The sequence below is a fragment of the Brevundimonas sp. genome (assembly GCF_051860745.1).
Taxonomy (GTDB): domain Bacteria; phylum Pseudomonadota; class Alphaproteobacteria; order Caulobacterales; family Caulobacteraceae; genus Brevundimonas.
On sequence record NZ_JBHYDN010000005.1, the window covers coordinates 109,012 to 162,912 of the forward strand.

Below are 53,901 nucleotides of genomic sequence, written 5' to 3' on the forward strand. Positions count from 1 at the left end.
AGAGAATGGGGCGTAAGGCTGGACTACGCCTTCTAAACGGACGTTGTGACGGTCTCAGGCTCAAGACGGTCGCGATTCCCGATCGCCGCCAGCGCGCCTGGAGCCTCGAGAGACTCTGCAGCATCCAGGCTCCTTTGCGCCTCCCGCTCATCTGACGGGTTGGGTTCCATTCTATGGACCCTGCCGTCAGGAATACCGTCAGCGATGGGCCGTTGGAAACTCCTGCCGCTCGTACCTGCAGGTTTTTGGCCTTGTTTTCCACTACCTGGAAGACCAACCAGCCAGTTGACCATCGGGATCACGTCACGCCAAAATCCCGACAACACATGGCTTCATATGGATTATTGTTAGGCCTCTCATTCCCACTCGATCGTTCCCGGCGGCTTGGACGTCACGTCATAGACGACGCGGTTCACGCCCCGCACCTCGTTGACGATGCGCGTGGCGCAGCGGCCCAGCACGTCCCAGGGAAACTCGAAGAAGTCGGCGGTCATGCCGTCCGTCGAAGTCACGGCACGCAGGGCCAGAACCTTCTCATAGGTCCGGGCGTCGCCCATCACGCCGACGGTCTTGACCGGCAGCAGGACGGCGAAGGCCTGCCAGATGCTGTCGTAGAGGCCGGCCTTGCGGATTTCCTCCAGATAGATGGCGTCGGCCTGCTGCAGGGTCTCGACGGCGTCGGCGGTGATCTCGCCGGGGATGCGAATGGCCAGACCCGGCCCGGGGAAGGGATGACGCCCCACGAACGCGTCGGTCAGGCCCAGTTCGCGGCCCAGAGCACGGACCTCGTCCTTGAACAGTTCGCGCAGTGGCTCGACCAGCTTCAGCTTCATGAAGTCCGGCAGGCCGCCGACATTGTGGTGGCTCTTGATCACGGCGGAGGGGCCGCCCGAGGCCGAGACGCTCTCGATCACGTCGGGATAGAGGGTGCCCTGGGCGAGGAATTCGGCGCCGTCGACCTTGTGGGCCTCGCGGTCGAAGGTCTCGATGAAGACCCGGCCGATGATCTTGCGCTTGGTCTCGGGGTCCGAGACGCCGGCCAGCTCGCCGAGGAATTCCTTCGACGCGTCAACGTGCACCAGCGGGATATTGTAGTGTTCACGGAACAGGGTGGTGACCTGTGCGGCCTCGTCCTTGCGCAACAGGCCGGTGTCGACGAAGACGCAGGTCAGCTGGTCGCCGATCGCCTCGTGGATCAACACCGCCGCCACCGAGGAGTCTACGCCGCCCGACAGGCCGCAGATGACTTTCGCATTCCCGACCTGCGCCCTGATCTTCTGGATCTGCTCGTCGCGATAAGCGGCCATTGTCCAGTCGCCGGCCAGGCCGGCGATGCCATGGGTGAAGTTCTTGAGGATCGTCGCGCCGCGCGGGGTGTGCATCACCTCGGGGTGGAACTGGACGCCGTAGAAGCGGCGCGCCTCGTCGGCGATGACGGCGTAGGGCGAGCCTTCCGAGGTGGCGACGACGTCGAAGCCCTCGGGGATGGCGACGATCTTGTCGCCATGGCTCATCCAGACCGTCTCGTCCTCGCCGACGGCGGCCAGGTCGGCCAGCAGGGGCGAGGCCTTCCGGACGGTGATTTCGGCGCGGCCGAACTCACGGTGATGGCCGCCCTCGACCTTGCCGCCCAGCTGTTCGCACAGGGTCATCTCGCCGTAGCAAATGCCCAGCACCGGCACCCCGGCCTCGAACACCGCCTGCGGGGCGCGCGGGCTGTGGGCCTCGTGCACGCTGGCGGGGCCGCCGGACAGGATGATGGCCTGGGGCTTCATCGCCGCCAGCGCCGCGTTCGCCTTGTCGTACGGATGGATCTCGCAATAGACCCGCGCCTCGCGCAGGCGCCGGGCGATCAACTGGGTGACCTGGCTGCCGAAATCGACGATCAGGACCTTCTGGTGATCAGCGGGGGCGGTCATGCGGGCTCCGTGAGAACAGGCGTGAAATGGTCATGCAACAGGTCGAGCGCCTCGGCCAGCCGGAGATCGATCTCGGCGAGGGCATTGGTCCAATGGGACAGTTCGGACAGGTCGGTGCGGCCGTCCGAAACGCCGCGGAGGCCGATGACGGGCAGGCCGAAGCGGGCGGCGGCGCGGACGACGGCGAAAGTCTCCATGTCCACCATGTCGGCGTCGACGGTGTCATAGGCGGCGCCCGAGACGACGCTGGCGCCGGTGGCGAGACGGGCCGTCGGCAAGGCGGCGGGTCCGTCTGTCAGCGGCAGGATGGCGGGCAGGCGCGGGAACGGCGTCTCGCCCTTCGGAAAGCCGAGAGCGCTGGCGTCCATGTCGCGGTAGCTGACCTCCGCGACCCGATAGACGCGGGCGTGATCGAGGGTGCATGAACCGGCCGAGCCCAGCGAGACGATCAGGTCCGGCAGTGCGTTTTCCTTCTGCAAAGTGGCGAGCGCCTGGGCGACGCCCGCCGCGGCCTCGACCGGGCCGACGCCGGTGATCAGCGGCCGGATGCGGCTGCGCAGCGCCGGGCCGTATTCGGGCTCGGCGGCCATGACGCAGAGGGCGGTCTTCGGACCGAAACTGGAAAGGGTCCAGTCCCGGCTCACGCCCGCCGCTCGTAGAGGGCCACGAAGAAACCGTCGGTGCCGGTCGAGGCCGGCGAAAGGCGCAGGCGACCGCCCGAAGCGGCCTCGGCCAGACGGGTACGGGCGGCGTCGGTCAGGGTGGCCGCGCCCAGCACGTCGGCGACCGGCAGCGGGCGGAAGCCGGCGTTGGCCGCCTCGAAAGCGTCGGCGACGGCCTCATTCTCGCGGGCCAGCACCGAGCAGGTGACATAGACCAGCCGCCCGCCCGGCTTCACCAGCGCCGCGGCCTGACCGAGGATGCGTAGTTGCAGGGCGTGCAGCCGCTCGATCTCGTCGGCCTTCAGCCGCCACGCGTCCTCGGGACGGCGGCGCCAGGCGCCCGAACCGCTGCACGGCGCGTCGACGAACACGAGGTCCGCCTTGCCGTTGAACTCCTCCACCCCGCCGCCGTTCTGGCCGATCAGCCGCAGGTCGGCGGCGACGCCGGCGCGGGCGAGGCGCGGACGGATGTTGTCCAGCCGCTTCTGCACCACGTCGCAGGCGATCAGCCGCATGGGCGCGGCCGCCGGGGCGGACTTCGCCGCCGCCAGTTCGTCGGCGCCGGTCGGCGACCAGCCGGCCGGGGTAGGGGCGGCGACCCGCGACGGATCGGCCGCGGGCAGGCCCTGCACCGCCAGCGCCAGCGTCTTGCCGCCGCCGCCCGCGCAATAGTCGACGACGATGCTGTCCGGGGTGAACGACAGGCCGGCGCCCGCCACCCAGGCGGTCAGCTGGCTGCCCTCGTCCTGGATCTCTACGCGGCCGGCGTTGAAGGCGTCCAGCGCCTGGACGTTCGGCGCCGGCTCGGACGGCAGGCGCAGGCCGACCGCGGACCACGGCGTGAGCTCGGGCGTCAGGCCGGTCGCCTTCAGCTCGGCCCGGACCGCTTCGACCGTAGTCTTTGCGGTGTTGACGCGCAGATCGACCGGCGCGCGCGCCATCAGGCCTTTGGCCTCCTCGCTCCAGCGGTCGCCGAAGGTCGCCTTCAGGTCCTCGACCACGAAGGCCGGCAGGTCGGTGGCGGTCCCGGGCAGGTCGCCCTCCCCCGCCGCGATCCGGGCCCGCTCCTGTTTCGACAGCGGACGCGGGCCATAGCCCTCGCCCGAGTGGAGCGCCTCGATCTCTCCCAGCGAGAGGTTGTCGAGGAAGGCAAGGGCTCCGACGACGAGGGCCCGTCCGTCCTCACGCCCGCCCATGGCGGCGACCAGCCGGCCGCGCGCGCGCAGCACCTGATAGACCCGCTCGGCGACGGCGCGGCGGTCGCCGGATCCCGCATAGCGGTTGGCGGCCCCCCAGGCCTTGATCACCACCTCGGCGGGGGCGCGGCCCTGGGCGATACTGTCCAGGACAGAGGCGGCGGCGGCGAGGCGGGCTGCTGGGGTCAATTCAGGCTTTCAAACGAACAGGGCGACGATGACCATGACCAGGCCCACGAACGACACGCCCCAGACCAGAGACCGGACATAGGCGACGCCGAAGGCGTAGAGGGGCAGGTAGATCACGCGACCGAAAAGATAGAGATGCGTCCCCCACAGGGTCAGGGGGCCGCCGTCCTTGCCCGCCACATGCGCCATAATCACGGCGGCGGCGAAGATTGGCAGGGTTTCGAACAGATTGGCCTGGGCGCGGATCAGCCGGCCGGCCATCCTGCCGGGCGGCGGGACCTCGCCGTCGCGGGCGCCGGCGTTCCACTTCAGACCCAGCTCGGCCGTGCGGGCGCTGGCGGCCCAGCCGATCTGGACGATGGCCAGCACCAGGGTGAAGGCCAGCACGATGAATTCATGCGTCATATCCATGGCGTGAGCCTCCCCGCTCAACCCTGTCGATAGTTGGGCGCTTCGCGCGTGATCATCACGTCATGGACGTGGCTCTCACGCAGCCCGGCGCCGGTGATGCGCACGAAACGCGCGCGGTCCTGCAGATCGGCGATGGTCGCGGCGCCAACATAGCCCATGGCGGCGCGCAGGCCGCCGACCATCTGATGCAGCACGGGGGCGATCGGCCCCTTGTACGGCGTCTGGCCCTCGATCCCCTCGGGCACCAGCTTCTGGCTGTCCTCGACTTCCTTCTGGAAATAGCGGTCGGCCGAGCCGGCCCCCATCGCCCCGACCGAACCCATGCCGCGGTACGACTTGTAGGATCGGCCCTGGTACAGGAAGACCTCGCCGGGGCTTTCGTCTGTCCCGGCGAACATCGAGCCCATCATGGCGCAGGACGCACCGGCCGCGATGGCCTTGGCGAGGTCGCCTGAATATTTGATGCCGCCGTCGGCGATGACCGGCGCACCCGATTCCCTGGCCGCGCGGGCGGCCTCCATGATCGCGGTCAACTGGGGCACGCCGACGCCCGCGACGATGCGGGTGGTGCAGATGCTGCCCGGGCCGATGCCGACCTTCACGGCATCGGCGCCCGCGTCGATCAGGGCGCGCGCCGCCTCGTAGGTCGCGACATTGCCGGCGATGATCTGGATACGGTTGGATTCCCGCTTGATCCGCTCGACCACGCGCGAGACCTGAATGGAATGTCCGTGGGCGGTGTCGATCACGACCACGTCCACCCCCGCTTCCGCCAGCGCCATGGCCCGCTCATAGCCCGCGTCGCCGACGGTCGAGGCGGCGCCGACCAGCAGCCGGCCCTGATCGTCCTTGGCGGCGTGGGGGTGGGCCTGGGCCTTCTCGATGTCCTTCATCGTGATCAGGCCGGTGGCGCGATAGTCCTCGTCGACCACGATGACCCGCTCGATCTTGCGGTCCCGCAGGAGGGCCCGGGCCTCGTCGCGTCCGGCGCCCTCGCGCACGGTGACAAGATCGCCCGTGGTCATCAGCTCGATGGCCTTGCGATTCGGGTCGGTGTCGAACCGCATGTCGCGGTTGGTCAGGATGCCGACCAGTTTGCCGGTCTTCGGATCGACCACCGGAAAGCCCGAGATCTTCTTCTTGGCCACGATGGCGCGGATTTCGCCCAGCGTGGTCTGCGGCGTGATGGTCACCGGATTGATGACCATGCCGCTTTCGTAGCGTTTGACCTCACGCACCATGTCGGCCTGTTCCTCGACCGTCATATTGCGGTGGAGGATGCCCAGACCGCCGGCCTGGGCCATGGCGATGGCCAGCCGGCTTTCGGTGACCGTGTCCATCGCGGACGAGGTCAGCGGGATGTTCAGCCTGATGTCGCGGGTCAGCTTCGTCGAGACATCCGCGTCTGCGGGCATGATCTCTGACGGGCCGGGTTCCAGCAAAACATCGTCGAAGGTGAGCCCTTCGCGTATCTCCATGAGGAGTCTCCGTTTTGCGGGCCGCGTATAGCGGTCAGGGGCGTGGAACCGCAAGGGCCGCCCGCCCTTATCGTGACGATAAGAACAATTGGCTTGCCGGGTGCGGCGCCCACCCCACATCTGGGAAACCCATGGTCCGTATGCTCATCAGCACCGCCCGCCGTCTCGCGCTCAAGATCGCGAGCTATGGCGTGATGCACCTGGTGGTCGCCGTTTTGGTGGCCTTCGCTATCACGCGCGACTGGCGGCTGGCGCTGGCGGTCGGGATGGTCGAGCCCTTTTTCCAGACCATCGCCTATTCGATCCACGACCGCGTCTGGCACCGGATCGAGCGCCGGCGGATGCTGTCCAGCCTTGAAGAGGCGTCGGAGGCGTTCACCGCGCGCCTCCAGATCATGGCGCCCGAGGAACAGACCCGCGCCCACGGCCAGTGCGGCCATAGCCACGCCCTGCCCCGCTCGCTGAAACAGATCGCGGTAAAATCCGTCACCTATGGCCTGATGCATTTCGTCGTGGCGGTGACTGTCGCCTTCGCCCTGACCCGGGACTGGCGCGTGTCGCTGGCCATCGGCATCATCGAGCCGCTGGTGCAGACGGTCTTCTTCACCCTGCATGACCGCATCTGGACCCGGGTCGAGGCCCGCAAGGCGGCGCGGGCCGCGGAGATGGCCTCGGCCTAGCGCCGGTTCATCGCCACCAGAAACACCTCGGCGCTGTCCTTCCGGCTCGACTCCGGCTTGACGTATTTGACCGTCTCGAACTCGGCGCGCAGCCGGGCCAGAACCCCTCCCGCGTCGCCACCCTGGAAATTCTTCGACACGAAATGCCCGCCCGGCTTGAGCGTGCGAATGGCGAAGTCGGCGGCGATCTCGATCAGGGCGATGATCTTCAGGTGGTCGGTCTGGCGGTGGCCGACGGTGTTGTGGGCCATGTCGGACAGGACCAGATCGGGCGCCCCGCCCAGCAGGTCCATCATCTGCTGATCGACGCCCGGATGGGTGAAGTCGGCCTGGATCATGATCGCGCCGGGCACCGGCTCGACCGGCAACAGATCGACCCCGACCACCGAGGTCGCTCCGCGCTTGACCGCCACCTGGGCCCAGCCGCCCGGCGCGGCGCCCAGGTCGATGACCCGGCTGCCGTGTCTGATCAGGTGAAACCGGTCGTCGATCTCCAGCAGTTTGAAGGCCGCCCGGCTGCGCCAGCCCTCGGCCCGGGCGCGCTCGGACCATTTGTCGGACAGCTGGCGTTTGATCCACTGCTGGCTGGACATCGACTTGGTGTCCGCCGTCTTCATCTTCGTGCCCATGCCGCGCCCGGCGGCCGTGCCGCCCGAGGGCGGCCGCACCATCCGTCGGCGCCCAGGTTCTTTGGCGTCGGGCTTTTCTTCGTCAGTCATCGCATCCACATAGCCCCCGGCGGGTTTGCGGGCTATGGACCCGCGACAATTCACAAGGAGCGCGCCGATGGCCGACCAGACCCTGACCTTTTCACTCGACACTGGCGACGGCGCCGACCGCAACGTGGTCATCAAGCTGCGTCCCGACCTCGCCCCCGGCCATGTGGCCCGCATCACCGAACTCGCCGGCGAAGGCTTCTATGACGGCGTGGTCTTCCACCGCGTCATCCCCGGCTTCATGGCCCAGGGCGGCGATCCGACCGGCACCGGCACCTCGGGCTCCAAGAAGCCGAACCTGAAGGCCGAGTTCTCGAAACAGACCCACGCCCGCGGCATCTGCTCCATGGCCCGCACCTCGGACCCCAACAGCGCCAACAGCCAGTTCTTCATCTGCCTGGACGACGCCTCGTTCCTCGACGGTCAGTACACCGTCTGGGGCGAGGTCATCGAAGGCATGGATCACGTCGACGCCCTGCCCAAGGGCGAGCCGCCCCGTTCGCCGGGCAAGATCGTCAAGGCGACGGTGGGCTGAGGCCATGATCTTCGGTGCGGTTCGCGATGAGCTGATCGCGCGCTATGGCGAGCCGCACCGGCGCTATCACACTATGGTCCACATCGAGGACTGCCTGGCGCAGGTCGCGGCCTCGACCGACATGGATGACAATCAGCGGGCGCTGATGGACGCCGCCATCTGGTTTCACGACGCGATCTACGACCCCACGCGAAACGACAACGAGGCCGAAAGCGCAAAGCTGGCGGCCGAGCGGCTGTCGGTCGCAGGTGCCGAACAGGCCTTCATCGACAAGGTCAGCCGCCTGATCCTGCTGACAGCCGGTCATTCGGTGCAGCCAGACGACGCCTTGGGCGCACGTCTCGTCTCGATCGATCTGTCGATCCTCGGCGCGGTACCTGAGCGGTATGACGCCTACGCCGCAGCCATCCGGTTCGAATACGGCCATGTCCCCGAGCCTCTCTACCGGGCTGGACGCGCCGCGATCCTCAAGCGCTTTCTCGAAAGCGGCCTGCTGTTCGCCGATCCGGTCTGGGCCGAACGGTTCGAAGCACAGGCGAGGGCGAACCTCGCTCGCGAGATCGCCGCCCTGACCGCCTGACTATTCGATCTCGACCACCTCGACGCGGGCCCCGTTCAGCACCAGGGCGATCTCGCCGCGTTTGAGCTTGAGCGCGTCCTCGCCGAACAGCTGGCGGCGCCAGCCCTTGAGGGCGTCGACGTCCGCCTCATCGTCCAGCGCGATCTTCTCCAGGTCGGCGACATTGGCCAGCAGTTTGGTGGCCACCCCGGCGTTGTCGCTCTTGGCCTTGAGCAGCACCTTGAGCAGTTCGACCACCGACGGCGGGGCCGGCTGGTTGTGGGCCGGGCGGTCCAGCTTGGGCGCATGGGCCTCGGGATCGGCCAGCACCCGCTTCAGCTCCGCCGACAGCTCCAGCCCGAGGCGCGAGGCGCCGAAGCCCTTGGGCACAGACCGCAGGCGATTGAAGGCGTCGGGGTCGGTCGGGCCCTGGGCCGCGATCTCGTCGATCGCCTCGTCCTTCAGGATGCGGCCGCGGGGCTGGTCGCGATCCTGCGCCGTGCGTTCGCGCCAGACGGCGGTGGCCACGAAGGCGGCGAGGTATTTGGCCGACCATTTCTTGGGCTTCAGCCGCTTCCACGCCTTTTCCGGATCGGTGTCGTACAGGGCCGGATCGGTCAGATCCTCCATCTCGGCCATGACCCAGTCCAGACGGCCCTCCTTCTGCAGCCGGTCGCGCAGCTTCGGATACAAGGCGGCCAGATGGGTCACGTCGCCAAGGGCATAGACCAGCTGCGCCTCCGACAACGGCCGGCGGGCCCAGTCGGTGAACCGGCTGCCCTTGTCCACTTCCTGGCGCAGCATCTGGCGCACCAGCGCCTCATAGGAGACCTGATCGCCGAAGCCCGCAGCCATGGCGGCGACCTGGGTGTCGAACATCGGCCTGGGCATGGCGCCGAGCTTGACGAAGATTTCGGTGTCCTGACGCGCGGCGTGGAAGACCTTGATGATCTTCGGATCGCGCAGCAGGTCGAGAAACGGCTCCAGGTCCAGCCCCTCGGCCATCGGGTCGATGATGGCGGCGTCCGTGGCCGACGCCGCCTGGATCAGGCAGAGGCGCGGCCAATAGGTCGTCTCCCGCATGAACTCGGTGTCGACGGTGATGAAGGGCTGGTCGGCCAGACGTTCGCAGAATGCGCGAAGCGCCTCGGTGGTGGTGATCGGCGTCATTCCGATGCTATAGCCCCGCGCGATGTGGTTGTGGCAAGACCCGCCGCAGAAATCCGCCCACTGATTCAGGCCCGTGACCGATGAGCGACACCCCCGATCCGCTGCGCAATGGCCTGACCTATGCCGATGCGGGGGTGGATATCGACGCCGGCGAGATGCTTGTAGACGCCATCAAGCCGCTGGCGAAATCGACGCGGCGACCCGGAGCCGAGGCCTCGCTGGGCGGATTCGGGGCTCTGTTCGACCTCAAGGCGGCCGGGTTCGTGGACCCCCTGATCGTCGCCACCACCGACGGCGTCGGCACCAAGCTGAAGATCGCCATCGAGACCGGACGCCATGACGGCGTCGGGATCGATCTGGTGGCCATGTGCGTCAACGACCTGCTGGCCCAGGGTGCGGAGCCCCTGCTGTTCCTCGACTACTACGCCACCGGCAAGCTCGAGATCGACGCCGCCAAACGCGTCGTCGCCGGGATCGCGGAGGGCTGCCGTCAGGCGGGCTGCGCCCTCGTAGGCGGCGAGACGGCCGAGATGCCCGGCATGTACCAGGGCGGCGACTATGACTTGGCCGGCTTTTCCTTGGGCGCCGTCGAACGCGGCCACGCCCTGCCGTATCTGGACCGTCAGGCCGCGGCCGACGTCATCATCGGCCTGGCCTCCTCCGGTCCGCATTCGAACGGCTATTCGCTGATCCGCAAGGTGGTCGAGAAATCCGGCCTCGCCTGGGGGGACGACGCTCCCTTTGCCCGTGACCGGACCCTGGCCCAGGCCCTGATGGAACCGACCCGCATCTATGTGAAGCCGGTGCTGCCGCTGATGAAGGCCGGTCTGGTCAAGGGCGCGGCCCACATCACCGGCGGCGGTCTGATCGAAAACCCGCCGCGCTGCATCGCCGAGGGCCTGCAGGCCAGCTTCGACTGGGACGCCTGGCCCATGCCGCATGTTTTCCAGTGGCTGGGCGAAGTCGGCGGGATCTCGGATCACGAACTGCGCCGCACCTTCAACTGCGGCATCGGCTTCATCCTGATCGTGTCGCCCGAGAACGCCGAGCCGGTGCTGGCCAGCCTGCTGAACGCCGGCGAGGTCGCCTTCGTCTGCGGACAGCTGGAAGCCGCCTAGTAGCCTTCGGCGTCGAGGCTGCTGAAGGTCACCCGGACAAGGGCCGCGGCGCCGGGGTTCTGCCGCAGCGACACCGTCACCCCGCCCTTGGTCCAGATCGGACGGTCGGCCGGCAGGCCCGTCTCGGGCGTAAAGCCCTGCTGACGCATGACCGGCAGCACTGACGCTTTCGCCCCGTCGAAACCGCCGCGACGCGCCTGAATCACGCAGACCCGGTTGAGATTGCCGTCGGCGACGCTGCCTTCGGTCGTCAGACGCAGCAGATGGGCCTGGTCCTCGCTCTGGAAGGTGCGGGTGTCGGCCTCCGGCGCGGGGGTCTCGATGAAGCCGAGGAACTCCAATGCGGCCGTGTCGCTGGTCTCGCCGGTCACATAGGGCAGGCAGACGTCGGTCAGGATGCTGCGCGTCATGTCAGTGGGCGGCGCAGGTGCCGTGAACAGCGTGGCGGCGAGAACGAGGGCAAGCATGGACGAAACTCCGGAGCGACGCCCGCACTGTTTCCGAGGCGCTCGCCAAGCGCAAGCGTCACCCGTACGCCCCGCCCGTTGACCGGGCGCCACCCGCCCGGCAAGGTCCGCGCCTTCCGTAATCCGTGAGGTCGCCGATGCGTGCGCTGTCTATCACCCTGGCCGGAGCGATCCTTGCTTCGGTCCCCGCCGCAGCCCAAACGGTGGAGGAACAGGCGCTGCTCCACCAGCTGGCGGCCGAGGTCCGACCCGAACGGATGCGCGCCGACATTGAGGCGCTGGTCGGCTTCGGCACCCGGCACACGATGTCCGAGACCGCCTCCGACACCCGCGGCATCGGCGCCGCGCGGCGCTGGGCCCAAGCGCAGTTTGAACAGATGAGCCGTGACTGCGGCGGCTGCCTGACCGTCGTGACCCCGTCTGACACCATCACCGCCGCCCGGGTGCCGACGCCGACCGAGGTGGTGAACATCGTCGCCATCCAGCGCGGCCGATCTGTTGAAGAGGGGGGCGATCCCAACCGGGTCATAATCATCTCGGGCCACATCGATTCCCGCGTCACAGACGTGATGAATTTCACCGACGACGCCCCCGGCGCCAACGACGACGCCTCGGGGGTCGCCGCCGTGCTGGAAGCGGCGCGGGTGCTGTCGAAACACCGCTTCGAGGCCACGCTGGTGTTCGCCGCCCTGTCCGGCGAGGAACAGGGCCTGCTCGGTGGCAAGATCGTCGCCGACTACGCCCAGACGCAGGGCTGGCGCGTCGAGGCCAATCTGAACAACGACATCGTCGGCAACTCTGAAGGTCAGTCGGGCGTGCGCGACACCACCCGCGTCCGCGTCTTCTCGGAAGGCACCAAGACCGTCGAGACCGAGGCCCAGGAAGAGCGGCGGCGTTACAATGGCGGCGAGGTCGATTCCTCGTCCCGCAATCTCGCCCGCTTCGTGGACGGTCTGGCCGATCGCTATCTGGCCAATTTCGATGTCGAGATGATCTATCGCACCGACCGCTACGGTCGCGGGGGCGATCAGGTCGAGATGCTGCGCCACGGCTTCCCTGCTGTCCGCATCTCCGAAGGCGCCGAGAACTATGACCGCCAGCATCAGGACCTGCGGGTCGAGGATGGCGTCCACTATGGCGACACCATCGAGGGCGTGGACTTCGACTATCTGGGTCAGGTCGCGCGGCTGAACGTTGTCGCCATGGCGGCGCTGGCCAACGCCCCGGCCAGTCCGCTCGGCGTGACCATTGAGGGCGCCGTGAAGCCGGACACCACGGTGAAATGGCAGGCCGTGCCCGGCGCGGCCGGCTATCGCGTCTGGTGGCGCTCCACCACCGCGCCGCAATGGACCCACAGCCGCTGGGCGGGACCGGCGACCGAACTGGTCCTGCCGGGCATCGTCATCGACGACTGGTTCTTCGGCGTCTCGGCCGTGTCGGACGACGGCTATGAAAGCCCGGTGGTCTTCCCCGGGCCAGCCGGCTCTTTCGTTTCGGTCGGCGACCCGGCTCCCCGCCCGGCTCGCTGATGCCCGAGATCCGCACCGGCCGCGTGCGAGTGGCCGTCCTGATCTCCGGCGCCGGGTCGAACATGGCCGCGCTGGTCGACGCCGGCGCCGTCACCGACGCGTCGTTCGAAGTGGTTCTGGTCCTGTCGAACAAGGCCGAGGCCGGCGGCCTGGCCGTGGCCGAGGCCAAGGGCGTCCCGACGGCCCTGCTCGACCACGCCCTCTTCGGCAAGGACCGGGCGGCGCATGAACAGGCGATCCAGACCGTGCTGGAAGCCCACGGCGTCGAGGTCGTCGCCCTGGCCGGCTATATGCGGCTGCTGACGGCCTTCCTCGTCGGGCGATGGGCCGGACGGATGCTGAACATTCATCCCAGCCTGCTGCCGAAATACCCCGGCCTCGACACCCATGCGCGGGCCATCGCCGCGGGCGACGCCGAGGCCGGCTGTACCGTGCATCTGGTCACCGAAGGGGTCGACGACGGCCCGGTGCTGGGACAGTCTGCCGTGCCGGTCATGGCCGACGACACCCCGGCCTCGCTGGGGCAGCGGGTGCTGGCGGCGGAACACGACCTCTATCCGCGGGTGCTCGGCGATTTCTGCCGCAGCGGGATGAGCCTTCCTGATCCATCGCCTCTCCGGAGGGGGGACGCTCGCCAACCTTGTGAGTGACTTCACACGCCTCAACTGATATATGATATCTCATAAGTGAGGTTTCGTATGATTACCGGTCCCCAGATCCGCGCCGCCCGCGCCTTGCTCGGCATCGACCAGCGGGAGCTGGCGCAGCTGTCCGGCCTGTCGACCCAGACGATCCAGCGCATGGAGGCCTGCCGGGGCTCGGTGCGGGTCGTGGTCGACAGCCTCGAGAAGGTGATGACGGCGATCTCGGACGCCGGGGTCGAGCTGATCGTCGAGGGCGCGCCCAGCGCCGGCTCCGGTCGCGGCGTGCGGCTGATCGACAAAAAGGCGACGGACAGCGATGAGCGCTGACTGGAAGCTGTTCCTGCCCAAGTCGGTCACCGTCCTGCGTCAGGGCTATGGCCTGCCGGACTTCCGCGCGGACACCATCGCAGGCCTGACCGTGGCCGTGGTCGCCCTGCCCCTGGCCATGGCCCTGGCCATCGCCTCGGGCGCGGCCCCCGAGGTCGGCCTGGTCACCGCCGTGGTGGCGGGCCTGCTGATCTCCGCCCTGGGCGGCAGCCGGTTCCAGATCGGCGGCCCGACCGGCGCCTTTGTCGTCATCGTCTACGGCGTCATCGCCCAGTACGGCTACGACGGCCTGCTGATGGCCACCCTGATGGCCGGCGGAATCCTCGTGGTCGCGGGCTTCGCCCGGCTCGGCACCCTGATCAAATACATCCCCGATCCGGTCACCACGGGTTTCACCAGCGGCATCGCCGTCATCATCATGGCCAGCCAGATCAAGGACATTCTTGGCCTCGAGGCGGCCGCCGTCCCCGCCGAACTGATCCCCAAACTTCAGGCCCTGTGGGCCGTCCGCGACACTTTCAGCCTCCCGGCATTCGGACTGTCCGCCGCCTGCGTCGCCGGCATCCTGTTGCTGCGCCGCTACACGCCCCGCGCGCCTGGCTTCCTCGTCGTGACAGTTCTGGCCGCCGGCCTCGTCGCCCTGACCCAATGGCCGGTCGAGACCATCGGCTCGCGTTTCGGCGAGATGAACGCTCGCCTGCCGGCCCCCAGCCTCGACTTCTGGCGCTGGGACAACGCTGTCGCCCTGCTGCCCAGCGCCCTGACCATCGCCCTGCTGGCGGGGGTCGAGTCCCTGCTCTCGGCCGTGGTGGCCGACCAGATGACCGGGCGCCGCCACCGCTCCAACGTCGAACTGGTGGCCCAAGGCGTGGCCAATATCGCCTCGTCGGCGGTCGGCGGCCTGCCCGCGACGGGGGCCATCGCCCGCACCGCGACCAATATCCGCGCCGGGGCCCGCTCGCCCGTGGCCGGCATGCTGCACGCGGTCTTCCTGCTGCTGTTCATGCTGCTGCTGGCGCCGATGATGAAGCTGGTGCCCATGGCGGCGCTCGCGGCCATCCTCGTCGTAGTGGCCCTGAACATGGCCGAGGCGCACCGGTTCCGCCTGATTCTGCGCACCTCGCACGGCGACCGCGCCGTCCTGCTGGCCACCTTTGGCCTGACGGTGCTGGTCGACCTGACCATCGCCATCGAGGTCGGCATGGTGCTGGCGGCCTTCGTCTTCATGCACCGGATGGCGGGCCTGGCCTCAATGGAGGGCCACTCGCCGATCATAGAGGACGACGAGGAAGACCCTCAGCCCGGGGGGCGCGCCCGCTACAGGCCCAACCAGGGCCTGCCCGCCGACATCGGGGTGCTGACCTTCCGGGGTCCGCTGTTCTTCGGCAGCGCGGCCGTGGTCAAGGACGCGCTGGACCGGATCGGCGCCCGCAAACGGGTCTTTATCCTGCGCCTCGAAGACGTGCCGCTGCTCGACCCCACCGGCGCCTTCGCCCTTGGCGACCTGCTGAAGCGGCTGCTGGACGAGGGCGACGAGGTGCTGATTGTCGGGGCCGGACACAGCGTCCTGCGCGCCCTGCTGCAGACCGTTCCAAAGCCGGTGTTGAAGCGCGTTCGCTTCGTGCGGACCTTCGAGGCGGCGCGCAAACGGGTCCTCGGCCGGTCGAACGGTCCCGAAGACGAGACGGCCGGTCCCCCGTCAGGAGAACCGGCCGCCGGTAAGACTGTGATTGGTTGAACCGATCAGCCGACGATCTGGTCGTCCGTGAAGAACTGGGCGATCTCGATGCCGGCGTTCTCCAGCGAGTCCGAACCGTGGACCGAGTTCTCGCCGATCGACAGGGCGAAAAGCTTGCGGATGGTGCCGTCAGCAGCGTCCTTCGGGTTGGTGGCGCCCATGACTTCGCGATAGGCGGCGACGGCGTTGGGGCCTTCCAGCACCTGGACGACCACCGGCTCGGCGGTCATCTGGCCGACCAGTTCGCCATAGAACGGGCGCTCGGCGTGGACTTCGTAGAATTTCTTCGCCTGGGCTTCGGTCAGTTTGACGCGGCGTTGCGCCACAATGCGCAGGCCGGCGCCCTCGATCACGGCGTTGACGGCCCCGGTCAGGTTGCGGCGCGTGGCGTCGGGCTTGATGATCGAGAAAGTGCGTTCGGTCATGGGAGTGACTTCTTGTTGGGAGATTGAAGGTCGCGGGCTTATAGACGCGCCCTCCGCCCTTTCCAAGGCGTCCCTAACGCTCGCGGCGCGGCCGCTCGCTGCTTGAGGGACGATCCCTTTCCTGACCTGTCGCTCCGCCAGCCGGGGGCGCCATCGCCTATCGGACCCTCGTCTTCGCCATGCTCCAGATCACCGACCTGACCTTCAACGCCTGGGGCCGCAAATTCCTCGAGGGCGCCTCCGTCTCCCTGCCGCCCGGCGCCAAGGTGGGGCTGGTCGGCCGCAACGGCATCGGCAAGTCGACCCTGTTCAAGCTGATCCTCGGCGAACTGGCCGCCGGCGGCGACGAGATCAGCCTGCCCAAGACCGCGCGCATCGGCTCGGTCGATCAGGAACACCCCGCCACCCCCGTCAGCGTTCTGGAGACCATCCTTGAGGCCGACGAGGAACGCCACAGCCTCCTGGGTCGGCTGGAGACCGCCGCGCCCGAGGAGATGGGCGAGATCTGGACCCGACTGATCGAGATCGACGCCGACGCCGCCCCCGCCCGCGCCGCCGAAATCCTCGTCGGCCTCGGCTTTGACCATGAGAACCAGCAGCGGCCGATGTCGGAATTCTCCGGTGGCTGGCGCATGCGCGTGGCCCTGGCCGCGGCCCTGTTCGCCGAGCCGGACATGCTGCTGCTCGACGAGCCGACCAACTACCTCGACCTGGAAGGCGCCCTGTGGCTTGAGGCGCGCCTCAAGAAATACCCGCACACCGCCCTGATCATCTCCCACGACCGCGAGATGCTGAACGAGGTCTGCACCCACATCCTGCACCTCGCGAACCGCAATCTGACCCTCTACACGGGCAACTACGACCAGTTCGAAAAGGCCCGCGCCGAGAAGGCCCGGCTGCAGCTGTCGGCCAAGGCCAAGCAGGACGCCGAGCGCGCCCACCTGCAGGCCTTCGTCGACCGCTTCAAGGCCAAGGCTTCCAAGGCCGCCCAGGCCCAGTCGCGGATGAAACGTCTGGCCAAGATGCAGCCCGTGGCCACCACCATCGAGGAACGCGTCGCCCCCTTCATCCTGCCCTCCCCGCCCCGCCCTCTGGCGCCGCCCCTGATCCGGCTGGAGCGCGCCAATGTCGGCTATGAGACCGGCAAGCCGATCCTGCGCAATCTCAACCTGCGCATGGACCTTGACGACCGCATCGGCCTCTTGGGCGTCAACGGCGCGGGCAAGTCGACCTTCGCCAAGATGATCGCCGGCGCCCTCAACGTCTCCGAGGGCGAGTTGCACCGCGACCGCAAGATGCGCGTCGGCTGGTTTCACCAGCACCAGATCGAGGCCATGGACCCGACCGACACGCCGCTGGAGATCATCCGCCGCGCCATGCCCGAGGCTGCCGAGAGCGCGCGCCGCTCGAAACTGGCGCAATGGGGTCTGGGCTATGAGAAGCAGGAAACCACCGTCGCCAGCCTGTCGGGCGGCGAACGCGCCCGCCTGCTGCTCAACCAGGTGGCGATGGACGCCCCGCACATCCTGATCCTCGACGAACCGACCAACCACCTCGACATCGACAGCCGCCGCGCCCTTCTCGACGCCCTCAACGACTATTCCGGCGCCGTCATCCTGATCACCCACGACCGTTCGCTGATGGAGATGGTCGCCGACCGCCTGTGGCTGGCCGCCGACGGCACGGTCAAGCCCTGGGACGGCGACATGGACGACTACGCCCGCTTCGTCCTCGACCGCGCCAAACAGGCGGCGGTGCGGCCCAGCCAGATCAAGGACGAGACGGCAGCCCCCACCCAGAACAGCGGTGGCGGCAAGAAGAAGAACGACAAGAAATCAGGCCCCTCACCCTCGACCCTGCGTCACGCAGTGAAGAAGGCCGAGGAGCGGATGGCCCAACTCACCGGCGAGATCGCCCGCATCGACGACGACATGGCCAACGCCTCGGTCAGCAACCCCAAGGCGCTGGAAGGCCTGACCCGCGCTCGCGCAAAAACGCAGGCCGACCTCGACGCCGCCGAACAGGCCTGGGTCGCGGCGGAGGAAGCGCTCGCGGAGGTGAGCTGAGCGAACCCTGACCGATCTGGCCGGCGACTGGCTCCACAGGATTACAGAAACCTAATGTGGCGGTATGCATCCACGGGTGCAGGATGCGGCCTCTTGCTACGACGGCGTGACGATCACGCCTCTTGTGAGGGCTTCAAATTGTCGAAGACGGTTCTTTCAAACGGCTGCGCGCGCGGCCCGTATCAGGCCCGGCGGGTCGGGGTTCGCCTGACCCTTGTCGGGCTGGCGGCCTTCGCCCTCTCCGCCACTCCCGCCTTCGCCCAGGACCTCCAGCGCATGGATCAGGTCGTGCGGGCTTCCGTCGAGGCGGAGGAGTTCTCGGGATCTGTTCTGGTTGCGCGCGACGGCGAGGTCCTGCTCGACCGGGGCTACGGTTTCGCCAATCGGGAATGGAGCATTCCCAACGACGGCGACACGAAATTCCGCCTGGGCTCCGTCTCCAAGCAGTTCACCGCCGTCGCCATCATGATCCTCAACGAGCGCGGTCTGGTCGATCTGGACGCGCCGGTGAAGACATACCTGCCGGATGCTCCGGAGACCTGGGAAGGGGTGACGGTTCGCCACCTGCTGACCCACACCTCGGGCGTGCCCAGCTTCACTGGCTTCGATGACTATGAGGCGTTGAAAACCCTGCCGACGACGGTCGACAGCCTGATCGCACGTTTCCGGGACCGTCCGCTGGACTTCCAGCCGGGCGAGGGCTGGGACTACTCCAACTCCGGCTACATCCTGCTGACCGCCGTCGTCGAGAAGGCTGGCGGCAAGTCCTACGCCGAGTTCGTCGCCGAAAACCTCTTTCAACCGCTCGGAATGAGCGACAGCGGCTACGACAGCCATGCCGCCATCCTGTCGCGCCGGGCTTCGGGCTATGCGCCGACCGCTCGCGGGATCGTCAACGCCGACTATGTGGACATGAGCATCCCGCAAGGCGCGGGGGCCCTGTATTCGACGACCCGCGACCTGTTGAAATGGGAGCAGGGATTGTTCGGCGGGCGGCTGCTGAGCCCGGATTCGCTCACCCTCCTGACGACGCCTGTTCGTAACCAGTATGCCTTCGGTCTGGTCGTCAGCGAGGCGGGCGGAAACACGACGGTGGCCCATTCGGGCGGCATCGAGGGCTTCAACACCCATATGGCCTATGATCCAGTTCGCCGCATGACGGTCATCGTTCTGGGCAACCTCAACGGCCCGGGCCCGGACCAGGTGGCCGGCTCCCTTCTGGCCCTGGCGCGCGGCGAAGCCGTCACCCTGCCCAACGAGCGGCAGGCGATTGCGGTCGCGCCCGATGCGCTGCACGCCTTCGAGGGCGTCTATGAACTGGCGCCGACCTTCGCCATCACCGTATCGGTCGAGGACGGCAAGCTGATGGCCCAGGCGACCGGTCAGGACTCGTTCGAACTGCATCCGGAATCGGACAACCTCTTCTTCCTGCGCGAGGTCGACGCCCAGGTCTCCTTCACCCGTGACGCCGCGGGCGCCGTGGATGGGCTGATCCTGCATCAAGGCGGTCGGGACAGTCGCGCGCCGAAGAAATAATTACGACCACCCGACCCTCGTCGGGGAGGCCGGTTGAGCCGCCTTCTTCCCATCGGCGGAAAGGGCCATACTCGCGAATCCCATGCTCATCCGCCGCCTCCCCCCCGAGACCGTCAACCGCATCGCCGCCGGCGAGGTGGTCGAACGCCCGGCCAGCGCCATCAAGGAGCTGGTCGAAAATGCGCTCGACGCGGGGGCGACACGGATCGAGGTGCAGGCCGACGGCGGCGGCCTGACCCGCATCCTGATTGCCGACGACGGGCATGGCATGGCGGCGGACCAGTTGGCCCTGGCGGTCGAGCGGCACGCCACTTCCAAGCTGGAGCCCGACGACGCCGGCGACGTCGATCTGTTGCGCATCCACACGCTCGGCTTCCGCGGCGAGGCCCTGCCCTCGATCGGCTCGGTCGCCCGCCTGACCATCACCAGCCGTCCGCGAGAGGGCGGCGACGCCCACCAGATCACCGTCGAGGGCGGCGACCAGCGCCCCGTCGCCCCGGCCGGCTTCCCCGGTCCGCACGGGGCCCGGGTCGAGGTCCGCGACCTGTTCTACGCCACCCCTGCCCGTCTCAAATTCATGAAGTCCGAGCGGTCCGAGGCCATGGCCATTTCGGAAGAGATCAAGCGTCAGGCCATGGCGCATGAAACCGTGGCCTTCACCCTCGACCTCGACGGCAAGACCACCTTGCGTCTGCCCGCCGAACATCCCGGCGACACGGGCCGGCTGAAACGGCTGGCCGCCCTGCTCGGCCGTGATTTCGAGGCCAACGCCCTGCTGATCGATCAGGCCCGGGACAATGTCCGCCTCACCGGCTACGCCGGCCTTCCGACCTACAGCCGCGGCAACGCCGCCCACCAGTATCTGTTCGTCAACGGCCGCCCGGTGAAGGACCGGCTGCTGCAGGGGGCCTTGCGCGGCGCCTATGCCGACTTCCTCGCCCGCGACCGCCATCCGGCGGCGGTGCTGTTCCTCGAGATCGACCCCCTCTACGTCGACGTCAACGTCCACCCGGCCAAGGCCGAGGTGCGGTTCCGCGACCCGGCCCTCGTCCGCGGCCTGATCGTCGGGGCCCTGCGCCACGCCCTGGCCGCCGCCGGCCATCGGGCTTCTACGACGGTGGCGGCGGACGCCCTGGCAGGCTTCCGTCCGCATACCGGTGTCGGCTCCGGCCCCGCCTGGAGCCCGTCCTCGCCCTCGGCCCAGGGCTGGAGCGGCTGGCAGGGCTGGGCCGGCCCGGCGACCGCGACGGCGCAGATCATTCCCGGCCTCAACGACCGCTCGGCGCGGGTCGAAGCCCAATCAGGCGTCGGCGATCAATCGTTGATTCATGATGAATCGCGCGGCGGCGTCGACCCGCTCGACTTCCCGCTGGGGGCCGCCCGCGCCCAACTGCACGGCACCTATATCGTCGCCCAGACCCGCGACGGCCTCGTGGTCGTCGACCAGCACGCCGCCCACGAACGCCTCGTCTATGAGCGGATGAAGGTGCAGATGGCGCGCGGCTCGGTCGCCCGTCAGGCCCTGCTGACCCCCGAGGTGGTCGAGCTGGACCCCGCCGAGGCCGAGCGCGTCTCGGCCCGGGCCGACGAACTCGCCGAGCTGGGTCTGATCGTCGAGCCGTTCGGCGCCGGGGCCGTACTGGTGCGTGAAACCCCTGCCCTGCTCGGCGACACCGACGTTCAGGGCCTGATCCGCGACATCGCCGACGACCTGGCCGAACACGGCGCGGCGCTGGCCCTCAGCGAACGCCTCGGCGAGGTCTGCGGAACCATGGCCTGTCACGGCTCGGTCCGCGCCGGTCGCGTCCTCTCGGCCCCGGAGATGAACGCCCTGCTGCGCGAGATGGAGGCCACCCCCCACTCCGGCCAATGCAACCACGGCCGCCCGACCTATGTCGAACTGAAGCTGGCCGATCTCGAAAAGCTGTTCGGACGGCGTTAGCCCTCCGCCGGAAGGCACATTTCGACGACCGTCTCCACGGGACGCGCGCGCAGGTCTGCCATGATCGCCTGCTTATCAGGCGCGCTCAGAATCATCCACGCGAGAGCCGCCGACTGGATGATGACGACGACTGACAGCGCGATCATCAGCGCCGGTCCCAGCCCCATTCTCCTGGTCGACATTCCGCACCCGCCGTACTTCACTGACCGTTGTTTTGCCGATCAGTGGAGCGGTCATCAATGGTGAAATGCAGATACCGGCGTTTCCGGCTCGCGCCGTGACAAGACCGCCGCGGTTCAATAGCCTCAATGTCTCCATCCCGACAGGAAGCTTATGTCCGGGATTGCGCGAAAGGCCTGAGGCCTCCGCAGCGCTGACTGTGAAGAGCCGGCGTCAGGACGCCTCGACCGATTTCGCCTTGAGGAAAAGGACGCGCGCGGCGCCGTAGTCGCGCGCGTCCAGCCGCTCGTAGCCGGGCGTGTCGATCTCGGGCTCGTCGGAACCACGCTCGAAGACGACGACCGCGCCGGGCTTCAGCCAATTGCCTTCCAGCAAACGCAGCAGCGTCTGTTCACCCAGCCCCTTGCGATAGGGCGGATCGAGGAACGCCAGATCGAAGGCCTCGCCGTCGGAGCCCGGTCGGCCGCCGAGGTCGGTGGCGCTGCGCCGGTGCACCCGCGTGCGGCCCATCACGCCAAAGGCGTCGGCGTTCTCGCGAATGGCCCCGCGCGCCTCCTCATCGGTCTCAACGAACAGGGCGAAGGCCGCGCCGCGGCTGATGGCCTCGAAGCCCAGGGCGCCCGAGCCTGCGTACAGGTCCATGACCCGCATCCCGTCGAGTGGTTCGGCCCAGGCGGCGTGTTCCAGCACGTTGAAGACGGCCTGACGCGCGCGGTCGGAGGTCGGGCGCGTGCCCTGCCCCTCCGGCGCGACGATCGAACGACCCTTCAGGCTGCCGGCGACGATCCGCACGGATCAGCCCTTGGAGCGTGGACCGCGCGGCGAACCGCGCCCGCCGGCAGGACCGGCACCCGGACGGGGGCTGCCCGGCTTGGAGAAGCCGCCCGGACGCGCCGCGCTGGGTCGATCCCCGGTTTTGCCCGCGAACGGCGGTTTGCCGCCCGGCTTGCGGTCGAAGGAACGCTTGTCGCCGGGGCGGTCGTCGGATCGGGCCGCCGGCCGGGCGCCGGTGCGGGCGTCGCCACGCGGACGGTCGATGAACTGGTCCTCGCGCGGCTTGAACACGCGCTTGGGCCGTTCGCCCGACGGCACCTCGGCGCCTTCAGGCCGGGCGCGAGGGGTGAAATTCTTCTTCGGATGCTCGAATTTCGGCGCGGCCTTGGCCCAGCCCGGCTTTTTCTGCGGACGGGCGGCGCGTTCGGCGGCGGCGTCAGCGGCGGCCCCGGCGGCGCGGACACGGCTGGGCTTGCGCGACGGATCGGAGATGGCCGAGCCCGAAGCCCCCTTGTTGATCGGAGCAGAGGTGCGGCGGCCCGGGATCGGCGCCGGCGTGGAGACCGTATTGCCGGTCGGCAGGTTCTCGGGCCGGATATGCTGGGCCAGCATCTCGCGGATTACGCGGGGACCGACCTCTTCGACCGAGCCAAGCGGCAGGGTGCCGAGCTGGAACGGACCGTAGGCCAGACGGATCAGCCGGTTCACGGTCAGGCCGAGATGCTCCAGCACCTTGCGGACCTCACGGTTCTTGCCCTCGGTGATCGCGACACTGATCCACAGGTTGGCGGGGGCGTTGCCCTCGCTCTCCCTGGCCTTGTCCAGCGTCGCCTCGATCGGGCCGTAGCGGACGCCGTCGACGGTGACGCCGTCCTTGAGCGAATCCAGCTGCAGCTGGCTGACCCGGCCGCGGGCCCGGGCGCGGTACTGGCGCACCAGCTCGGTCGAGGGCAGCTCCAGCGCGCGGCTCAGCTCACCGTCATTGGTCAGCAGCAGCAGGCCCTCGGTGTTGAGGTCCAGTCGGCCGACGGAGATCACCCGCGGCAGGCCGCTGGGCAGGGCGTCGAACACGGTCGGCCGTCCGCCCGGATCATTGTGCGAGGTCACCAGACCAGCCGGCTTGTGATAGCGCCAGACGCGGGTCGATTCCGCCGAACCGATCGGCTTGCCGTCGACGGTGATAACGTCGTCGCGCGTCACCAGCACGGCCGGGGTGTCGAGGATCTTGCCGTTCACCGCCACCTTGCCGAGGCCGATCAGCCGTTCGACCTCGCGGCGCGAGGCGATGCCGGCGCGGGCCATGGCCTTGGCGATGCGCTCGCTGCGTTTCGGACCCTCGTCGGCCTTCGGACCGGGCTTGCCGTCCTTCGAGAACGGCTTGCCGCCGGGCTTGCCAAAGGACTTGACGCCCTTGGGCGGACCGCGATCGTCGCCGCTCTCGACGCGCTTGACGTAGGGTTTGCGTGGGCCGTCGCGGCTGTCGTCTTGACGCGGGCGCGGCTTCTTGTCGTTGTCTCGGGGATGGCTGGCCATGATGAGCGGTTCATGCACATGGCCTTGGCGTGTGCGCAAGCGGCGGCAGACGCGGGAGAGACTCCCGTGGGCTGTGTGATTGTCGACGAATCGACCGGCGAGGTCGTCGCCGAGGGCCGCAACGGCCCGATCGGCGCCCACGATCCGACAGCCCATGCCGAGATCGTCGCCATGCGGGCGGCGGCCGCGAAGCTCGGGAATTATCGCCTGACCGGCCTGACCCTCTATGTGACGCTTGAGCCCTGCGCCATGTGCGCCGGAGCCATCAGCCACGCCCGCATCGGCCGCGTGGTCTGGGGCGCCGACGATCCCAAGGGCGGTGCGGTGGCGCACGGCCCCCGCTTCTTTGAACAGCCGACCTGCCACTGGCGGCCCGCGGCCGACGGCGGCGTGCTGGCGGTGGAGGGCGGCGAACTGCTGCGCGCCTTCTTCCGCGCCCGCCGCAAGGGAACAGCGGCGCCTGATGTACGTTAATCCGCCGGGCCGCACGGCTCAGCTTGTTCGAGAGTCCGCATGAAGTCCCTGGTCCTCGTCGCCGCCCTGTCATGCCTCGCGATGGCCGCCTGCGGTCAGAAGCCTCAGGACGCGCCGACCGACGGGGATTCGGTGCGCGAGCGGGCCCAGGAGGCCCAGACGGCCCGGCGTCGCACGGGGGCCGAGGCCCAGGACCGGGCTCTGAACCGGGTCATCCGCACCGTCTATCTGTGCAACAACAGCGAACGCCTGTCGGTCGATTTCGACAATCCACGCCAGATGGCGACGGTGCGCAACTCAAGCGGCGAGGCCGTGGACCTGTACCAAGAACGGTCCACGGAAGGCATCTGGTACAAGGCTTCGGGCTATGAGCTGCGCGGCGAGGGCGTCATGGCCACCTGGACCTCGGACGGGCGTCCGCCGACCGAATGCCGGGCCGTCGACTAGCCGAACGCCGCCAGCCGCGCATCCAGACGCTCCCGGACCTCGGGCCAGTCCTCGTCGAGGACGGCGAACTGGGCGGTGTCGCGAATCCGGCCTTTGAAGGTGATCTTGTGCTTGCGCAGGATCCCCTCGTCGCGCGCCCCCAGCTTGCGGATCGCGGCCTGACTGCCCGGATTGACCGCGTCAGTCAGGATCTCGACCCGCACGGCGCCGCCGTCAAAAGCATGGCCCAATAGCAGCCGCTTGCAGGACGGATTGACCGGACCCCCGCGCGCCTCGGGTCGATAGAAGGTCGAGCCGATCTCGCAGCGGCGGTAGTCAGGCTTGATCTCATAGAGGCTGGTCGAGCCGACGACCGCGCCGTCGCTCAGCCGTCGAACGGCCCAGGCGATGCGCGTCCCCTGCTCCATCGCCTTCAGCGCCGAACGCCACCAGCCGTCGAAATGCTGGCCATAGCCGGCGGCGACCATGATGTCCCAGGAGGCCGCGTCGCAATCCAGCGCGGCCCGCAGCTCGGCTTCCAGCGACTCCGTCAGGGGCTCCAGCCTCACGAAGCGGTTCTCCAGCGGAGCGACGGCCAACAGCATCGGGGTCTGGCTCATGACGCGCCCTCGGTCTTCAGAAACGCCGTGAGGGCGGCGCGGTCCACGGCCTTGTCGACGAAGGCCTCGCCGATGCCGCGGGCCAAAATCAGGGTCAGTCCGCCGCCCTCGGCCTTCTTGTCGCCGGCCATACGGGTCAGCAACGCGTCCGCGGAAAAGACGCCGACTTGTCCCAGCTGGGTCGGCAGCCCGGCTGCCGCGATGACCGCCTCGACCCGCGCCGCATCTTCGCCCGGACACAGACCGGTGGTCGCAGCGAATCGGAACGCCAGCGCACAGCCCAATGCCACCGCCTCGCCATGGGTCAGTTTCGTCTCGTCAAAGCCCAGCTCTGCCTCGATGGCATGGCCGAAGGTGTGTCCGAGATTGAGCAGGGCGCGCCGCCCGGCCTCCTTCTCATCCTCGCCGACGATGGCGCTCTTGATCTCGACCGACCGGACCACGGCCCGGGTCAGGGCGGCGGGATCGCCTTCAGCGCCGACGGACCCTTCGCCCGCCAACCAGTCGAAGAAGGCGGGGTCGCAAATCAGTCCGTGCTTCAGCACCTCGGCCCAGCCCGAGCGAAGCTGGCGCGGCGGCAGGGTGGCCAGCAGGTCGATGTCGGCCACCACCAGCCTCGGCTGGTGGAAGGCCCCGACCAGATTCTTGCCGCGCGGGGTGTCGATCGCCGTCTTGCCGCCGACCGAGGAATCGACCTGGGCCAGCAGGGTGGTCGGAACCTGCACGAAATCGATACCGCGCATGAACAAGGCGGCCGCCAGCCCCGCGAGGTCGCCAACGACGCCGCCGCCCAGAGCCACGATCAGGTCGCGCCGGTCGAGACCGAAGGCCAGCAGCCGGTCAATCACCCGTTCCAGCTCGGCGAAGGATTTCGAGGCTTCGCCCGGCGGCACGGTCAGCAGCCGGGCGCGGACCCCGGCCGTCTCCAGCGCCGCAAGCACCGCCGGTCCGTGCAAGGCGGCGACGGTCTCATCCGTGACGATGACCGTTCGGCCCTTCGCCAGGGCTGCGATCCGCCGGCCCAGCTCGGGCATCAGGCCCTGGCCGATGAGGACGTCATAGGGCTGGAAGCCGCCGCCGGAGACCGCGATGACCGTGCTCATGCCGTCGCCTCGGTCCAGTAGGTTTCCAGCGCGCGGACGATGCCCTCGACCGCCTCGGCATGGGCGCCGCTGGCCACGTCCACGATCACATCGGCGCAGGCGTAGAAGGGATAGCGCACCTCGGCCATGGCCGTCAGCGCCTCCAGCGGATCCCGGCCGCGCAGCAGCGGGCGGGTGTCGCGCCGTTGCACCCGGCTGGCCACCGTCTCGAGGTCGGCCCGCATCCAGACCGTGACGGCGCGCGCCTTGAGCTCGGCCCGGGTTTCAGGATTGAGAACCGCCCCGCCGCCGGTCGCCAGCACCATGCGCGGGCCGTGCAGCAGGCGTTTCAGCACCCGCGCCTCTCCGGCCCGGAATTCGGACTCACCGAGCTTTGAGAAGATGTCCGAGACCGTCATGGCTGCCGCCGCCTCGATCTCGATATCGCCGTCGGCGAACGGCAGGCCCAGACGTTTGGCCAGCCGGCGTCCGACCGTCGATTTGCCCACCCCCATCAGCCCGACCAGGGCTATGGTGCGGTCATGAACGGGAATCGGTTCGTCATCGACCACCACGGGGCTCACGGCCGGCCTCGCGGGAGGCGGCTGGACGGCGACGGAACGGGCGGCGGCAGGCACGGCATGACCCCACCACCCTCTACACCAAGCGTCGCCGTCGCAAAGCGCCCAAGCGCATGAGCACGCCGCAGGTCGAGGCCTTTCTGGAAATGATGGCCGTCGAGCGTGACGCCTCGCCCCACACCCTGTCCGCCTATGGCCGCGATCTGGCCGACGCCGAGGCCGGGATCGCGGGCGGTCTGATGCGCGGCGACGAGGCGGGGGTCGAGGCCTGGTACGCCGACCTGGGCCGCCGCGGCCTGTCGCCCGCCACCCAGGCGCGTCGGCGCTCTGCGGTGCGGCAATTCTATCGCTTCGCCCTTGGCGAAGGCTGGCGGGCCGATGATCCTTCGCGGCGGCTGGATGCGCCGAAGCAGGGCCGCAGCCTGCCCCGGACGTTGGGCGGCGAGGAGATCGAGCGGCTGCTGGCGGCGGCCGCGACCCACGACGGGCACGCCGGCCTGCGGATGGTGGCGCTGGTGGAGCTGGCCTACGCGTCTGGGCTGCGAGTCTCGGAACTGCTGGGGCTGAAGGTCGAGGCCGTCCGGCGCGACCCCGCCTTCCTGATCGTGCGCGGCAAGGGCGGCAAGGAACGGCTGGCCCCGCTGAACGCCTCGGCGCGGGAGGCGGTGAAGGTCTGGCTGATCGCCTGTGAGGCCGCCCGTCCCGATAAGACCCCGGACAGTCCATGGCTGTTCCCTTCGGCCTCGGCCAAGGGCCATCTGACCCCGCGCCGGTTCGCCCAACTTCTGGATCAGGCCGCCGTCGACGCCGGGATCGACCCGGCCCGGGTGAGCCCCCATGTCCTGCGCCACGCCTTCGCCACCCACCTGCTGGAAGGCGGGGCCGACCTGCGCGTGGTCCAGACCCTTCTGGGCCACGCCGACATCGCCACGACCCAGATCTACACCCACGTCGCCACCGACCGCCTGGCGCAGGTGGTGCGTGACAACCACCCGCTGGCGAGGGAAGAATGAACCGCCGCTTGCTCCCCGGCGTTGACCTGACTAGGTTCCGCCGCCTTCCGATGCGCCATGCGGCGCGCCTGTTCCGGACGCCTGATGGCCGTGCACTACCTCGAGTTTGAAAAGCCGATCGCCGATCTGGAGGCGAAGATCGAGGAGCTGAATCTGCTCTCCTCGACCTCCGGTTCGTTCGACGCCGAGGTCGATCAACTGCGCAAGAAGGCCGAGCAGCTGCGCCGCAAAACCTACGCCAGCCTCGATCCGTGGATGAAGACCCAGGTCGCGCGCCATCCGCAGCGGCCGCATTTCGTCGACTATGTCGAGGGGCTGTTCACCGACTTCGTCGAGCTGAAGGGCGACCGGCAGTTCGGCGACGACCAGGCCATCCTGGGCGGGCTGGCGCGATTCCGCGGCGCGCCCGTGGTGCTGATGGGCCATGAGAAGGGCCACGACACCCAGACCCGCGTGGTCCACAATTTCGGCATGGCCCGACCCGAAGGCTACCGCAAGGCGGTTCGGCTGATGGACCTGGCCGAACGCTACGGCCTGCCGGTGCTGACCTTTGTGGACACGGCCGGGGCCTATCCGGGCCTGGGAGCCGAGGAGCGCGGCCAGGCCGAGGCCATCGCCCGATCGACCGAACGCTGTCTGACCCTCGGCGTCCCCTCCATCGCCACCATCACCGGCGAAGGCGGCTCGGGCGGGGCCATCGCCATCGCCGCCGCGGGCCGGGTGCTGATGCTCGAACATTCGATCTATTCAGTGATCTCGCCCGAGGGCGCGGCCGGTATCTTGTGGCGCGACGGCGCCCGGGCGCGCGACGCGGCCATGGCGATGAAGATCACCGCGCCCGACCTGGTCGAGTTGAAGATCGTCGACCGGATCATTCCCGAACCTCTGGGCGGGGCGCACGCCGACCGCGAAGCCGCCATCGCCGCCGTCGGTGACGTGCTGGCCGAGGAGCTGGCGGCCCTGTCGGGTCTGACGCCGGACCAGCTGCGCAAGGCCCGGGCGGATCGGTTCTACGCCATCGGCCGCGCCGGCTAGTCAGTCGGTCGTGTTAATCACTCCGCTACTGGAAGCTGCCAGCGTCCCCATCATGTGTACTTTGCGGGCTCCGTCCATGCGATTCTCCCTGACATGAACGGCCTCGGCGAAGCGTTGCGCGACAGCGCGGTTATCAATCTGACCGGTGCGACGACCATGGTCGTCGATGATTCGTCCTTCGCGCTGGACCTGACGATCCAGGCGCTGATGGGGTTCGGCATACGCACCCGCTACGCGTGCCAGGGCGCCGCCGAGGCCATGGATATCCTCAAGGAACAGAACATCGACTTGTTGGTCGTCGACTGCGAGATGCCCGGAATGGACGGCTTCGAACTGGTTCGCTGGCTGCGCCGGTCCGGGCTGGAGCCCAACGCCTTCGTGCCGGTGATCATGACGGCGGCCCACATCCGCCGATCCCGCGTGACGGAAGCCCGCGATTGCGGCGCCAATTTCATCGTCACCAAGCCGTTCAGCGCCACCACCCTGCTTGAACGGATCGTCTGGGTGTCGAAGGACGAGCGACCGTTCCTCGAGATTGGCGACTATTTCGGACCGGATCGCCGTTTCCGAATGGCGGCGGCTCCGGGGGAGGAACGTCGTGGCGACCTGATCCGGAAGCGGGAGTTCGAGGCCCAAAAAGCCGCCACCGCAGCCGAGGGAGAGGCTGTATGACCCTCATCACTCACCCCCGCCGGAAGTCGAACCTGGCGAAAATGATCGACTCGGCCGGCGGCCTCAGCATCGGCGTGGCGCTGACCCAGGCTCGCGCAAATATCGAGGCGATGCGTGCCCGGGCCCTCTCCCTGATTGACGCCGGGATCGGCGTCCTGGAAGCCGTGCCGGCTCCAACTGGTCCTGAAGACCTGCCGTCGCGTCTTGATGAAGCCTATCGTGCGACCACGACCCTGATCGATGCGGCCGGCCCATTCGAACTGCACGACCTGTGTCGCGCAGCCTCCGGACTGTGCGACCTGATCGGCGCGATCGACCCGGAAGAGGCCTTCGACTGGCGCATCGTCACCGTCCACGCCCGATCGCTTCGGTTGCTGCAGACCTTGCCGCTGGAGGCGGCTGAAGAACGCGCCCGCATCCTGCAAAGCCTGAGCGAGGTCATCGAGCGGAAGCTGGCTCAGACCGGCTGACGCTCCGTCCGCGCGCCGCGGGTCTGTTTGCGCCACAGGGCCGCATACTCCCCGCCCAGGTGCGCCACCAATTCGTGGTGGGCGCCGCGCTCGACGATCCGTCCGGCCTTCAGCACCAGTATCTGGTCAGCGTCGGCGATGGTCGACAACCGGTGGGCGACGACCAGGGTGGTGCGCCCCGCTCGCGCCTTGCGCAGGGTCTTCTGGATGGCGGCCTCGGTGCGGCTGTCCAGCGCGCTGGTAGCCTCGTCGAGGATCAGGATGCAGGGATCGGCCAGCAGGGCGCGGGCGATGCCGACGCGCTGACGTTCGCCGCCCGACAGTTTCAGGCCGCGCTCGCCGACGCGGGTCTCCATGCCTTCGGGCAGCTCCCGAATGAAATTGGCCAGTTCGGCCGCCTCGGCCGCCGCCCAGATGGCGGCCTCGTCGGCGTCGGGCCGGGCGAAGCCGATATTGGCGCGGATGCTGTCGTTGAACAGGGCCACGTCCTGCGGCACCAGGGCGACGGCGGCGCGCAGGGAGGCCTGCGTCACCTGTCGCGCGTCCAGCCCGTCGATCAGCACCCGGCCCCCCTGGGGGTCCAGCAGCCGCAGGGCCAGTTTGACGATGGTCGACTTGCCCGACCCGGACGGCCCGACCAGGGCGGTGGTCGTGCCGGGCGGGGCGATGAAGCTGACGTCCTCCAGGCCATTGGCGCGGGAGTCATGGCGGAAACCGACCTGTTCAAAGGCCAGGGCTGCTCCACGGGCGTCCGCTGGACGAGGCAGCGGGGCCGCGTCAGGGGCGTCTGCGACCTGCGGCGTCTGACGAGTCACCTTCAACATTTCCTCCATGTCAATGAAAGATTGACGGATTTCACGATAGGCGAAGCCGAGAATGTTCAACGGCGCATAGAGAGAGATCATGATCAGCACAGCCGCCATGACGTCGCCCGGCCCCATCCGGCCCGCCGCCGCCTCGAACCCGGCCATGACCGCCATGACGGCCAGGCCGATATTCATGATCACCGCCTGCATGATGTTCAGCATGGCCAGCGAGCTGTTGGCCTTCAGGGCGGCGCGCGTGTAGTCGCCCAGAGCACGGTCATAGGCCCCGGCGGCCCGGGCCTCGGCCCCAAAGGATTTGACCGTCTCATAGTTCAGCAGGGCGTCGACCGAGACGCCGGCGGCCTCGGTGTCGGCGGCGTTCATCTCGCGCCGGTGCTCCAGCCGCCAGTTGGCCAGGGCGAAGGTCGAGGCGGCGTAGACGGCGACCACCGCCACCGCCACGGCTCCGAACCGCCAGTCGTATCGTCCGGCCAGAACGCCCGCGGCCAACACCAGTTCGACACCGGTCGGGATCAGGTTGAAGGCCAGGATGCGCAGCAGGAAATCGACCGCCCGCGAGCCCCGGTCCATGGTCCGGGACAGTGATCCCGACCGTTTGGTCTGGTGGAAGTCCAGCGACAGGCTGAGCGCATGGGCGAAAGTCTCCGTCGCGGCGCGCCGCTGGGCCGCAGATCGTACGGGAGCGAAAACCACGTCAGAGGCGTTCGGCGCGATGGCGGACAGCAGCCGCACGAAGGCCCAGCCCACGGCGAAGCCGGCGAAACCCATGCCGATGGCGACCGCCGCGCCCTGCCCCGCCGCCAGATGATTGACCGCCGCGCCGAGGACCAGCGGACCCAGCACGCCCAGTCCCTTGCCGCCCAGGGTCATGCCGATGGCCGCGAGGAGGCGCAGACGGAGCTGGGGCGCGTTGGAGCGACCAACCAGCCGGATCAGATCGCCGAGGGCCCGCCAGGCCGGCGGTCCGTCCGTGACCGGCGCGGGCGCTCCGGCCTGCGCCGCCTTTGCGACTGAATCCCCTTGCCGTCCCGCCCGATCACCTCGCATTGCCATGCGCGCAGATATGGACCGCGCCGTCGGATGCGCAAAGGGCGGGCTGACGAAAGGCCCACGTCAGTATCGGTCGCAGGCCCGCGAACGCCCCCTGCCCCGCCGCGTCCGACTCCTGTAAGGCGGTCCCATGGCTCGTGACGGCGCAATCTATGTCTGCCAGGCCTGCGGGGCCGTCCATGGCAAATGGTCGGGCCAGTGCGGGGCCTGCAACCAGTGGAACTCCATCGTCGAGGAGAGCCGCTCGGCCCCGCCTGGCGCCATGAAACCCGCCACCGGAGCCGCGGCCCGCGGCCGCGGCGTGCAGTTCGAGACCCTTCAGTCCGACACGCCCGAACCGCCGCGCATCATCACCGGCGTGGCCGAGTTCGACCGGGTCTGCGGCGGCGGCGTGGTGCCCGGTTCGGCGATCCTGCTCAGCGGCGATCCCGGGGTCGGCAAATCGACCCTGCTGCTGGACGTGGCCGGACGTGCCGCCCTGTCGGGACGGCGCGTGGCCTATATCTCGGGCGAGGAGGCGGTCGAACAGATCCGCGCACGGGCGAGGCGGATGGGACTGGAGAAAGCCCCGGTGGAGCTGGCCTCGGCCACGGCGCTGCGGGACATCCTCGGCACGCTGAAGCGCGAGCGGTTCGACATCGTCATCGTCGATTCCATCCAGACCCTGTGGTCCGACGCCCATGAGGCCGGACCCGGCTCCGTGACCCAGGTCCGCGCCTGCGCCGGCGAAATGGTGCGGCTGGCCAAGTCGCAGGGCGTCGCCGTCATCCTAGTCGGCCACGTCACCAAGGACGGTCAGGTCGCGGGACCGCGGGTCGTCGAGCATATGGTCGACGCCGTTCTGAGCTTTGAGGGCGAGCGCGGCTATCCGTTCCGCATCCTGCGCGCCGGCAAGAACCGCTTCGGCGCCACCGATGAGATCGGCGTGTTCGAAATGGGCGATGCGGGCCTGCGCGAGGTGGCCAATCCCTCCGCCCTGTTCCTCGGGGAGAGCAAGGATCGCGCGCCGGGCGCGGCGGTCTTCGCCGGCATCGAGGGCTCGCGGCCTGTGCTGGTCGAGATGCAGGCCCTGGTGTCAAAATCCGCCTACGGCACCCCGCGCCGGGCGGTGGTGGGCTGGGACACCGGGCGGCTGGCCATGGTGCTGGCCGTGCTGGAGGCGCGCTGCGGCTTCGGGTTCGGCGATCAGGACGTCTATCTGAACGTGGCCGGAGGCCTGCGCATCAATGAGCCGGCGGCCGATCTGGCGGCAGCGGCGGCGCTGATCAGTTCGGCCACCGACACCCCCCTGCCGCAGGGCTGCGTGGTGTTCGGCGAGATCAGCCTGTCCGGCGAAGTCCGGGCCGTGGGCCGGGCCGAGGCGCGGCTGCGCGAGGCGCAGAAGCTGGGCTTCGACCGGGCCCTGACCCCGCCCCTGACGGTCAAGCACAAGGGCGTTGGAGTGACATCGGTGACGCGTCTGACCGAAGCGGTCGAACGAATCTCGCAAAACCGCTATTGAGCACTTGTCTCCTCTCTGTTGCGAAGCAATGGGGAGGTGGCTCGCGCAGCGAGACGGAGGGGCGATGCCAGATCACAATCCACCCCTCCACCGCCTTCCGCGGTCCCGCTCCCTATCTGCGATGGGGAGGAGACAGAAGTGACCGGTTTCGACGTAATCGCCATTCTGGTCATCCTCGCCTCGGCGGCGGCCGGCTGGGTGCGTGGCGGCACACGCGAGATCATCACCCTGCTGAGCTTCGTGCTGGCGGCCTTCATCGCCCTCGTCGCCCTGCCGCTGACCGCGCCGCTCGGGCGGGCGCTGGTCAATCCGGACTGGGCGGGCACGATCGCCGCGGCCGTCGCCTCCTTCCTGCTGATCTATTTCGGCATCCGCATTTTCGGCTCGGTGCTGTCGAAGCGGGCCCAGGCCCATCCGCAGCTGGGCGGAGTCGATCGCATCCTCGGCGTGTTCGTCGGGGCGGCGCGATCTCTGGTCCTGCTGGGCGCCATCCATCTGGTCGTCGTCGCGGCCATGCCGGGCGAGCGCACGCCGCGCTGGCTCAGCGAGGCCGCGCTGCGGCCCGTTACCGCGGGCGCCGCACGGATGATCCAGATGGTCCTGCCGGGGATCGGCCGGGGCGCCGACGCCCTGACGCCGGTCGTGACTTCGTCCGTGAACGAGGGATTTTCCGGCGAAGAAGCCTTGCCCTCGCCCCAAACAAACAATACTCCGCCGCCGTCCGCCGCCGACTAGAGTTCCCCGCGTCATCGGAGCCCCACGATGAGCAGTCCCGTGCATTCCATCGCTGACCCGGTTGTCCACCGGGCGCACCACCGCGACGCGGACGACGACCGGCCGCGGCTGGAATGCGGCGTCTGCGGCGTCTGGGGCGCGGACAAGAACGCCGCCTCGGCGGTCGTCGCCCTCGGTCTGCACGCCCTTCAACACCGCGGGCAGGAAGCCTGCGGCATCGCCAGCGTCAACGACACCCGCTTCCATACCGAACGCCACATGGGCCTGGTCGGCGAGGCCTTCGGCGGAACCGACCTTTCGGATCGCATGCCGGGCTCGGCGGCTGTCGGCCACACCCGCTATTCCACCGCCGGCGGCAGCTTCCTGCGCAACATCCAGCCGATGTTCGCCGATCTGGACCAGGGCGGCATCGCCATCGCCCACAACGGCAATCTGACCAACCACCTCTATCTGCGGAACCAGCTGGTCGGCGAAGGCGCCATCTTTCAGTCGACCTCGGACTCCGAAGTCATCCTCCACCTGATCGCCCGCAGCCGTAAGGCCAAGATCGTCGACCGCTTCATCGACGCCATCGGCCGGATCGAGGGCGGCTACGCCCTGGTTTGCGCCACCCGATCCAAGCTGATCGGCGCCCGCGACCCGCTGGGCATCCGTCCGCTTGTGCTGGGCAAGCTGGGCGAAGCCTGGGTGCTGGCGTCCGAGACCTGCGCGCTGGACACCATCGGCGCGACCTTCGAACGGGACGTCGAGCACGGCGAGGTCATCGTCATCGACCACGAGGGACTGAAGTCGCTCAAGCCCTTCCCGACCCGCGGGGCGCGGCCCTGCCTGTTCGAATATGTCTATTTCGCGCGCCCGGACAGCGTCGTGAACGGCCGCTCGGTCTATGGCGTGCGCAAGCGGATGGGTATGAAGCTGGCCCGCGAGCATTCGGTCGAGGCCGATGTCGTGGTGCCTGTGCCAGACTCCGGCGTGCCGGCGGCGCTGGGCTATGCGCAGGAGAGCGGCATTCCCTATGAGATGGGGATCATCCGCAGCCACTATCTGGGCCGCACCTTCATCCAGCCCAGCCAGGGCGCCCGGCAGAAGGGCGTGCGGATGAAGCACAGCCCCAACCGGTCGGTGCTGGAAGGCAAGCGGGTGGTGCTGATCGACGATTCCATCGTGCGCGGCACGACCTCGGTGAAACTGGTGCGGGCCGTGCGGGCCGCGGGCGCGACAGAGGTGCATCTGCGCTCGGCCTCGCCGCCGATCCTGTGGCCGGACTTCTACGGCATCGACATGCCCGAGCGGGACCAGCTGATCGCCGCCAATATGACGCTGGAGGAGATGCGGGCCCACCTTGAGGTCGACTCCCTGGGCTTCCTGTCGGTCGATGGCCTGTACGACGCCATGGAGGCCGGACCGCGCGATCCGCGCCAGCCGCAGTTCACGGACCACTATTTCACCGGCGAATACCCGACCCGCCTGCTGGACCGCGAGATCGAGGAAGGCGGCCGCGAGGTCGCCGCGCGGCAACTTTCGCTTCTGGTCAGCGCTTAACAGCGAGATCGGTCCGGGCGCCGCACGCGCCCGGGCCGGATCGTCACGCCACGGAACGCCCCATGATCCAGCTCGGCTATTTCACCATCGACACGGCGGACATCGACAAGGCGCGGGCCTTCTATTCCGCCCTGTTCGGCTGGTCCTTCGACGAAGCGGAATCGCATCCGAATTACGCCCATGTCGCCGGCGGCCAGCCGTCCTTCGGCTTCATCAAGGTCGAGCGGCCGAAGAATAATGAGCACCTCTATTTCCGGGTCGCCGACGTGGACGCCCTTTGCGAGCGCGTGGTCGAACTGGGCGGCCGGACTGCCGTGCCGTCGGACGGCGCCTCCGGGCGGACGGCCGTGGTCGCCGACGATCAGGGCGTCAGCTTCAGCCTGTGGCAACCGGCGCCCGGTTTCTGATCCGGTTTCGCTTTCGGCCGGCGTGACGGCGCGCTATCAGGCCCGCCATGACTGACCTCCCCCTCAAGGACCGCATCGCCCTCATCGTCGGGGCGTCGCGCGGCATCGGCTATGAGAGCGCCCTCGCGCTGGCCAGGGCCGGCGCGCATGTGATCGCCACGGCGCGCACGGTGGGCGGCCTAGAGGAGCTGGACGACGCCATCTTCGCCGCGACCGGCAAACACGCGACCCTGATCCCGTTCGATCTGGTGGACGGCGGGGCGATCGACCGGCTGGGCGGCGCCATCTATGAGCGTTTTGGCCGGCTGGACGTCTGGGTGCAGGCGGCGGCGACCATGGGGGCCTCGGGCCTGACGCCGGTCAGCCACGCCGACCCCCGCGTCTGGGCCAAGGTCGAGAAGACGAACTTCACCGCCGTCTATCGCCTGATCCGCTCGCTTGAGCCCCTGCTCAAGGCGTCAGACGCCGGGCGCGCCGTCTACATCACGACCAGCGTGGCCGCCGCGCCCCGAGCCTTCTGGGGCATGTACGCCGCGACCAAGGCCGGCGCCGAGGCGCTGGTGAAATGCTGGGCCGACGAGATCGAATCCACGCCGATCCGGGTGTCGATCATCGATCCGGGCCGGATGCGGACGGCGATGCGAGCCCAGGCCTTTCCGGGCGAGGACCCGGAGGATGTCGTGCATCCGTCGGTCATCGGCCCGCTGATGGTCGAACTGGCGCGCGGCGACCTGGAGCCGCCGCTGGAAGTCAGCTTCAAGGACTGGTCAGCGGGACCGGGCGTGGCGGCGCTGATCTGACGATGCGTCGGACGCTCGCATCAGCAGCGACCTATTTCGCCATCGTCTTCAGCCTTGCCTTCATGCTGGGCGTCGTCCGAACGCTTTTCGTGGCCCCCAGAACCGGCGACGTCGTCGCGGTGCTCATCGAGACGCCGATTGTTCTTTTCATCAGCTGGCTCGCCGCCGGGTGGACCGCACGCAGGTTTTCTGTCCCGGCGAAAGCGCCGGAAAGGCTAACCATGGGCTTCACCGCCTTCACCCTGCTCATGGTGGTTGAGACGACGCTGTCACTTCTGCTGTTCGATCGCCCGCTGGCCCAGCAGTTCGCAGCCTATGCGACCCCGGCTGGCGCGATCGGCGTCCTTGGCCAGGTCGTGTTCGGCTTCATGCCGCTTCTGGCAGCCCGCCGCCTTTGAACCCGTCGGCGACCCTACTTCTTCGGCAGGTGCTTCTGCCCGGTCCGAACCCGGCCTGACCGCGACACCTGACGCGCCCCGCCCCGCGCGCCCTTCTGGACCGCGACGGACGAGCCGGCCTTCTTGTTGGCGCTGGCCTTCAACCCGGCCAGCGGCTTGAGTTTGGTCTTGCCGGCCTTCTTCTGCTCCAGCGCCTTGCCGGGCAGGTTGGACAGCATCTCGGCGCGCTCGGCCTTCTTGATGACCTTGCGCGGCGCGGTCTTGGCGTCGCCTTTGTAGCGTTCGGGGCCCGACTTGGAGCCGCCCGGCGCATAGGGGTTCTCGCTGCCCGACTTGACCAGCAGGCGGATCGGCGTGCCCGGCAGGTCGAACGACTCGCGCAGGTTGTTGACCAGATAGCGTTTGTATTGCTCCGGCATGGACTCGGCGCGGCTGGCCATCAACACGAAGGTCGGCGGGCGGGCCTTGGTCTGGGCCATGTATTTGGGTTTGATCCGCTTGCCGTCGACGGCGGGAGGCGGATGCCTCTGGGTGGCCAGGGCCAGCCAGGTGTTGAGGTCCTTGGTCTTGACCTTCACCGACCACGTCGCGTGGGCCTGCAACACGGCGGGCATCAGCCGTTCGACGCCCCGGCCGCTGTGCGACGACAGGGCCACAAAGGGCGAGCCCTTCAGCTGGGGCAGCTTGTCCTCAGCCATCTGGGTGAGCTTGGCCAGCTTGGCCTGTGGGCTTTCCTCCAGGTCCCATTTGGCGGCGACATAGACCAGCGCCCGGCCCTCGCGCTCGACCAGATCGGCCAGCTGCAGGTCCTGGGTGTCGAAGGCGTCGTCCTTGTCCATGACCAGTACGACCACCTCGGCGAAGGTGATGGCGCGGATGGTGTCGGCGACCGACAGCTTCTCCAGCTTCTCCTGCACCCGGGCCTTGCGGCGCATGCCGGCGGTGTCGACCAGACGGATGTTCTGGCCCTCGTATTCCCAGTCGACCGAGATGCTGTCGCGGGTGATGCCGGCCTCGGGGCCGGTCAGCATGCGATCCTCGCCGATCAGGCGGTTGATCAGGGTCGACTTGCCCGCGTTGGGGCGGCCGATGATGGCGATCCGGATCGGTTTGTCGGGCTCGTCGACTTCTTCGATGAAGATGTCGGCGCTGGCGGCGACCACGGCGGCGTAGAGGTCGGCCATACCCTCGCCGTGCTCGGCCGAAATGGCGACCGGCTCGCCGAAGCCCAGTGAGTATGCCTCGCCGATGCCGCCGCCGCTCTCACGGCTCTCGGACTTGTTGGCCAGAAGGATGACGGGCTTGTGCTGTTTGCGCAGGCGGTCGGCGAAGATCTGGTCCAGCGAGGTCACGCCCTCGCGGGCGTCCATCATGAACAGGATCAGGTCGCCGTCTTCCAGCGCCGCTTCGGTCTGCTCGCGCATGCGGGATTCGAGGCTGCCGTCGGTGACGTCCTCATAGCCGGCGGTGTCGATCAGGGTCAGGTCCATGTCGCCGATGTTGCCGTCGGCGTAGCGGCGGTCGCGGGTCACCCCCGGCCGGTCGTCGACCAGCGCCAGGCGCTTGCCCACCAGGCGGTTGAACAGGGTCGACTTGCCCACATTGGGGCGGCCGACGATGGCGACTTTGAGAGCCATGTCGGCCTTCTAACGCAGTTCGGGGGCCGAGCGATATCGGTTCAGATGCTCTTAGCATCTGAACCCAGATCATCGCGCCAAATAAAGTAGGGCCATTTTTTGGATTCAGGTCGAATCGACCTGAAGCAAAAATGGGCCAGGTCAGCGAATGCTGACGAGATCGCCCTTGTCGGTGAGAACATAGAGGGCGCCGTTGTAGGCGGCCGGAGCGATATAGACCGGCCCGCCCAGGCGGATCGAGGCTGTCTGGGCGCCGGTCTTGGGATCGAAGGCGACCAGTTCGCCGTCCGAATTGGTCAGCACCAGCCGGTTCGAGGCCATCAGCGGGCCCGACCAGACCGGCCGCACCGTGCGATCGAAGAAGCCGAACATGCCGCCCTCCTGGCGGACGCGGCCCTCATTGAGATTGCGGGTCCAGTAAATCTGGCCGGTGTCGCGGTTGATGACGGTCAATTCGCCGTCCTTGGACACGACATAGATCACGTCGCCAACCGGCAGGGGCGCATTGACGCCGGCGATCGGCAGGGGCGCCCATTTCGGCTGGCCCGAGCGGATGTCCATGGCGGACAGCACGCCCGAATGGCTGACGGCGTAAACGACGCCGCGGCTGATAACGGGCCGACCGGCGATGTCGCGGATTTCAGACAGGGCGCTGGTTCGGCTGGTGCGCGAGAGGACCTGCTGCCACAGCGACTGGCCGGTGGAGGCGCGCAGGGCCACCACTTCACCGGACGAGAAGGGCGCGATCACCGTATCGCCGGTCACCGCCGGGCTGGTGGCGCGCATGAGGCGGGCCGGCTCGGGAATGCCGCGATAGGACCAGTCCTGACGGCCGGTCGCGGTGTCGAAGGCCTGAATCTGGTTCTCGACGTCGACGACGAAGACCCGGCTGCCCGAGACCGTCGGGGCGCTGTGGATCGGCACATCGACCGGGGTGGTCCAGATCACGGCGCCGGAGGCCTGATCGATGGCGGTGACGGTGCGATAGCCCGAGGACACGAAGACCTTGCCGCCGCCGACCGCGACGCCGCCGCCGAAGCCGCCGCCGTCAGACCGGCCGCCCATGCCGAGGAAGCCGGTGCGGCGTGAGTCCTCGGCCGGCTTGATGTTGGTCCGCCAGGCCTGGGCGCCCGTTCCGGCGTCGAGGGCGGAAACCGTGGCCTCGCCATCCAGCACGAAGACCCTGCCGTTGTCGGCCACGACCGGCGCCATGACCTGACGCGTGCGCGACGAACCGGCGCCGATTCCACGACGCCAGGCGACGGTAAATTCCGCGGCCGCGATCACATGCTCGACCGCATTTTCGGCGTTTCCGCCGGGCTGGGTCCAGGCGGTCGCCGCCTGGGGTCCGGGGATGAAGAAGTCACGGCCAGACAGGGCGGCCGACGGGACCAGCGCCTGTTCGAACTCCAGCACCGAAATCCGCTGGCCCTCGCTGGCGGTGGCCTGGGGCGTGTTGTCCCGGCCGAGGCCGAACGGCAGCATCCCCTGCACGGTGCTGCACGAGGCGAGAGAGACGGCCAGACCGCTCAACAGGGCGACTTTAAGCACGCGATTCATGGGGTACGTCCTGAAAGCGGGGATCAAGGGCGGGCCGGACCGGCAGCGGGCGCCGCAGCGGCGACCGGAGCAGGCGGGGCGACGGGAATGGCGGCCTGGGCGCGAACGATGGCGGCGAGACCGGGCGCGCCGCCGGCGTCGATCGCCGCGATGGCGAGGTCGGCGCGCTGGGTGACGATATCGGGGGTGTCCAGGCCGTTCTTGAGCAGCACCAGCGCCTCACGGGCCGGGGCGACCTGACCGTGCTGGAGCCGGGCCATAGCCAAAGCTTCCAGAGCGAAGGCGCTGAACGGGCGGCCATCCTTGGCCAGGGGCTCAAGACGGGCCTCGATCTGTTCCAGGGTTTCAGTGTCCATGGCCAGCCAGGCGGCCTTGAGCGCGGCGGGGTCGGACAGGAGCGGGTCGCCGGAAGCCTTGGCCGCCTCGTCCAGCAGCGCGATCGCGTCGGGAACGCGGTTGGCGGCGAGGGCGATGCCCGCGCGCTGGCTCAGGGCCATGACCTTGTAGGCGCCGTTGCCGTCCTTGGCTGCCTGGATGAAGGCGGCGTCGGCCCCGACCGGATTGTTGGCCTCGAGCGATTCCAGACCGCGATCGTAGGCGACGGAAGCCTTGTCGGCCTTCGACGTCTGCCAGCTGTCCCAGCCCCAGAAGGCCAGGGCGGCGATCAGGGCGATCAGAAGCACCCCGCCCGCGACGGGCAGCCAGGTGCGGGCCAGCCGCTTGTAGCGGTCGGAGCGAAGCTCCTCCTCGACCTGCTCGAAGACATCAACCACGGATACGTCGCCCCCAGAAAACGGCTGTCAGGCCGCTGAAAATCAGTCCGGCCGGACCCTAGAGGGTCCCCTGCCCCGCCGCAACGCACGGCTTAGGGCGTGGCGGGCTTTTTCGAGAAGTAGGTCTCGACTTCGGCAGGAAAACGGCGGGCCTTCACGTCGGCGGCGTAACTCGCCACGGCCCGGTCGATGTCGCCGCGCATATCGGCGTAGCGGCGGACGAATTTCGGGGTCCAGTCGAACAGGCCGAGCATGTCGGGCGTGACCAGGATCTGGCCGTCGCAGGCGGACGACGCGCCGATGCCGATGGTGGGCTTGTCGATGGCCAGGGTGATGTCGCGCGCCAGCCCCTCGGCCACGCCCTCGACCACCACGGCGAAGGCTCCGGCGTCGGCGGTGGCCTCGGCCTCGCTCATGACACGCAGCCGCTCTTCGTCGGTGCGGCCCTTGGCCTTGAAGGCCCCGTCGGTCAGCACGGCCTGGGGCCGCAGGCCCACATGGCCCATGACCGGAATGCCACGCTGGACCAGATAGGCGATGGTTTCCGCCACCGTGGGACCGCTTTCGACCTTCACCCCCTGGGCGCCGGTCTCCTTCATCACGCGGGCGCAGTTCTGATAGGCCTGCTCCTTGCCGCCCTCATAGCTGCCGAACGGCATGTCGATGACCACCATGGCCCGGCGGGAGCCGCGCATGACGGCCTGGCCGTGCAGGATCATCATCTCCAGCGTCACCCCGACAGTGTTGGGCATGCCGTGGACCACCATGCCGACGCTGTCGCCGACCAGCAGCAGGTCACAGTGGTCGTCCAGCAGGGTGGCGGTCGGGGCGTCATAGGCCGTCAGACAAACGATCGGCTCGCCGCCCTTGCGGGCGCGGATGTCGGGAGCGGCGATGCGTTTGACCGCTTCCTGCTTCTGGCTGGACATGGGGAGGTCCTCCTGCTGGGTAGCCAGCATCATAAGGATACCCACCCCCGCCGTCATCCTCGGGCTTGACCCGAGGATCAGATGTTCCGTCGCAGGCCGGTCGGCTTTGTGGTCACCGTCCGTGGGCCGCCGTCTTCCAGACAGTTCGCAACTGCGTCTGATCCTCGGGTCAAGCCCGAGGATGACGAGCGCAAAACCGGAATCAGATGTCCTGCGACAGCTTCATCACCCCGGCGGCGGCCACGGCGATCAGGGCCCCGGCGGCGATCCAGAACATCTGCATCCCGCCCATGGAGCCCAGCTCCAGATTGGCGAGACCCAGCTGGTCGAGACCCGTCTGGACCGCGCCCTGGGTGTTGAACGAGACGCTGCGGATGCCCTGACCCAGCGCATTGCCGGCCACGACGCCGTCGCCGGAGCCGAGGTTGACGCTCATGGTCTCGCGGACCGCCACGACGCCGCCGATGACCCCGGCGAGGCCGAGGGCGAGGAAACGGACGTGAGAGCCCTTCTGCAGCTGCTGTTCGACCCGGGCGGTGAACAGGGCGGCGTCGGGCATCTGGGGCGAGCGCGCGAACAGGCGCTCGATTTCAGGATCGAACTCGTCAGCCGACATGCTGCGCGCTCCCCAGGGACTGTCCGGACGGCTGGAGCCGCGCACGGAGTTTATCCAGACCACGTTTGACATGAGATTTCACCGTGCCGAGTGGCAAATTAAGGGCGGCGGCGATCTCTGGATGCGCCATGCCGGCCCCGTGACAAAGGGAGACACACAGTCGTTCGGGCTCGCTGAGGCCTTTCAGGGCTTCGTCGAGGTCGACCCGGTCCGCATGATTGGCCGCGGGCGCGGCGTCTTCATTCTCGACCTCGGCGACATAGCGGGCTTCCTTGGCGACCCGCTTGATGTAGAGGCGCGCCGCGATGCGCCTGACCCAGGCGGCGAAGGTGCCCTCGCCGCGGAATTCGGCGCAACGCTCGAACGCCTGGATAAAGGCGTCCTGGGCGATGTCGTCGGCGAGGGAGGGCTGGGCCCCCATCCGCCGCAGCAGGCCGCGCACCGCCGAGCCGTGGCGACGCACCAGTTCTCCGAACTCCCGCCGTCCGCCCGCCGCCGCGAGGGCGGCGAGCTCGACGTCGTGCCGGTCGACCAAGGGTTGGGTCATGTTGATTTCCCCCGTCTGACCCGGCCTCAGTCCTTGTTCTTGTTGAAGACGCTGAGGACGATGAAGGCCAGACCCATGGCGCCGGGGATGGCGGCGAAGGCTCCGAAGCCCCAGGCCTCATCTTCTCCGAACCTGTAGCCGATGAAGGAGAAGGTGGCGGCGATCCCGAGCGACAGCGCCAGCAGGATCACGCCGGTGCGCAGATCGCGCGTGGCGCTCGCCGGCGGTTTGACGGTCTGGCGGGTCAGTGCGTCGATGACTTCGGGAGGCAACGGCTGCCCCTTGTCCAGAGACGCCCGCAAAGTCGCCTGCATTTCGCGCCGTTCCTTGCTCTTGAGCCAGGTCGGAACGATCACAATCGCCGCAATCATCGCGAACATCGCGATCGGAATAAAAACTTCATCCACTGCGTAGTCTCCTTGAGTTCGTATCGGCCCACAGCGTGATGCTTCGGCCTTCTGACAACAAGAGGCGTTGGCGGGGCCGTACAGATGCGATCCGGCAGGTGAAACTTTCGTAAGGCCGGCGAACGGCCCTCAGCCTGCGTTGAACGGTCCCCGGAAGCGCCCATTGAAGCGACGCGACAGCCACAGGGCGGCGACGGCGGTGACCGCAGCCCCGGCCAGCATGGCGGCGGCGGGCTGCAATGCAGCGCCCAGACTGTCGCTCATCGGCCCGACCACGGGGATCAGGGCCCATAGCAGGGCGACGGCGGCCACGGCCCAGGGCACGAGGGCGCCCACCGTCATCCACGCCCGGCGCAGGGCGATCGCCTGGGCCATGCGGGCCTGAAAGACATAGTCGCGCGCGGGCGGAGCCTCGGCGGCGAACAGGGCGGACAGCTTCTGTTCAGGCGTCATCCGGACCTCCCAGCGCCTTGAGCAAACGCGCCCGTCCCCGCGCAACATGCGACTTCACCGTGCCCAGAGGCAAGCCCAGAGCCATCGACGCCTCCCCATGCGACCAGCCGTCGCCGAGGCACAGGGCGACACAGGCGCGCACATCCGGCGGCAGGTCGGCCATGGCCGCCACGACGGACAACCGGTCTTCGGGTGACACCCCGGCGGGGGTCTCGACCGTCTCCAGCCAGATATTGTCGCGGGCGGCGCTGCGCCGCGAAGACCGGATGCGATCCTGGGCCTTGCGCCAGGCAATGCCGCACAGCCAGGCGCGGACCCGCGCGGGCTCCCTGAGCGAACGCAGCGCCCCCCAGGCCGCGAGAAAGGCGTCCTGGGCCACGTCGTCCGCCTCGGCCCAGCCGCCGCCCAGCATCCGCCGCAGGAAGCCGCGCACGGCCGCCTGATGTCGTTCGATCAGGCGCGAAAAGGCCGCGTCCGAGCCGGCGAGCGCACGGCTCACCAGCTCGGCGTCGGTCTGTATGCCCCCCACGGCCTGCGTCCCCGACCGACATCAGCCCCGCGGACCGCGCCCACCGCTGCGCAGGGCCGAGACCAGTGAAGCCAGGCACAGGGCGCCCAGCACGAAGCTGACGATCAGGAAGGCGTCGCCCGCGCCGTAGATGTCGGCCCAGCTGGCATAGGCGAATCCGCCCGCCATGACCCCGAACAGCACCACCGAGAACCACGAGCCGTCGCCGGGGCGGCCTCTGCGCTCGTCGCTTGAGCTCTCCCACATGCCGCTGTCGTCGATCGGACGCTCCAGCACCCTGAGCAGGGCCGCCGGCGGCTCCTGGCCCCTCTCGGCATAGGTCTGGATCAGTTTCAGCGTATCCTTCTGGCGGCGATAGTTCAGGAAGCTGGAGAAGCCTCCGAACACGAACCACGCCAGTGGAAACATCAGCCACCAATAGGAACGGAACAGGTCTTCCATCGTCGCCACCCCTTGCCGCGCAGAGCCCATCGCCCGCGCCTTCATAGGGTAGTCGGGGCCGTCGTCGCCAGTGGATGCAGCAGATGTGACTTTTCGGGCGTCCTCAGGGGTGCGCGTGCAACGTCGCCCGGGGCCCCGCGTTGGCTAGACGACGCCCCTTCCACGCCCGGCCGGAGCCCGCGCCCCATGGTCCAGATCACCTATCGCATCGTCGAACACGACGGAGGCTGGGCCTATCAGCTCGGCGGCACCTATTCCGAGACCTTCCCCGACCACGATTCCGCCCGCGCCGCGGCCGTAGGGGCGTCGCGCGAGCAGAAGGTCCCCGACGCGGACACGCTGATCGAATACGCCGACATCTCGGGTCGCTGGATCACCGAGCGCGCCGACGGCCACGACCGGCCCGAGGTCGACGTCGAAGGCTGACCGCGCGCTTCGGCCGCAGCCCCGGCGGCGACAATACGGTATGGTGGCTCGCTTCGTTGAGGGAGGTCTCCACATGAACCGCTTCTTGATGGCCCTGTCTGCAGCCGCGATGATCGCCGCGACCGCGCCGGCCAGCGCCCAGCAGGTGCAATACTATGACGTGCCGCCGGGCGGTCGCGCCCATGATGTGGCGGTCACTCCGGACGGCGAGGTCTGGTGGACCGTCCAGCGCGGCGGTGGCCACGGCATATTGAACCCCGCGACCGGCGAGACCGTGATCGTACCGCTGGGCGAGGGCTCGGCCCCCCACGGCGTCATCGTCGGCCCCGACGGGAACGCCTGGATCACTGACGGCGGCCAGAACGCCATTGTCCGCGTTGATCGCGCGACGCGGAAGGTCAAGGTCTGGCCCCTGCCCGCCGACACCGGTCCCGTGAACATGAACACCGCGACCTTCGATCAGCGCGGCCGCATCTGGTTCACCGGACAGACCGGCTTCTATGGACGGCTCGACCCGGCCACCGACGATATGCAGGTCTGGGCCGCGCCGCGTGGCCGTGGCCCCTACGGGATCACCACCGCGCCCTCGGGCGATGTCTGGTACGCATCTTTGGCCGGAAGCCACATCGCCAGGGTCGACCCCGACACGGGCGAGGCGACCATCGTCGAGCCGCCGACGCCGAACCAGGGCGCACGCCGGGTCTGGTCCGACAGTCAGGGCCGCATCTGGGTCAGCGAATGGAACAGCGGCAACGTCAGCGTTCACGACCCCCGGGACGGCAGCTGGCGAACCTGGAAACTGCCGGGCGAGGCCCCGAAGGCCTATTCCGTCTATGTCGACGAGACCGACAAGGTCTGGCTGACCGACTTCGCGGCCAACGCCATTGTGCGTTTCGACCCCGAGACTGAGACATTCCAGAGTTTCCCCAGCGACCGTCCCGGCGCGAACGTCCGGCAGATGCTGGGGCGCCCCGGTGAGGTCTGGGGCGCAGAATCCGGAACCGACCGGCTGGTGGTCATCCGGCACGGCGACTGAGACATGCCGATCGTCTGGCTGCTTGTCGCCATGCTCGGAGCCCCGCCAATGCAGGCCGCGGTCGATCCCGGCGCGCGCGCCTTTCAGCGCTGTCAGGCCTGCCACTCGCTGCGGCCGGACGACCGCGACGTCACCGGACCCAGCCTGAACGGCGTCTTCGGCCGCCGCGCCGGGACCCTCGACGGCTTCGCCTATTCAGACGCCCTGCGGGAGGCCGGGAGACGGGGTCTGGTCTGGGACGAGTTCAGCCTGGATCGCTACCTGTCCGACCCCGAGGCCGCCGTGCCCGGCGGCGATATGCCCTATCAGGGCGGGACCGCTGCGGAGCGGGCAGCCGTGATCCGCTGGCTGCGCAGCCGTGAGGGGCTGGACCGGCCGCGCTAGGTCAGGATCGCTGCGTACCGCTCGGGCTTGAACCCGACCAGGGTCCGGTCGCCCATATCCAGCACCGGCCGTTTGATCATCGACGGCTGGGCCAGCATCAGGGCGACGGCCTTGCTCGCATTCAGCTCCGCCTTGTCTGAATCCGGCAGGGCCCGGAACGTCGTGCCGGCGCGGTTCAGCACTGTCTCCCAGCCATGCTCCGCCACCCACGCCTCCAGCCGCGGCCGGTCGATCCCTGCCTTCTTGTAGTCGTGAAAATCGAAGGCCAGTCCGTGCTGGTCCAGCCAGACACGCGCCTTCTTGACCGTGTCGCAGTTGGGGATGCCGTAGAGGGTCGCTGTCATGGGCGCCTGTTTGCCCAGCCGGCCCTGGAACCGCAAGGCGGCTTCAGAGGTTTGCATTTAACCTAATAGTTTAATATAGATGCTCCACCCGCCAAGGAGCTCCCCATGACCGCACTGCCCCCGCGCCAGAAGACCATCCCCTGCCTGTGGTTCGACAAACAGGCCGAGGAGGCTGTCAACTTCTATGTCTCCCTCCTGCCGGACTCGCGCATCGACGCCGTTATCCGCTCGCCGGGCGACTATCCCGGCGGCAAGGCCGACGACGTCCTGCTGGTCGAGTTCACCCTTGCCGGCAACCGCTACACCGCCCTGAACGGCGGACCGCATTTCACCTTCACAGAGGCGATCTCCCTGCAGATCGACTGCGAGGATCAGGCCGAGGTCGACCGCCTGACCGAGGCCCTGTCGGCCGTGCCCGAGGCCGAGCAGTGCGGCTGGGTCAAGGACCGCTACGGTCTGTCGTGGCAGATCGTGCCCTATGCGATGAACCGCTTCCTCGCCGATCCCGACCCGGCCGTTCGCAAGCGGGTGTTCGAGGCCATGATGCATATGAAGCGGCTGAACATCGCCGAGCTGGAACGCGCCGCGCGGGGTTAGTCGTCGTCCGATTCCCGGCTGCCGACGACGACTGGCGTCGGCCCGCCCGCCAGCGCGCGATCCAGCGCCTCGCGGTCCAGTCCCTTCTCCCACTTCGCCACCACGATCGTGGCCACCGCATTGCCGATGAAATTGGTCAGGGCCCGGCACTCGCTCATGAAGCGGTCGACGCCGAGGATCAGGGCCATACCCGCCACCGGGACGCTGGGTACGACCGCCAGTGTCGCCGCCAGGGTGATGAAGCCGGCCCCGGTGACGCCCGCCGCGCCCTTGGAGCTGAGCATGGCCACGGCCAGCAGCAGCAGCTGGTCGCCCAGCGACAGGTCGATGCCGCACGCCTGGGCGATGAACAGGGCCGCCAGCGTCATGTAGATATTGGTGCCGTCCAGATTGAACGAATAGCCCGTCGGCACCACCAGCCCGACCACCGACTTGTCGCAGCCGGCCCGGCCCATCTTCTCGATCAGACTGGGCAGGGCCGCCTCGGATGACGAGGTGCCGAGCACCAGCAGCAGCTCCTCCTTGAGGTAGCGGATCAGCCTGAAGATCGAGAAGCCGTTGAACCGCGCCACGGCGCCCAGCACCACCACCACGAAGAAGGCCGAGGTCAGGTAGAAGGTCGCCACCAGCGCCGCGAGGTTGACCACCGACTCAATGCCGTAGCGGCCGATGGTGAAGGCGAAGGCGCCGAACGCCCCGATCGGCGCCGCCTTCATCAGGATGGCGACCAGTTTGAAGAAGGCCTCGGACACGCTCTCCAGAACCGCCATCGCCGGCTGGGCCCGCTCGCCGATGACGGCCAGCGATATGCCGAACAGGATGGCGAAAAACAGCACCTGCAGGATCTCGCCGCCGGCGAAGGCGCCGACCACGGTCTCGGGGATGATGTTCATCAGGAAGGCGATGATGTCGGTATCGTGGGCCTTGGCGACATAGGTCTGGACCGCCGCCGGATCGAGCGTCGCCGGGTCCACATTCATCCCCGCGCCCGGCCGCACCACATTGGCCACGACCAGACCGATGATCAGGGCCAGGGTCGAGAAGGTCAGGAAGTAGGCGAAGGCCTTGCCGACCACCTTGCCCAGCTTGCCGAGGTCGCGCAGGTGGGCGATCCCGGTCGCCACAGTCAGGAAGATCACGGGGGCGATGATCATCTTCACCAGCCGGATGAAGGCGTCGCCCAGCGGCTTCAGGCTCTCGCCGAAGACCGGCCAGAAATGACCGATCAGGGCGCCGAGGCTGATGGCGACCAGCACCTGAAAATAGAGGTGGGTCCAGATCGGCTTGCGCGCCGGCGGCGGCAGGGGCGTGCTCGACTCCGGGACAGCAACGCCGGGCGACGCCTTCTTCACGGCCGAGGCGCGCTGGCCTGCGCCGGCGGATGTCGTGGGCTTGCGCGCCATGGCCGTCCCCTCCCGTCGCCGCCCATCGGCCGCGACTCGCGGAGGTCAGCCTAGAGACTGTGACGCCTGCTTCCCAGCCTCAGGCGGTGGCGACCCGTGCAAGATCGGCGGTGATCCTTTCGGCCACCTTCAGCCGCTCCGCCGCCGTATCCCACTCGCCCTTGACCACGATCTTCTGGTCCGGGCGCAGCTTCCAGAAGGCGTGGTTCTTCTGGATCAGCCCGACCAGTCCCATCGGATTGGGGAACTCGTTGTTGCGCAGGGTCAACACAGCCCCCTTGGGCCCGATGTCGATCCGCTCAATACAGGCCGTCTTGCAGTTGGCCTTGATGCCGACGATGCGCAGCAGCTGTTTCGCCTCGTCCGGCAAGGGGCCGAACCGGTCGATCAGTTCGGCGGCCAGCGCCTCGCGCGTCTCGCTGTTTTCCGCGTCAGACAGCCGCCGATACAGACTCAGGCGCACGTTCAGATCGGGAACGTATTCCTCCGGGATCAGCACCGCGGCCCCGACATTGATCGCCGGGGACCAGCCGCGGTCGACAACCCCGCCGCCCTCGCCCGACAGGCGCAGTTCGGACACGGCGTCCTCCAGCATCTGCTGGTACAGTTCGACCCCGACTTCGCGGATATGGCCCGACTGCTCGTCGCCCAGCAGATTGCCGCCGCCGCGCTGATCGAGGTCGTGGCTGGCCAGCTGAAAGCCGGCCCCGAGGTTGTCCAGCGACTGCAGCACCTGCAGCCGCCGCTCGGACGACAGGCTGATCGGCTTGTTCGGCGGCGTGGTCAGATAGGCGAAGGCCCGCGCCTTGGCCCGTCCGATGCGGCCGCGGATCTGGTGCAGCTGGGCGAGGCCGAACATGTCGGCCTTGTGCACAATCAATGTGTTGGCTGTCGGAACATCAAGTCCGGACTCAACAATCGTCGTCGACAGCAGCACATCATAGCTGCCGTCGTAGAAGGCGCTCATCACGTCTTCCAGCTGGGTCGGCGACATCTGGCCGTGGCCGACCACGAATTTGATCTCGGGCACCTTCTCGCGAAGGAATTGCTCGATGTCGGGCAGGTCGGCCAGGCGCGGCACGACATAATAGGCCTGCCCGCCGCGGTATTTTTCGCGCAGCAGGGCCTCGCGCACCAGCACCGGGTCCCATGGCGTCACATAGGTCCGCACCGCCAGACGATCGACCGGCGGGGTGGCGATGATCGACATCTCGCGGATGCCCGACAGCGCCATCTGCAGCGTCCGCGGGATCGGCGTCGCGGTCAGGGTCAGCAAGTGAACGTCGGCGCGCAGCCCCTTCAGCTTCTCCTTGTGCTTGACGCCGAAATGCTGCTCTTCATCAACAATAACAAGACCCAAATCCTTGAATCCGACCTGATCGCTCAACACCGCATGGGTGCCGACGACGATCTCAAACGAGCCGTCCTTCAGGCCCGCCCGCGTCTCGGCCGCATCCCTGGCCGTAACCATCCGCGACAGGTGTCGCACCGTGACGGGCCAGCCCGCGAACCGCTCGCTGAAGGTCTTGAAATGCTGTCGCGCCAGCAGGGTGGTCGGGCAGACAATGGCCACCTGCTGGCCCGTCATGGCCACCACAAAGGCCGCCCGCAGCGCCACCTCGGTCTTGCCGAAGCCGACATCGCCGCAGATCAGGCGATCCATCGGCGTGCCCTTGCCGAGGTCCTCCAGCACGTCGCCGATGGCGTTCAGCTGGTCGTCCGTCTCCTCATAGGGGAAGCGGGCGCAGAACTCGTCGAACAGCCCCTGCGGCGGGACGATGGCCTCGGACGTGCGCAGCGACCGCTTGGCCGCCAGCGCGATCAGACCCTCCGCCATGTCGCGCAGACGCGCTTTCGCCTTGGCCTTGCGCCCCTGCCAGGCCGCGCCGCCCAGCCGGTCCAGCTGCGTCCCGTCGGTGTCGCTGCCGTAGCGGGTCAGCAGGTCGATGTTCTCGACCGGAAGATAGAGCTTGCTGTCGCCGGCGTAGAGCAGTTCCAGACAATCGTGCGGCGCCTGCTGGATCTCCAGCGTCTTCAGCCCCTCATAGCGACCAATGCCGTGATCGAGGTGCACCACCAGGTCGCCGGTGCTCAGAGCCGAAGCCTCGGCGAGGAAGTTCGACGCCCGACGCTTCTTCTTCGGCCGCGCCAGCCGGTCGCCGAGCATGTCGGTCTCGGAGATGACGGCGATGGCGTCGGTCTCGAAGCCATGCTCGACCGGCAGGACGCCACGCAGATAGATGTCCTTCGGCGCGGCCTGGACATCGGCCCAGTTCCGCACCGCAACGACATGCTCAAGCCCATGGTCCGCCAGCATAGCCGCCAGACGCTCGGACGAGCCTTCCGTCCATGAGGCGAACAGCACCCGCTTGCCCGTCGCCTTGAGCGCCTGGGCATGACGCGCCACGGCCTCGAACAGATTGACGCTGTCTTGCGCCCGTTCCGCGGCGAAGCTGCGCCCCAGCCGGCCGCCGGCGTCCTCGCCGGGGCCGTGGAACGGCGACAGCCGCCGCACCCAGCGGCCCGCCAGCGCGCTGTTCCAGTCGCTCTCGCCCAGATACAGCCGCTCCGGCGACAGGGCGCGATAGGCCGCCCCACCCTTTCCCATCGAGGCGTCGCGCCGGGCCTCATAGGCGTCGCGGGTCAGGTTCCAGCGCTCGCCCCGCGCGGCCTCGACCTGATTGTCGAGGAACAGCCGCGCATCGTCGGGCAGATAGTCGAACAGGGTCTCGAGCCGGTCGTAGAGCAGCGGCAGCCAGTGCTCCATGCCCTGCCGCCGCGCGCCCTCGCTGATGGCTGAATAGAGCGGATCATCCCCCGCCGCGCCGAACAGGCCGAGATAGCCGGTGCGGAAACGCGAGATGCTGTCAGGGTCCAGCAGGGCCTCCGACACCGGCGCCAGATGCACTTCGCGAAGCTGGCCGGTGGACCGTTGGGTCGCCGGGTCGAAGGTGCGGATCGACTCCAGTTCCGATCCGAACATGTCCAGCCGCACCGGCTCCTCGAAGCCCGGCGGATAGACGTCGATCACGCCGCCGCGGACCGCGAACTCGCCTTTTTCGGAGACGGTCGAGGCGCGCATATAGCCGTTGGCCGCGAAATAGCGCTCCAGCGCCGCGGTCTCGAGGTCGAGGCCGACCGTGGTCTGGAATCCGGCCCCGCTGGTCACCTCCCGTGGCGGCGTCCGCTGCATCGCGGCCCCCACGGTGGTGACGACCAGCAGCGGCGTGCGATCACTGGCCGCGCGCTGCGCCAGCCGGGTCAGGGCCGCCATCCGCTCGGCCGAGACCGACGACGTCGGGCTCAGCCGGTCATAGGGCAGGCAGTCCCAGGCCGGGAACTCGATGATCTCGATCTGGTCGGCGAAGAAGCCGAAAGCCTGAACGAACTCGCCCATGCGGGCGTAGTCCCGCGCCACGAACAGGCCGACGCCCCCCTCGGCCTTCAGCCGCTCGGCCACAACCAGGGCGTCGAGACCCTCGGGCGCGCCGCCCAGTTCCTGGTCGCTTCGCTTGGGCAGGACTCCGTCCATCAGCCGGCCCCCTCGGCCACGGCGGCGGCGACATGGTCGCGCATGAAAGTCCGCAGTTTGCTCATGACAGGGGTGTCGTGCGCAGCCGGAGTCGGCTCCGTCCCGATGATCCAGGCGTAGAGGCGATGATCATCGTCCTCGGCCAGCAGGGCCTCAAGGGAGTCCAGTTCGCTCGCGTCGAGTGTGGGCCCGACCTGGTCCACGAAGGGACCCAGGACGAGATCGGCCTCGCGGAATCCACGCCGCCACGCCCGGAACGTGATCCGGCCGCGTCGTTGCTTCAGACGTGCATCAATATCGGCCACAAGGTTCCTTGCCCGGTCGGTCAGGTTCAATCGCGCAGCGGAGATAGCGTTCCACACGCGCTTTCGCCAGCTATGCTGTCGATCCATGCGGCCGCAGATTCTCTTTCCCCTGTTCGCGGAGGTTTCCAGCCTGAAGGGCGTGGGGCCGAAGATCCTGCCGCTCGTCCAGAAGCTGGCCGGCCCGCTGGTCCGCGATGTCCTGTTCCTGTCGCCGTCCGGCCTGATCGTGCGGCAGCCGATGACGGCGGCGAATGCGATCGAGGGGCAGGTCGGCGTGTTCGAGGTCGTCATCGACCGGCTGATCGTCCCCGGCAAGCCCGGCGTTCCGATCAAGGTCCGGGCCTCGGACGACACCGGCTTCGTGCACTTGATCTGGTTCGGCGGCTCAGCCCAGCACATCGACCGCCTGCTGCCCAAGGGCCAGAAGCGGCTGGTCTCGGGCAAGGTCGAACGCTTCAACGCCGAGGTGCAGATCGTCCACCCGGATATCTACACGCCGGAGCAGGCCGGCGAGATCGCCGCCATCGAGCCGGTCTATCCGGCGACCCACGGCCT

The 53,901-nt window shown here is 68.4% G+C and carries 59 protein-coding genes (2 of these 59 cut by a window edge); 29 read left to right on the forward strand and 30 right to left on the reverse strand.

What is annotated here, in order from left to right; all coding sequences use genetic code 11:
* Positions 1–36 carry the end of a TonB-dependent receptor gene (locus ACTIEW_RS08135; RefSeq protein ID WP_439477405.1) on the forward strand. Its footprint begins 2,214 nt before the window's first position, so the window shows 36 of its 2,250 coding nt (coding positions 2,215–2,250); the start codon falls outside the window, past its left edge; it ends in the stop codon at positions 34–36.
* A gap of 320 nt (positions 37–356) precedes the next feature.
* Here the strand turns inward: ACTIEW_RS08135 and guaA are convergent, their stop codons facing one another.
* From guaA to guaB, 5 genes are read right to left on the reverse strand one after another with little or no spacing between them, the layout of a single operon-like run.
* Positions 357–1,919 (reverse strand): glutamine-hydrolyzing GMP synthase, encoded by a 1,563-nt coding sequence (guaA, locus tag ACTIEW_RS08140; RefSeq protein ID WP_439477406.1) that lies wholly within the window; start codon positions 1,917–1,919, stop codon positions 357–359.
* Positions 1,916–2,563, reverse strand: coding sequence for a 5'-methylthioadenosine/S-adenosylhomocysteine nucleosidase (locus tag ACTIEW_RS08145; RefSeq protein ID WP_439477407.1), 648 nt, complete (start codon positions 2,561–2,563; stop codon positions 1,916–1,918). Before ACTIEW_RS08145 ends, guaA begins: the two co-directional genes overlap by 4 nt.
* Positions 2,560–3,966 carry an RsmB/NOP family class I SAM-dependent RNA methyltransferase gene (locus tag ACTIEW_RS08150; RefSeq protein WP_439477408.1) on the reverse strand — a complete coding sequence of 469 codons (1,407 nt, stop codon included), beginning with the start codon at positions 3,964–3,966 and terminating at the stop codon, positions 2,560–2,562. Before ACTIEW_RS08150 ends, ACTIEW_RS08145 begins: the two co-directional genes overlap by 4 nt.
* A 9-nt stretch (positions 3,967–3,975) precedes the next feature.
* Positions 3,976–4,377: an MAPEG family protein gene (locus ACTIEW_RS08155; protein ID WP_439477409.1), complete on the reverse strand. Its 402-nt coding sequence runs from the start codon at positions 4,375–4,377 to the stop codon at positions 3,976–3,978.
* Between the two features lie 17 nt (positions 4,378–4,394).
* Positions 4,395–5,855 (reverse strand): IMP dehydrogenase, encoded by a 1,461-nt coding sequence (guaB, locus tag ACTIEW_RS08160; protein WP_439477410.1) that lies wholly within the window; start codon positions 5,853–5,855, stop codon positions 4,395–4,397.
* 131 nt (positions 5,856–5,986) lie between these two features.
* Between guaB and ACTIEW_RS08165 the strand changes: the two genes are divergently transcribed.
* A complete protein-coding gene (locus ACTIEW_RS08165; RefSeq protein WP_439477411.1) occupies positions 5,987–6,535 on the forward strand; it encodes a DUF2061 domain-containing protein in 549 nt (182 codons plus the stop codon).
* Here ACTIEW_RS08165 and ACTIEW_RS08170 read toward each other — a convergent pair.
* On the reverse strand, positions 6,532–7,254 hold the full coding sequence (locus tag ACTIEW_RS08170) for an RlmE family RNA methyltransferase (protein ID WP_439477412.1): 723 nt from the start codon (positions 7,252–7,254) through the stop codon (positions 6,532–6,534). The genes ACTIEW_RS08165 and ACTIEW_RS08170 overlap by 4 nt on opposite strands.
* 67 nt (positions 7,255–7,321) lie before the next feature.
* On the opposite strand from ACTIEW_RS08170, the gene ACTIEW_RS08175 reads away from it, so the two are divergent.
* Both ACTIEW_RS08175 and ACTIEW_RS08180 read left to right on the forward strand, forming a co-directional pair.
* Positions 7,322–7,786, forward strand: a complete 465-nt coding sequence (locus ACTIEW_RS08175) for a peptidylprolyl isomerase (protein ID WP_439477413.1) — start codon at positions 7,322–7,324, stop codon at positions 7,784–7,786.
* A gap of 4 nt (positions 7,787–7,790) precedes the next feature.
* Positions 7,791–8,366: an HD domain-containing protein gene (locus tag ACTIEW_RS08180; RefSeq protein ID WP_439477414.1), complete on the forward strand. Its 576-nt coding sequence runs from the start codon at positions 7,791–7,793 to the stop codon at positions 8,364–8,366.
* On the opposite strand, the gene rnd is transcribed toward ACTIEW_RS08180, so the two are convergent.
* Positions 8,367–9,515, reverse strand: a complete 1,149-nt coding sequence (gene rnd, locus ACTIEW_RS08185) for a ribonuclease D (protein WP_439477415.1) — start codon at positions 9,513–9,515, stop codon at positions 8,367–8,369.
* An 80-nt stretch (positions 9,516–9,595) separates the two neighbouring features.
* Between rnd and purM the strand changes: the two genes are divergently transcribed.
* Positions 9,596–10,633, forward strand: coding sequence for a phosphoribosylformylglycinamidine cyclo-ligase (gene purM, locus ACTIEW_RS08190; protein WP_439477416.1), 1,038 nt, complete (start codon positions 9,596–9,598; stop codon positions 10,631–10,633).
* Here purM and ACTIEW_RS08195 read toward each other — a convergent pair.
* Complete coding sequence (locus ACTIEW_RS08195; RefSeq protein ID WP_439477417.1) at positions 10,630–11,100, reverse strand: hypothetical protein; 471 nt, start codon at positions 11,098–11,100, stop codon at positions 10,630–10,632. The genes purM and ACTIEW_RS08195 overlap by 4 nt on opposite strands.
* 137 nt (positions 11,101–11,237) lie before the next feature.
* Between ACTIEW_RS08195 and ACTIEW_RS08200 the strand changes: the two genes are divergently transcribed.
* The 4 genes from ACTIEW_RS08200 to ACTIEW_RS08215 are packed head-to-tail and all read left to right on the forward strand — an operon-like array spanning position 11,238 to position 15,338.
* Complete coding sequence (locus ACTIEW_RS08200) at positions 11,238–12,629, forward strand: M20/M25/M40 family metallo-hydrolase (RefSeq protein WP_439477418.1); 1,392 nt, start codon at positions 11,238–11,240, stop codon at positions 12,627–12,629.
* Positions 12,629–13,279: a phosphoribosylglycinamide formyltransferase gene (gene purN, locus ACTIEW_RS08205; protein ID WP_439477419.1), complete on the forward strand. Its 651-nt coding sequence runs from the start codon at positions 12,629–12,631 to the stop codon at positions 13,277–13,279. The genes ACTIEW_RS08200 and purN overlap by 1 nt, the downstream gene beginning before the upstream one ends.
* Before the next feature lie 48 nt (positions 13,280–13,327).
* A complete protein-coding gene (locus ACTIEW_RS08210) occupies positions 13,328–13,600 on the forward strand; it encodes a helix-turn-helix domain-containing protein (RefSeq protein ID WP_439477420.1) in 273 nt (90 codons plus the stop codon).
* Positions 13,590–15,338 (forward strand): SulP family inorganic anion transporter, encoded by a 1,749-nt coding sequence (locus tag ACTIEW_RS08215; RefSeq protein WP_439477421.1) that lies wholly within the window; start codon positions 13,590–13,592, stop codon positions 15,336–15,338. Before ACTIEW_RS08210 ends, ACTIEW_RS08215 begins: the two co-directional genes overlap by 11 nt.
* Before the next feature lie 5 nt (positions 15,339–15,343).
* Here the strand turns inward: ACTIEW_RS08215 and ndk are convergent, their stop codons facing one another.
* The gene (gene ndk, locus ACTIEW_RS08220; RefSeq protein ID WP_439477422.1) at positions 15,344–15,763 is read right to left on the reverse strand and encodes a nucleoside-diphosphate kinase; all 420 of its coding nucleotides are present in this window, start codon (positions 15,761–15,763) and stop codon (positions 15,344–15,346) included.
* Between the two features lie 179 nt (positions 15,764–15,942).
* On the opposite strand from ndk, the gene ACTIEW_RS08225 reads away from it, so the two are divergent.
* The 3 genes from ACTIEW_RS08225 to mutL all read left to right on the forward strand — a co-directional run bounded on the left by ACTIEW_RS08225 (position 15,943) and on the right by mutL (position 21,307).
* The gene (locus ACTIEW_RS08225; RefSeq protein WP_439477423.1) at positions 15,943–17,829 is read left to right on the forward strand and encodes an ABC-F family ATP-binding cassette domain-containing protein; all 1,887 of its coding nucleotides are present in this window, start codon (positions 15,943–15,945) and stop codon (positions 17,827–17,829) included.
* Positions 17,830–17,967: 138 nt separating this feature from the next.
* Positions 17,968–19,365, forward strand: coding sequence for a serine hydrolase (locus tag ACTIEW_RS08230; protein WP_439477424.1), 1,398 nt, complete (start codon positions 17,968–17,970; stop codon positions 19,363–19,365).
* An 82-nt stretch (positions 19,366–19,447) separates the two neighbouring features.
* Positions 19,448–21,307 carry a DNA mismatch repair endonuclease MutL gene (gene mutL, locus ACTIEW_RS08235; protein WP_439477425.1) on the forward strand — a complete coding sequence of 620 codons (1,860 nt, stop codon included), beginning with the start codon at positions 19,448–19,450 and terminating at the stop codon, positions 21,305–21,307.
* Here mutL and ACTIEW_RS08240 read toward each other — a convergent pair.
* The 3 genes from ACTIEW_RS08240 to ACTIEW_RS08250 form a co-directional block, all read right to left on the reverse strand.
* Positions 21,304–21,453 carry a hypothetical protein gene (locus tag ACTIEW_RS08240; protein ID WP_439477426.1) on the reverse strand — a complete coding sequence of 50 codons (150 nt, stop codon included), beginning with the start codon at positions 21,451–21,453 and terminating at the stop codon, positions 21,304–21,306. The genes mutL and ACTIEW_RS08240 overlap by 4 nt on opposite strands.
* A gap of 247 nt (positions 21,454–21,700) precedes the next feature.
* Positions 21,701–22,279 carry a 16S rRNA (guanine(966)-N(2))-methyltransferase RsmD gene (gene rsmD, locus ACTIEW_RS08245; RefSeq protein ID WP_439477427.1) on the reverse strand — a complete coding sequence of 193 codons (579 nt, stop codon included), beginning with the start codon at positions 22,277–22,279 and terminating at the stop codon, positions 21,701–21,703.
* A 3-nt stretch (positions 22,280–22,282) separates the two neighbouring features.
* On the reverse strand, positions 22,283–23,794 hold the full coding sequence (locus ACTIEW_RS08250; protein ID WP_439477428.1) for a pseudouridine synthase: 1,512 nt from the start codon (positions 23,792–23,794) through the stop codon (positions 22,283–22,285).
* Here ACTIEW_RS08250 and tadA point away from each other — a divergent pair.
* Positions 23,783–24,268, forward strand: coding sequence for a tRNA adenosine(34) deaminase TadA (gene tadA / locus ACTIEW_RS08255; RefSeq protein ID WP_439477429.1), 486 nt, complete (start codon positions 23,783–23,785; stop codon positions 24,266–24,268). The two genes, ACTIEW_RS08250 and tadA, sit on opposite strands and share 12 nt — an antisense overlap.
* A 39-nt stretch (positions 24,269–24,307) precedes the next feature.
* Positions 24,308–24,715: an MliC family protein gene (locus tag ACTIEW_RS08260; protein WP_439477430.1), complete on the forward strand. Its 408-nt coding sequence runs from the start codon at positions 24,308–24,310 to the stop codon at positions 24,713–24,715.
* On the opposite strand, the gene ACTIEW_RS08265 is transcribed toward ACTIEW_RS08260, so the two are convergent.
* The 3 genes from ACTIEW_RS08265 to ACTIEW_RS08275 are packed head-to-tail and all read right to left on the reverse strand — an operon-like array spanning position 24,712 to position 27,034.
* A complete protein-coding gene (locus ACTIEW_RS08265; RefSeq protein ID WP_439477431.1) occupies positions 24,712–25,314 on the reverse strand; it encodes a GNAT family N-acetyltransferase in 603 nt (200 codons plus the stop codon). The genes ACTIEW_RS08260 and ACTIEW_RS08265 overlap by 4 nt on opposite strands.
* On the reverse strand, positions 25,311–26,417 hold the full coding sequence (aroB, locus tag ACTIEW_RS08270; RefSeq protein WP_439477432.1) for a 3-dehydroquinate synthase: 1,107 nt from the start codon (positions 26,415–26,417) through the stop codon (positions 25,311–25,313). Before aroB ends, ACTIEW_RS08265 begins: the two co-directional genes overlap by 4 nt.
* Complete coding sequence (locus ACTIEW_RS08275) at positions 26,414–27,034, reverse strand: shikimate kinase (RefSeq protein ID WP_439477433.1); 621 nt, start codon at positions 27,032–27,034, stop codon at positions 26,414–26,416. The genes aroB and ACTIEW_RS08275 overlap by 4 nt, the downstream gene beginning before the upstream one ends.
* Positions 27,035–27,090: 56 nt before the next feature.
* Here ACTIEW_RS08275 and ACTIEW_RS08280 point away from each other — a divergent pair, with 56 nt between their 5' ends.
* The 4 genes from ACTIEW_RS08280 to ACTIEW_RS08295 all read left to right on the forward strand — a co-directional run bounded on the left by ACTIEW_RS08280 (position 27,091) and on the right by ACTIEW_RS08295 (position 30,167).
* Positions 27,091–27,990 carry a site-specific tyrosine recombinase XerD gene (locus tag ACTIEW_RS08280; protein WP_439477434.1) on the forward strand — a complete coding sequence of 300 codons (900 nt, stop codon included), beginning with the start codon at positions 27,091–27,093 and terminating at the stop codon, positions 27,988–27,990.
* Positions 27,991–28,074: 84 nt separating this feature from the next.
* Complete coding sequence (locus ACTIEW_RS08285) at positions 28,075–29,025, forward strand: acetyl-CoA carboxylase carboxyltransferase subunit alpha (RefSeq protein WP_439477435.1); 951 nt, start codon at positions 28,075–28,077, stop codon at positions 29,023–29,025.
* Between the two features lie 93 nt (positions 29,026–29,118).
* Complete coding sequence (locus ACTIEW_RS08290; protein WP_439477436.1) at positions 29,119–29,697, forward strand: response regulator; 579 nt, start codon at positions 29,119–29,121, stop codon at positions 29,695–29,697.
* Positions 29,694–30,167, forward strand: coding sequence for a chemotaxis protein CheE (locus ACTIEW_RS08295; RefSeq protein WP_439477437.1), 474 nt, complete (start codon positions 29,694–29,696; stop codon positions 30,165–30,167). Before ACTIEW_RS08290 ends, ACTIEW_RS08295 begins: the two co-directional genes overlap by 4 nt.
* On the opposite strand, the gene ACTIEW_RS08300 is transcribed toward ACTIEW_RS08295, so the two are convergent.
* On the reverse strand, positions 30,155–32,041 hold the full coding sequence (locus ACTIEW_RS08300) for an ABCB family ABC transporter ATP-binding protein/permease (protein WP_439477438.1): 1,887 nt from the start codon (positions 32,039–32,041) through the stop codon (positions 30,155–30,157). The two genes, ACTIEW_RS08295 and ACTIEW_RS08300, sit on opposite strands and share 13 nt — an antisense overlap.
* Before the next feature lie 133 nt (positions 32,042–32,174).
* On the opposite strand from ACTIEW_RS08300, the gene radA reads away from it, so the two are divergent.
* The 6 genes from radA to ACTIEW_RS08330 all read left to right on the forward strand — a co-directional run bounded on the left by radA (position 32,175) and on the right by ACTIEW_RS08330 (position 37,427).
* Positions 32,175–33,545, forward strand: a complete 1,371-nt coding sequence (radA, locus tag ACTIEW_RS08305; RefSeq protein WP_439477439.1) for a DNA repair protein RadA — start codon at positions 32,175–32,177, stop codon at positions 33,543–33,545.
* A 138-nt stretch (positions 33,546–33,683) separates the two neighbouring features.
* Entirely contained in the window at positions 33,684–34,280 is a 597-nt protein-coding gene (locus ACTIEW_RS08310; protein ID WP_439477440.1) for a CvpA family protein, read from the forward strand.
* 27 nt (positions 34,281–34,307) lie between these two features.
* Complete coding sequence (gene purF / locus ACTIEW_RS08315; protein ID WP_439477441.1) at positions 34,308–35,822, forward strand: amidophosphoribosyltransferase; 1,515 nt, start codon at positions 34,308–34,310, stop codon at positions 35,820–35,822.
* 62 nt (positions 35,823–35,884) lie between these two features.
* Positions 35,885–36,229 (forward strand): VOC family protein, encoded by a 345-nt coding sequence (locus tag ACTIEW_RS08320; RefSeq protein WP_439477442.1) that lies wholly within the window; start codon positions 35,885–35,887, stop codon positions 36,227–36,229.
* A 47-nt stretch (positions 36,230–36,276) separates the two neighbouring features.
* Positions 36,277–37,029, forward strand: a complete 753-nt coding sequence (locus ACTIEW_RS08325; RefSeq protein WP_439477443.1) for an SDR family NAD(P)-dependent oxidoreductase — start codon at positions 36,277–36,279, stop codon at positions 37,027–37,029.
* Positions 37,030–37,031: 2 nt separating this feature from the next.
* Positions 37,032–37,427 carry a hypothetical protein gene (locus tag ACTIEW_RS08330; RefSeq protein ID WP_439477444.1) on the forward strand — a complete coding sequence of 132 codons (396 nt, stop codon included), beginning with the start codon at positions 37,032–37,034 and terminating at the stop codon, positions 37,425–37,427.
* A 14-nt stretch (positions 37,428–37,441) separates the two neighbouring features.
* On the opposite strand, the gene der is transcribed toward ACTIEW_RS08330, so the two are convergent.
* From der to ACTIEW_RS08380, 10 genes are all read right to left on the reverse strand, one after another.
* The gene (der, locus tag ACTIEW_RS08335; protein WP_439477445.1) at positions 37,442–39,064 is read right to left on the reverse strand and encodes a ribosome biogenesis GTPase Der; all 1,623 of its coding nucleotides are present in this window, start codon (positions 39,062–39,064) and stop codon (positions 37,442–37,444) included.
* A gap of 141 nt (positions 39,065–39,205) precedes the next feature.
* Positions 39,206–40,624 (reverse strand): outer membrane protein assembly factor BamB family protein, encoded by a 1,419-nt coding sequence (locus ACTIEW_RS08340; protein ID WP_439477446.1) that lies wholly within the window; start codon positions 40,622–40,624, stop codon positions 39,206–39,208.
* Between the two features lie 23 nt (positions 40,625–40,647).
* Positions 40,648–41,397, reverse strand: coding sequence for a tetratricopeptide repeat protein (locus ACTIEW_RS08345; RefSeq protein ID WP_439477447.1), 750 nt, complete (start codon positions 41,395–41,397; stop codon positions 40,648–40,650).
* Positions 41,398–41,489: 92 nt separating this feature from the next.
* Positions 41,490–42,326, reverse strand: coding sequence for a 3-methyl-2-oxobutanoate hydroxymethyltransferase (gene panB / locus ACTIEW_RS08350; protein WP_439477448.1), 837 nt, complete (start codon positions 42,324–42,326; stop codon positions 41,490–41,492).
* Positions 42,327–42,528: 202 nt separating this feature from the next.
* On the reverse strand, positions 42,529–42,942 hold the full coding sequence (locus ACTIEW_RS08355; protein ID WP_439477449.1) for a hypothetical protein: 414 nt from the start codon (positions 42,940–42,942) through the stop codon (positions 42,529–42,531).
* Positions 42,932–43,489 carry an RNA polymerase sigma factor gene (locus ACTIEW_RS08360; RefSeq protein WP_439477450.1) on the reverse strand — a complete coding sequence of 186 codons (558 nt, stop codon included), beginning with the start codon at positions 43,487–43,489 and terminating at the stop codon, positions 42,932–42,934. The genes ACTIEW_RS08355 and ACTIEW_RS08360 overlap by 11 nt, the downstream gene beginning before the upstream one ends.
* A 26-nt stretch (positions 43,490–43,515) precedes the next feature.
* Positions 43,516–43,896 (reverse strand): DUF6249 domain-containing protein, encoded by a 381-nt coding sequence (locus ACTIEW_RS08365; protein ID WP_439477451.1) that lies wholly within the window; start codon positions 43,894–43,896, stop codon positions 43,516–43,518.
* A 129-nt stretch (positions 43,897–44,025) separates the two neighbouring features.
* Entirely contained in the window at positions 44,026–44,349 is a 324-nt protein-coding gene (locus tag ACTIEW_RS08370; protein ID WP_439477452.1) for a hypothetical protein, read from the reverse strand.
* Entirely contained in the window at positions 44,339–44,878 is a 540-nt protein-coding gene (locus ACTIEW_RS08375) for an RNA polymerase sigma factor (RefSeq protein WP_439477453.1), read from the reverse strand. Before ACTIEW_RS08375 ends, ACTIEW_RS08370 begins: the two co-directional genes overlap by 11 nt.
* A 21-nt stretch (positions 44,879–44,899) precedes the next feature.
* Positions 44,900–45,319, reverse strand: a complete 420-nt coding sequence (locus tag ACTIEW_RS08380; RefSeq protein WP_439477454.1) for a hypothetical protein — start codon at positions 45,317–45,319, stop codon at positions 44,900–44,902.
* Between the two features lie 186 nt (positions 45,320–45,505).
* On the opposite strand from ACTIEW_RS08380, the gene ACTIEW_RS08385 reads away from it, so the two are divergent.
* The 3 genes from ACTIEW_RS08385 to ACTIEW_RS08395 all read left to right on the forward strand — a co-directional run bounded on the left by ACTIEW_RS08385 (position 45,506) and on the right by ACTIEW_RS08395 (position 47,165).
* Positions 45,506–45,745: a hypothetical protein gene (locus tag ACTIEW_RS08385; RefSeq protein WP_439477455.1), complete on the forward strand. Its 240-nt coding sequence runs from the start codon at positions 45,506–45,508 to the stop codon at positions 45,743–45,745.
* Between the two features lie 73 nt (positions 45,746–45,818).
* A complete protein-coding gene (locus ACTIEW_RS08390; protein ID WP_439477456.1) occupies positions 45,819–46,781 on the forward strand; it encodes a Vgb family protein in 963 nt (320 codons plus the stop codon).
* Between the two features lie 3 nt (positions 46,782–46,784).
* Complete coding sequence (locus ACTIEW_RS08395) at positions 46,785–47,165, forward strand: c-type cytochrome (protein ID WP_439477457.1); 381 nt, start codon at positions 46,785–46,787, stop codon at positions 47,163–47,165.
* Here ACTIEW_RS08395 and ACTIEW_RS08400 read toward each other — a convergent pair.
* Positions 47,162–47,509 carry an ArsC family reductase gene (locus ACTIEW_RS08400; RefSeq protein ID WP_439477493.1) on the reverse strand — a complete coding sequence of 116 codons (348 nt, stop codon included), beginning with the start codon at positions 47,507–47,509 and terminating at the stop codon, positions 47,162–47,164. The genes ACTIEW_RS08395 and ACTIEW_RS08400 overlap by 4 nt on opposite strands.
* A 105-nt stretch (positions 47,510–47,614) precedes the next feature.
* On the opposite strand from ACTIEW_RS08400, the gene ACTIEW_RS08405 reads away from it, so the two are divergent.
* A complete protein-coding gene (locus tag ACTIEW_RS08405; protein ID WP_439477458.1) occupies positions 47,615–48,106 on the forward strand; it encodes a VOC family protein in 492 nt (163 codons plus the stop codon).
* On the opposite strand, the gene ACTIEW_RS08410 is transcribed toward ACTIEW_RS08405, so the two are convergent.
* From ACTIEW_RS08410 to ACTIEW_RS08420, 3 genes are all read right to left on the reverse strand, one after another.
* The gene (locus tag ACTIEW_RS08410) at positions 48,103–49,509 is read right to left on the reverse strand and encodes a dicarboxylate/amino acid:cation symporter (RefSeq protein ID WP_439477459.1); all 1,407 of its coding nucleotides are present in this window, start codon (positions 49,507–49,509) and stop codon (positions 48,103–48,105) included. The two genes, ACTIEW_RS08405 and ACTIEW_RS08410, sit on opposite strands and share 4 nt — an antisense overlap.
* Before the next feature lie 79 nt (positions 49,510–49,588).
* Complete coding sequence (gene mfd, locus ACTIEW_RS08415; protein ID WP_439477460.1) at positions 49,589–53,041, reverse strand: transcription-repair coupling factor; 3,453 nt, start codon at positions 53,039–53,041, stop codon at positions 49,589–49,591.
* Complete coding sequence (locus ACTIEW_RS08420; RefSeq protein ID WP_439477461.1) at positions 53,041–53,433, reverse strand: succinate dehydrogenase assembly factor 2; 393 nt, start codon at positions 53,431–53,433, stop codon at positions 53,041–53,043. Before ACTIEW_RS08420 ends, mfd begins: the two co-directional genes overlap by 1 nt.
* Between ACTIEW_RS08420 and recG the strand changes: the two genes are divergently transcribed.
* A protein-coding gene (recG, locus tag ACTIEW_RS08425; protein ID WP_439477462.1) for an ATP-dependent DNA helicase RecG crosses the window boundary here: on the forward strand, positions 53,432–53,901 show its 5' end (the start). It continues 1,618 nt past the right edge of the window; only the first 470 of its 2,088 coding nucleotides appear in the window; the start codon lies at positions 53,432–53,434; its stop codon lies off the right edge, out of view. The genes ACTIEW_RS08420 and recG overlap by 2 nt on opposite strands.

Bases quoted from the DNA above. Each gene is read 5' to 3' on its own strand.
- guaA (WP_439477406.1), bottom strand. From the start codon at position 1,919: ATGACCGCCCCCGCTGATCACCAGAAGGTCCTGATCGTCGATTTCGGC.
- ACTIEW_RS08155 (WP_439477409.1), bottom strand. From the start codon at position 4,377: ATGGATATGACGCATGAATTCATCGTGCTGGCCTTCACCCTGGTGCTG.
- guaB (WP_439477410.1), bottom strand. From the start codon at position 5,855: ATGGAGATACGCGAAGGGCTCACCTTCGACGATGTTTTGCTGGAACCC.
- ACTIEW_RS08165 (WP_439477411.1), top strand. From the start codon at position 5,987: ATGGTCCGTATGCTCATCAGCACCGCCCGCCGTCTCGCGCTCAAGATC.
- ACTIEW_RS08170 (WP_439477412.1), bottom strand. From the start codon at position 7,254: ATGACTGACGAAGAAAAGCCCGACGCCAAAGAACCTGGGCGCCGACGG.
- ACTIEW_RS08175 (WP_439477413.1), top strand. From the start codon at position 7,322: ATGGCCGACCAGACCCTGACCTTTTCACTCGACACTGGCGACGGCGCC.
- ACTIEW_RS08180 (WP_439477414.1), top strand. From the start codon at position 7,791: ATGATCTTCGGTGCGGTTCGCGATGAGCTGATCGCGCGCTATGGCGAG.
- rnd (WP_439477415.1), bottom strand. From the start codon at position 9,515: ATGACGCCGATCACCACCACCGAGGCGCTTCGCGCATTCTGCGAACGT.
- purM (WP_439477416.1), top strand. From the start codon at position 9,596: ATGAGCGACACCCCCGATCCGCTGCGCAATGGCCTGACCTATGCCGAT.
- ACTIEW_RS08195 (WP_439477417.1), bottom strand. From the start codon at position 11,100: ATGCTTGCCCTCGTTCTCGCCGCCACGCTGTTCACGGCACCTGCGCCG.
- ACTIEW_RS08200 (WP_439477418.1), top strand. From the start codon at position 11,238: ATGCGTGCGCTGTCTATCACCCTGGCCGGAGCGATCCTTGCTTCGGTC.
- purN (WP_439477419.1), top strand. From the start codon at position 12,629: ATGCCCGAGATCCGCACCGGCCGCGTGCGAGTGGCCGTCCTGATCTCC.
- ACTIEW_RS08210 (WP_439477420.1), top strand. From the start codon at position 13,328: ATGATTACCGGTCCCCAGATCCGCGCCGCCCGCGCCTTGCTCGGCATC.
- ACTIEW_RS08215 (WP_439477421.1), top strand. From the start codon at position 13,590: ATGAGCGCTGACTGGAAGCTGTTCCTGCCCAAGTCGGTCACCGTCCTG.
- ndk (WP_439477422.1), bottom strand. From the start codon at position 15,763: ATGACCGAACGCACTTTCTCGATCATCAAGCCCGACGCCACGCGCCGC.
- ACTIEW_RS08225 (WP_439477423.1), top strand. From the start codon at position 15,943: ATGCTCCAGATCACCGACCTGACCTTCAACGCCTGGGGCCGCAAATTC.
- mutL (WP_439477425.1), top strand. From the start codon at position 19,448: ATGCTCATCCGCCGCCTCCCCCCCGAGACCGTCAACCGCATCGCCGCC.
- ACTIEW_RS08240 (WP_439477426.1), bottom strand. From the start codon at position 21,453: ATGATCGCGCTGTCAGTCGTCGTCATCATCCAGTCGGCGGCTCTCGCG.
- tadA (WP_439477429.1), top strand. From the start codon at position 23,783: ATGGCTGGCCATGATGAGCGGTTCATGCACATGGCCTTGGCGTGTGCG.
- ACTIEW_RS08250 (WP_439477428.1), bottom strand. From the start codon at position 23,794: ATGGCCAGCCATCCCCGAGACAACGACAAGAAGCCGCGCCCGCGTCAA.
- ACTIEW_RS08260 (WP_439477430.1), top strand. From the start codon at position 24,308: ATGAAGTCCCTGGTCCTCGTCGCCGCCCTGTCATGCCTCGCGATGGCC.
- ACTIEW_RS08265 (WP_439477431.1), bottom strand. From the start codon at position 25,314: ATGAGCCAGACCCCGATGCTGTTGGCCGTCGCTCCGCTGGAGAACCGC.
- aroB (WP_439477432.1), bottom strand. From the start codon at position 26,417: ATGAGCACGGTCATCGCGGTCTCCGGCGGCGGCTTCCAGCCCTATGAC.
- ACTIEW_RS08280 (WP_439477434.1), top strand. From the start codon at position 27,091: ATGAGCACGCCGCAGGTCGAGGCCTTTCTGGAAATGATGGCCGTCGAG.
- ACTIEW_RS08285 (WP_439477435.1), top strand. From the start codon at position 28,075: ATGGCCGTGCACTACCTCGAGTTTGAAAAGCCGATCGCCGATCTGGAG.
- ACTIEW_RS08290 (WP_439477436.1), top strand. From the start codon at position 29,119: ATGAACGGCCTCGGCGAAGCGTTGCGCGACAGCGCGGTTATCAATCTG.
- ACTIEW_RS08295 (WP_439477437.1), top strand. From the start codon at position 29,694: ATGACCCTCATCACTCACCCCCGCCGGAAGTCGAACCTGGCGAAAATG.
- ACTIEW_RS08300 (WP_439477438.1), bottom strand. From the start codon at position 32,041: ATGCGAGGTGATCGGGCGGGACGGCAAGGGGATTCAGTCGCAAAGGCG.
- radA (WP_439477439.1), top strand. From the start codon at position 32,175: ATGGCTCGTGACGGCGCAATCTATGTCTGCCAGGCCTGCGGGGCCGTC.
- purF (WP_439477441.1), top strand. From the start codon at position 34,308: ATGAGCAGTCCCGTGCATTCCATCGCTGACCCGGTTGTCCACCGGGCG.
- ACTIEW_RS08320 (WP_439477442.1), top strand. From the start codon at position 35,885: ATGATCCAGCTCGGCTATTTCACCATCGACACGGCGGACATCGACAAG.
- ACTIEW_RS08325 (WP_439477443.1), top strand. From the start codon at position 36,277: ATGACTGACCTCCCCCTCAAGGACCGCATCGCCCTCATCGTCGGGGCG.
- ACTIEW_RS08330 (WP_439477444.1), top strand. From the start codon at position 37,032: ATGCGTCGGACGCTCGCATCAGCAGCGACCTATTTCGCCATCGTCTTC.
- der (WP_439477445.1), bottom strand. From the start codon at position 39,064: ATGGCTCTCAAAGTCGCCATCGTCGGCCGCCCCAATGTGGGCAAGTCG.
- ACTIEW_RS08340 (WP_439477446.1), bottom strand. From the start codon at position 40,624: ATGAATCGCGTGCTTAAAGTCGCCCTGTTGAGCGGTCTGGCCGTCTCT.
- panB (WP_439477448.1), bottom strand. From the start codon at position 42,326: ATGTCCAGCCAGAAGCAGGAAGCGGTCAAACGCATCGCCGCTCCCGAC.
- ACTIEW_RS08355 (WP_439477449.1), bottom strand. From the start codon at position 42,942: ATGTCGGCTGACGAGTTCGATCCTGAAATCGAGCGCCTGTTCGCGCGC.
- ACTIEW_RS08360 (WP_439477450.1), bottom strand. From the start codon at position 43,489: ATGACCCAACCCTTGGTCGACCGGCACGACGTCGAGCTCGCCGCCCTC.
- ACTIEW_RS08370 (WP_439477452.1), bottom strand. From the start codon at position 44,349: ATGACGCCTGAACAGAAGCTGTCCGCCCTGTTCGCCGCCGAGGCTCCG.
- ACTIEW_RS08380 (WP_439477454.1), bottom strand. From the start codon at position 45,319: ATGGAAGACCTGTTCCGTTCCTATTGGTGGCTGATGTTTCCACTGGCG.
- ACTIEW_RS08385 (WP_439477455.1), top strand. From the start codon at position 45,506: ATGGTCCAGATCACCTATCGCATCGTCGAACACGACGGAGGCTGGGCC.
- ACTIEW_RS08390 (WP_439477456.1), top strand. From the start codon at position 45,819: ATGAACCGCTTCTTGATGGCCCTGTCTGCAGCCGCGATGATCGCCGCG.
- ACTIEW_RS08395 (WP_439477457.1), top strand. From the start codon at position 46,785: ATGCCGATCGTCTGGCTGCTTGTCGCCATGCTCGGAGCCCCGCCAATG.
- ACTIEW_RS08400 (WP_439477493.1), bottom strand. From the start codon at position 47,509: ATGACAGCGACCCTCTACGGCATCCCCAACTGCGACACGGTCAAGAAG.
- ACTIEW_RS08405 (WP_439477458.1), top strand. From the start codon at position 47,615: ATGACCGCACTGCCCCCGCGCCAGAAGACCATCCCCTGCCTGTGGTTC.
- ACTIEW_RS08410 (WP_439477459.1), bottom strand. From the start codon at position 49,509: ATGGCGCGCAAGCCCACGACATCCGCCGGCGCAGGCCAGCGCGCCTCG.
- mfd (WP_439477460.1), bottom strand. From the start codon at position 53,041: ATGGACGGAGTCCTGCCCAAGCGAAGCGACCAGGAACTGGGCGGCGCG.
- ACTIEW_RS08420 (WP_439477461.1), bottom strand. From the start codon at position 53,433: ATGGATCGACAGCATAGCTGGCGAAAGCGCGTGTGGAACGCTATCTCC.